The sequence below is a fragment of the Mesorhizobium sp. P160927 genome, assembly GCF_057766385.1.
In genome coordinates, this window is record NZ_JBYMDW010000001.1 from 2098585 (window position 1) to 2156255 (window position 57671).

Annotated in this window: 49 protein-coding genes, 11 pseudogenes and 1 riboswitch (2 of these 61 only partly in view); of the genes and pseudogenes, 20 read left to right on the forward strand and 40 right to left on the reverse strand. The window is 60.0% G+C overall.

Features of this window, described 5'->3' with window-relative positions; genetic code table 11:
• The 3 genes in view from AC3CB8_RS10240 to AC3CB8_RS10250 are tightly spaced (at most 10 nt apart) and all read right to left on the reverse strand, a layout consistent with a single transcriptional unit that may run on beyond the window.
• Nucleotides 1–365: the 5' portion of a tyrosine-type recombinase/integrase gene (locus AC3CB8_RS10240; RefSeq protein WP_435053112.1), read on the reverse strand. It extends 316 nt beyond the left edge of the window; 365 of the gene's 681 nt are visible here — the first part of the coding sequence; its start codon is at nt 363–365; its stop codon lies off the left edge, out of view.
• A gap of 10 nt (nt 366–375) precedes the next feature.
• On the reverse strand, nt 376–609 hold the full coding sequence (locus tag AC3CB8_RS10245; protein WP_435053113.1) for a hypothetical protein: 234 nt from the start codon (nt 607–609) through the stop codon (nt 376–378).
• Nucleotides 606–836 (reverse strand): tyrosine-type recombinase/integrase, encoded by a 231-nt coding sequence (locus AC3CB8_RS10250; RefSeq protein WP_488377298.1) that lies wholly within the window; start codon nt 834–836, stop codon nt 606–608. The genes AC3CB8_RS10245 and AC3CB8_RS10250 overlap by 4 nt, the downstream gene beginning before the upstream one ends.
• Nucleotides 837–1470: 634 nt before the next feature.
• Here AC3CB8_RS10250 and AC3CB8_RS10255 point away from each other — a divergent pair.
• Nucleotides 1471–2352, forward strand: a complete 882-nt coding sequence (locus tag AC3CB8_RS10255; protein ID WP_352727463.1) for a tyrosine-type recombinase/integrase — start codon at nt 1471–1473, stop codon at nt 2350–2352.
• A 10-nt stretch (nt 2353–2362) separates the two neighbouring features.
• Nucleotides 2363–3501, forward strand: a pseudogene (locus AC3CB8_RS10260) (IS91 family transposase).
• Here AC3CB8_RS10260 and AC3CB8_RS10265 read toward each other — a convergent pair.
• Nucleotides 3435–4586 (reverse strand): IS30 family transposase, encoded by a 1152-nt coding sequence (locus tag AC3CB8_RS10265; RefSeq protein ID WP_352727454.1) that lies wholly within the window; start codon nt 4584–4586, stop codon nt 3435–3437. The pseudogene AC3CB8_RS10260 and the gene AC3CB8_RS10265 sit on opposite strands and share 67 nt — an antisense overlap.
• A 31-nt stretch (nt 4587–4617) precedes the next feature.
• Here AC3CB8_RS10265 and AC3CB8_RS10270 point away from each other — a divergent pair.
• From AC3CB8_RS10270 to AC3CB8_RS10285, 4 genes and pseudogenes are all read left to right on the forward strand, one after another.
• Nucleotides 4618–4758 (forward strand): annotated as a pseudogene (locus AC3CB8_RS10270) (IS91 family transposase); the annotation flags it as partial.
• 440 nt (nt 4759–5198) lie between these two features.
• Nucleotides 5199–5471, forward strand: a pseudogene (locus AC3CB8_RS10275) (hypothetical protein); the annotation flags it as partial.
• A 70-nt stretch (nt 5472–5541) separates the two neighbouring features.
• The gene (locus tag AC3CB8_RS10280; RefSeq protein ID WP_352458677.1) at nt 5542–5730 is read left to right on the forward strand and encodes a hypothetical protein; all 189 of its coding nucleotides are present in this window, start codon (nt 5542–5544) and stop codon (nt 5728–5730) included.
• Nucleotides 5717–7723, forward strand: a pseudogene (locus AC3CB8_RS10285) (recombinase family protein). Before AC3CB8_RS10280 ends, AC3CB8_RS10285 begins: the two are co-directional and overlap by 14 nt.
• Before the next feature lie 27 nt (nt 7724–7750).
• On the opposite strand, the pseudogene tnpC reads toward AC3CB8_RS10285, so the two are convergent.
• The 6 genes and pseudogenes from tnpC to AC3CB8_RS10315 form a co-directional block, all read right to left on the reverse strand.
• Nucleotides 7751–9162, reverse strand: a pseudogene (tnpC, locus tag AC3CB8_RS10290) (IS66 family transposase); the annotation flags it as partial.
• A gap of 45 nt (nt 9163–9207) precedes the next feature.
• Nucleotides 9208–9555 (reverse strand): IS66 family insertion sequence element accessory protein TnpB, encoded by a 348-nt coding sequence (gene tnpB / locus AC3CB8_RS10295; RefSeq protein WP_352727376.1) that lies wholly within the window; start codon nt 9553–9555, stop codon nt 9208–9210.
• Nucleotides 9552–9752, reverse strand: a complete 201-nt coding sequence (locus AC3CB8_RS10300) for a hypothetical protein (RefSeq protein WP_488377299.1) — start codon at nt 9750–9752, stop codon at nt 9552–9554. Before AC3CB8_RS10300 ends, tnpB begins: the two co-directional genes overlap by 4 nt.
• Before the next feature lie 34 nt (nt 9753–9786).
• Nucleotides 9787–9897: pseudogene (locus AC3CB8_RS10305) on the reverse strand (transposase); the annotation flags it as partial.
• Nucleotides 9898–10353: 456 nt separating this feature from the next.
• Nucleotides 10354–11049: an OmpW/AlkL family protein gene (locus tag AC3CB8_RS10310; RefSeq protein ID WP_352727380.1), complete on the reverse strand. Its 696-nt coding sequence runs from the start codon at nt 11047–11049 to the stop codon at nt 10354–10356.
• Between the two features lie 239 nt (nt 11050–11288).
• Nucleotides 11289–11888, reverse strand: a pseudogene (locus tag AC3CB8_RS10315) (prolyl oligopeptidase family serine peptidase); the annotation flags it as partial.
• 777 nt (nt 11889–12665) lie between these two features.
• Here AC3CB8_RS10315 and AC3CB8_RS10320 point away from each other — a divergent pair.
• A protein-coding gene (locus AC3CB8_RS10320; RefSeq protein ID WP_488377300.1) for an IS3 family transposase occupies nt 12666–13855 on the forward strand; the annotation gives its coding sequence in 2 pieces (ribosomal slippage) (nt 12666–12918 and nt 12918–13855; 1191 coding nt in all).
• 277 nt (nt 13856–14132) lie between these two features.
• Nucleotides 14133–14489 (forward strand): hypothetical protein, encoded by a 357-nt coding sequence (locus AC3CB8_RS10325; RefSeq protein WP_352727257.1) that lies wholly within the window; start codon nt 14133–14135, stop codon nt 14487–14489.
• A gap of 191 nt (nt 14490–14680) precedes the next feature.
• Here AC3CB8_RS10325 and AC3CB8_RS10330 read toward each other — a convergent pair whose 3' ends face one another.
• Entirely contained in the window at nt 14681–15013 is a 333-nt protein-coding gene (locus AC3CB8_RS10330; protein ID WP_352727255.1) for a hypothetical protein, read from the reverse strand.
• Nucleotides 15014–15664: 651 nt separating this feature from the next.
• On the opposite strand from AC3CB8_RS10330, the gene AC3CB8_RS10335 reads away from it, so the two are divergent.
• From AC3CB8_RS10335 to AC3CB8_RS10345, 3 genes are all read left to right on the forward strand, one after another.
• On the forward strand, nt 15665–16969 hold the full coding sequence (locus tag AC3CB8_RS10335; RefSeq protein WP_488377301.1) for a lysine N(6)-hydroxylase/L-ornithine N(5)-oxygenase family protein: 1305 nt from the start codon (nt 15665–15667) through the stop codon (nt 16967–16969).
• A 505-nt stretch (nt 16970–17474) separates the two neighbouring features.
• Nucleotides 17475–18254, forward strand: a complete 780-nt coding sequence (locus AC3CB8_RS10340) for a phytanoyl-CoA dioxygenase family protein (RefSeq protein ID WP_352727251.1) — start codon at nt 17475–17477, stop codon at nt 18252–18254.
• 339 nt (nt 18255–18593) lie between these two features.
• On the forward strand, nt 18594–20597 hold the full coding sequence (locus AC3CB8_RS10345) for a class I tRNA ligase family protein (RefSeq protein WP_352727248.1): 2004 nt from the start codon (nt 18594–18596) through the stop codon (nt 20595–20597).
• 816 nt (nt 20598–21413) lie between these two features.
• Here the strand turns inward: AC3CB8_RS10345 and AC3CB8_RS10350 are convergent.
• From AC3CB8_RS10350 to AC3CB8_RS10370, 5 genes are all read right to left on the reverse strand, one after another.
• Complete coding sequence (locus AC3CB8_RS10350; protein WP_352727246.1) at nt 21414–22868, reverse strand: NAD-dependent succinate-semialdehyde dehydrogenase; 1455 nt, start codon at nt 22866–22868, stop codon at nt 21414–21416.
• 281 nt (nt 22869–23149) lie between these two features.
• The gene (locus AC3CB8_RS10355) at nt 23150–23317 is read right to left on the reverse strand and encodes a hypothetical protein (protein WP_488377302.1); all 168 of its coding nucleotides are present in this window, start codon (nt 23315–23317) and stop codon (nt 23150–23152) included.
• Between the two features lie 141 nt (nt 23318–23458).
• A complete protein-coding gene (locus tag AC3CB8_RS10360; RefSeq protein WP_435053116.1) occupies nt 23459–23635 on the reverse strand; it encodes an insulinase family protein in 177 nt (58 codons plus the stop codon).
• Between the two features lie 251 nt (nt 23636–23886).
• Nucleotides 23887–24054, reverse strand: a complete 168-nt coding sequence (locus AC3CB8_RS10365; RefSeq protein WP_352698759.1) for a hypothetical protein — start codon at nt 24052–24054, stop codon at nt 23887–23889.
• 650 nt (nt 24055–24704) lie between these two features.
• On the reverse strand, nt 24705–24932 hold the full coding sequence (locus AC3CB8_RS10370; RefSeq protein ID WP_352727245.1) for a hypothetical protein: 228 nt from the start codon (nt 24930–24932) through the stop codon (nt 24705–24707).
• A gap of 371 nt (nt 24933–25303) precedes the next feature.
• Between AC3CB8_RS10370 and AC3CB8_RS10375 the strand changes: the two genes are divergently transcribed.
• A complete protein-coding gene (locus AC3CB8_RS10375; RefSeq protein ID WP_023679670.1) occupies nt 25304–25516 on the forward strand; it encodes a cold-shock protein in 213 nt (70 codons plus the stop codon).
• Nucleotides 25517–25739: 223 nt separating this feature from the next.
• Here AC3CB8_RS10375 and AC3CB8_RS10380 read toward each other — a convergent pair whose 3' ends face one another.
• Nucleotides 25740–26210, reverse strand: a complete 471-nt coding sequence (locus tag AC3CB8_RS10380; protein WP_352727243.1) for a Ros/MucR family transcriptional regulator — start codon at nt 26208–26210, stop codon at nt 25740–25742.
• Nucleotides 26211–26608: 398 nt separating this feature from the next.
• Here AC3CB8_RS10380 and AC3CB8_RS10385 point away from each other — a divergent pair.
• Together AC3CB8_RS10385 and AC3CB8_RS10390 are read left to right on the forward strand one after the other, a co-directional pair.
• Nucleotides 26609–27238 (forward strand): annotated as a pseudogene (locus tag AC3CB8_RS10385) (transposase); the annotation flags it as partial.
• 159 nt (nt 27239–27397) lie between these two features.
• The gene (locus AC3CB8_RS10390; protein WP_084018634.1) at nt 27398–28366 is read left to right on the forward strand and encodes a glycosyltransferase family 10 domain-containing protein; all 969 of its coding nucleotides are present in this window, start codon (nt 27398–27400) and stop codon (nt 28364–28366) included.
• Nucleotides 28367–28502: 136 nt separating this feature from the next.
• On the opposite strand, the gene AC3CB8_RS10395 is transcribed toward AC3CB8_RS10390, so the two are convergent.
• Together AC3CB8_RS10395 and AC3CB8_RS10400 are read right to left on the reverse strand one after the other, a co-directional pair.
• On the reverse strand, nt 28503–28856 hold the full coding sequence (locus AC3CB8_RS10395) for a hypothetical protein (protein ID WP_023783327.1): 354 nt from the start codon (nt 28854–28856) through the stop codon (nt 28503–28505).
• A gap of 208 nt (nt 28857–29064) precedes the next feature.
• Nucleotides 29065–30254, reverse strand: a protein-coding gene (locus tag AC3CB8_RS10400; protein WP_156939434.1) for an IS3 family transposase whose coding sequence is annotated in 2 segments (ribosomal slippage) — nt 29065–30002 and nt 30002–30254 — 1191 coding nt in all. Because the reading frame shifts where the segments join, the coding sequence is not laid out codon by codon here.
• 834 nt (nt 30255–31088) lie between these two features.
• Here AC3CB8_RS10400 and AC3CB8_RS10405 point away from each other — a divergent pair.
• On the forward strand, nt 31089–32144 hold the full coding sequence (locus tag AC3CB8_RS10405) for a cytochrome-c peroxidase (RefSeq protein ID WP_352727308.1): 1056 nt from the start codon (nt 31089–31091) through the stop codon (nt 32142–32144).
• Nucleotides 32145–32587: 443 nt separating this feature from the next.
• Here AC3CB8_RS10405 and metE read toward each other — a convergent pair whose 3' ends face one another.
• The 7 genes and pseudogenes from metE to AC3CB8_RS10440 form a co-directional block, all read right to left on the reverse strand.
• On the reverse strand, nt 32588–34939 hold the full coding sequence (metE, locus tag AC3CB8_RS10410; protein ID WP_352727310.1) for a 5-methyltetrahydropteroyltriglutamate--homocysteine S-methyltransferase: 2352 nt from the start codon (nt 34937–34939) through the stop codon (nt 32588–32590).
• Nucleotides 34940–35033: 94 nt separating this feature from the next.
• A riboswitch (cobalamin riboswitch) is annotated at nt 35034–35235 on the reverse strand.
• Between the two features lie 281 nt (nt 35236–35516).
• Nucleotides 35517–36711: pseudogene (locus AC3CB8_RS10415) on the reverse strand (IS256 family transposase).
• 192 nt (nt 36712–36903) lie between these two features.
• Nucleotides 36904–37101, reverse strand: a complete 198-nt coding sequence (locus AC3CB8_RS10420; RefSeq protein ID WP_352727312.1) for an SLATT domain-containing protein — start codon at nt 37099–37101, stop codon at nt 36904–36906.
• A gap of 25 nt (nt 37102–37126) precedes the next feature.
• Complete coding sequence (locus AC3CB8_RS10425; protein ID WP_352727314.1) at nt 37127–37471, reverse strand: hypothetical protein; 345 nt, start codon at nt 37469–37471, stop codon at nt 37127–37129.
• Complete coding sequence (locus AC3CB8_RS10430; RefSeq protein WP_352727316.1) at nt 37410–37829, reverse strand: DUF4231 domain-containing protein; 420 nt, start codon at nt 37827–37829, stop codon at nt 37410–37412. Before AC3CB8_RS10430 ends, AC3CB8_RS10425 begins: the two co-directional genes overlap by 62 nt.
• 21 nt (nt 37830–37850) lie before the next feature.
• Nucleotides 37851–38186 (reverse strand): TIR domain-containing protein, encoded by a 336-nt coding sequence (locus AC3CB8_RS10435; protein ID WP_352727318.1) that lies wholly within the window; start codon nt 38184–38186, stop codon nt 37851–37853.
• Nucleotides 38187–38635: 449 nt separating this feature from the next.
• A complete protein-coding gene (locus tag AC3CB8_RS10440; protein WP_352727320.1) occupies nt 38636–39487 on the reverse strand; it encodes a pentapeptide repeat-containing protein in 852 nt (283 codons plus the stop codon).
• 764 nt (nt 39488–40251) lie between these two features.
• Between AC3CB8_RS10440 and AC3CB8_RS10445 the strand changes: the two genes are divergently transcribed.
• A complete protein-coding gene (locus AC3CB8_RS10445) occupies nt 40252–40380 on the forward strand; it encodes a hypothetical protein (RefSeq protein WP_352727323.1) in 129 nt (42 codons plus the stop codon).
• Between the two features lie 59 nt (nt 40381–40439).
• Here AC3CB8_RS10445 and AC3CB8_RS10450 read toward each other — a convergent pair whose 3' ends face one another.
• The 5 genes from AC3CB8_RS10450 to AC3CB8_RS10470 form a co-directional block, all read right to left on the reverse strand.
• Nucleotides 40440–41432, reverse strand: a complete 993-nt coding sequence (locus AC3CB8_RS10450) for an adenosine kinase (RefSeq protein WP_023792717.1) — start codon at nt 41430–41432, stop codon at nt 40440–40442.
• Nucleotides 41433–41474: 42 nt separating this feature from the next.
• On the reverse strand, nt 41475–42698 hold the full coding sequence (gene metK, locus AC3CB8_RS10455) for a methionine adenosyltransferase (RefSeq protein WP_352727066.1): 1224 nt from the start codon (nt 42696–42698) through the stop codon (nt 41475–41477).
• Between the two features lie 53 nt (nt 42699–42751).
• On the reverse strand, nt 42752–44089 hold the full coding sequence (locus tag AC3CB8_RS10460; RefSeq protein WP_352727064.1) for a serine hydroxymethyltransferase: 1338 nt from the start codon (nt 44087–44089) through the stop codon (nt 42752–42754).
• A gap of 28 nt (nt 44090–44117) precedes the next feature.
• On the reverse strand, nt 44118–44474 hold the full coding sequence (locus AC3CB8_RS10465; RefSeq protein ID WP_488377303.1) for an ArsR/SmtB family transcription factor: 357 nt from the start codon (nt 44472–44474) through the stop codon (nt 44118–44120).
• 345 nt (nt 44475–44819) lie between these two features.
• Nucleotides 44820–45056, reverse strand: coding sequence for a recombinase family protein (locus AC3CB8_RS10470; protein WP_023774919.1), 237 nt, complete (start codon nt 45054–45056; stop codon nt 44820–44822).
• Nucleotides 45057–45454: 398 nt separating this feature from the next.
• Here AC3CB8_RS10470 and AC3CB8_RS10475 point away from each other — a divergent pair, with 398 nt between their 5' ends.
• Both AC3CB8_RS10475 and AC3CB8_RS10480 read left to right on the forward strand, forming a co-directional pair.
• On the forward strand, nt 45455–45757 hold the full coding sequence (locus tag AC3CB8_RS10475; protein ID WP_023774921.1) for a hypothetical protein: 303 nt from the start codon (nt 45455–45457) through the stop codon (nt 45755–45757).
• Entirely contained in the window at nt 45754–46230 is a 477-nt protein-coding gene (locus AC3CB8_RS10480; RefSeq protein ID WP_352727062.1) for a type II toxin-antitoxin system VapC family toxin, read from the forward strand. The genes AC3CB8_RS10475 and AC3CB8_RS10480 overlap by 4 nt, the downstream gene beginning before the upstream one ends.
• 794 nt (nt 46231–47024) lie before the next feature.
• On the opposite strand, the gene AC3CB8_RS10485 is transcribed toward AC3CB8_RS10480, so the two are convergent.
• The 5 genes and pseudogenes from AC3CB8_RS10485 to AC3CB8_RS10505 form a co-directional block, all read right to left on the reverse strand.
• The gene (locus AC3CB8_RS10485; protein ID WP_031194149.1) at nt 47025–47519 is read right to left on the reverse strand and encodes a MaoC family dehydratase; all 495 of its coding nucleotides are present in this window, start codon (nt 47517–47519) and stop codon (nt 47025–47027) included.
• 410 nt (nt 47520–47929) lie between these two features.
• The gene (locus AC3CB8_RS10490; protein ID WP_352727060.1) at nt 47930–48259 is read right to left on the reverse strand and encodes a bifunctional hydroxymethylpyrimidine kinase/phosphomethylpyrimidine kinase; all 330 of its coding nucleotides are present in this window, start codon (nt 48257–48259) and stop codon (nt 47930–47932) included.
• A gap of 128 nt (nt 48260–48387) precedes the next feature.
• Nucleotides 48388–48986, reverse strand: a pseudogene (locus AC3CB8_RS10495) (thiamine phosphate synthase); the annotation flags it as partial.
• Nucleotides 48983–49229: pseudogene (locus AC3CB8_RS10500) on the reverse strand (thiazole synthase); the annotation flags it as partial. The pseudogenes AC3CB8_RS10495 and AC3CB8_RS10500, both read right to left, overlap by 4 nt.
• Nucleotides 49230–49262: 33 nt before the next feature.
• A complete protein-coding gene (locus AC3CB8_RS10505; RefSeq protein ID WP_352727058.1) occupies nt 49263–50420 on the reverse strand; it encodes a porin in 1158 nt (385 codons plus the stop codon).
• A 1001-nt stretch (nt 50421–51421) separates the two neighbouring features.
• Here AC3CB8_RS10505 and hemN point away from each other — a divergent pair.
• Entirely contained in the window at nt 51422–52783 is a 1362-nt protein-coding gene (gene hemN / locus AC3CB8_RS10510) for an oxygen-independent coproporphyrinogen III oxidase (RefSeq protein ID WP_352727056.1), read from the forward strand.
• 176 nt (nt 52784–52959) lie between these two features.
• Here the strand turns inward: hemN and AC3CB8_RS10515 are convergent, their stop codons facing one another.
• The 3 genes from AC3CB8_RS10515 to AC3CB8_RS10525 form a co-directional block, all read right to left on the reverse strand.
• Nucleotides 52960–53151, reverse strand: a complete 192-nt coding sequence (locus AC3CB8_RS10515) for a hypothetical protein (protein WP_023727257.1) — start codon at nt 53149–53151, stop codon at nt 52960–52962.
• Between the two features lies 1 nt (nt 53152).
• Nucleotides 53153–54157, reverse strand: a complete 1005-nt coding sequence (locus AC3CB8_RS10520) for an NAD(P)/FAD-dependent oxidoreductase (RefSeq protein WP_352727054.1) — start codon at nt 54155–54157, stop codon at nt 53153–53155.
• A gap of 519 nt (nt 54158–54676) precedes the next feature.
• A complete protein-coding gene (locus tag AC3CB8_RS10525; RefSeq protein WP_352727052.1) occupies nt 54677–56332 on the reverse strand; it encodes an MFS transporter in 1656 nt (551 codons plus the stop codon).
• Between the two features lie 334 nt (nt 56333–56666).
• Here AC3CB8_RS10525 and AC3CB8_RS10530 point away from each other — a divergent pair, with 334 nt between their 5' ends.
• A complete protein-coding gene (locus AC3CB8_RS10530; RefSeq protein ID WP_352727050.1) occupies nt 56667–56939 on the forward strand; it encodes a hypothetical protein in 273 nt (90 codons plus the stop codon).
• Between the two features lie 216 nt (nt 56940–57155).
• Here the strand turns inward: AC3CB8_RS10530 and AC3CB8_RS10535 are convergent, their stop codons facing one another.
• Nucleotides 57156–57671 carry the 3' end of an NAD-dependent succinate-semialdehyde dehydrogenase gene (locus AC3CB8_RS10535; RefSeq protein WP_435053109.1) on the reverse strand. Its footprint extends 942 nt past the window's final position, so only the last 516 of its 1458 coding nucleotides appear in the window; its start codon lies beyond the right edge, outside the window — the gene reads right to left on this strand; the stop codon is at nt 57156–57158.

A 57671-nucleotide genomic window follows, 5' to 3' on the forward strand; every position in this document is an offset into this window, starting at 1 on the left:
AAGAAATAGGGGCTACGAGGCGCGACGAGATGCGCGTCGCGTCGCGCGGCATAGTCCGACAGCACGGCGACCGTCGTGGCATGGAGCGGGACCAGCCGCGACTTGCCGAACTTCGTCTCCCGAATGGTGAGGATACCTTGGTCGAGATCGACGTCGTCTCGGCGCAGGTCGAGCGCTTCGGAATGGCGTAGCCCGGCGACCGCTATCAGTCCGAACAGACAATGATATGTCCAGCGACGCAGGGCGTTGGCCGGCGGCAGCGACAGTGCCGCCGCCAGAAGCGCCGTGATCTCAGCATCGTTATAGATGTAGGGCTTTGCACGCCGCGCCGGCGACACACCGTCTTGAGGTGGCACTTCCGTCATGGGGTCGAAATCAGCGAGGGTGCTGAGCGAAGCAGCGCAGATCGGTTAGGCGGATGGACCAACTCGGTTGTCGGCCGATCAACGTCACCCACTTCATTGCCAGCGCCGTGGTGACGGTCTCTGCGCCGCGAGCCTCCATGAAGGTGACGAAATCCGACAACCGTCGAGCGGGGCCATGATACTTGTATCCCAATCCCTGGCGCATGCTCACATAGCGCTCGAGCGCTGTTCGAAGACGGCTCATTGGACACCTCCCGGCCAGGGCAGGCTCAGTTCGCGCAGCTTCTCGATCTCGAGCTTGGCATAGATCCTTGTGCTGTCGATGCTCCGGTGACGAAGCAACGGGCCGATCTCGGCAAAGCTGGCCCCCGACCGCAGCAGGTCGGTCGCAAGGCTGTGGCGGAAGAGGTGCGCGCCGTGGTGCGCATAGCCGTGAATACCCGCCCGCTCGAGGGCCTCCTTCGCGATCATCGTGATGGCGCAGCCTGAGGCAAAGCCGACGTGCGGAGCAAGCATTCGCAGAAATAACCGGCGACACGGTGAAGCCGGTCGCCCATGCCGGATGTAGGCGACGACAGCCTGCTCAAGAAACCGCTCAACATGAACTTCGCTTAAATCCTGGAGATCGTGCCCGTTGCCGAGATGCCAGTGTCTCAGCTCACGAAATAGGCTTAGCGATCGCTATGTGCATTGCCGACCGAAGCCTTCGTCCGACAATCTGCCCGCATAAACGCGTGCAAACTCGCCATATGGCCCGTGGATCAGCTTCCGATACATGTGCTGCGTTGCAGATAGTCACGTGCGTTCATGTGTCCTCTCCTTCGCGTGAATTGCGACGGAGAGAGCCTAAGCTATGCCGATCCAGCTCCCGCTACGTTGAGGAAAGTGTTGGTAAAAACTTGCTCACTCGGCATAGTTCGGCGGTCGGCATAAACCGCATTGGACTAACCCGCTCCGCGAATGCGGAGCGGCAAGGAGGGTGAGTGCCGACAGCGTGATCTGATCGCGTCGTCTGTCGCGCTGGTCATGTGTCCACAACAAGCTCCGACTACGTCAGCATGGAGTGGCTGCTTGCAGCCTATTCCATCGGACAAAGGAGCTTGTCATGACCCAACTTCGCCAGCGCATGAGCGAGGACATGGAGGTGCGCAACCTCGCGCTCAACACCCAACTCTCCTATCTTCAGCAGGTGTCGCTGTTTGCGCGTCACTTCGGCAAGTCGCCGGACTTGCTCGGGCGCGAGGATATTCGGACCTATCAGGTCTATCTGACCAACGAGAAGAAGCTGTCGCCCGGCTCAATCCACATCGCCATTGCGGCGCTGCGCTTTCTCTACAGTGTGACGCTCGAAAGGGATTGGGCGCCTGAAGAGGTCCTGCCGCTTCCCAAGAAGCCGCAGAAGCTGCCGATCATCCTCAGTGCCGAGGAAGTTCAGCGGTTCCTCGGCTGCGTCCTCGACGTCAAACACCACGCCATCCTGACCACTTGCTATGCCGCCGGCTTGCGCATCTCGGAAGCGGTGCAGCTGAAGCCCACGGGCATCGACAGCCAGAGAATGGTCATCCGCGTGGAGCAGGGCAAAGGCCAGAAGGACCGCTATGTGATGCTGTCGCCCAAGCTCTTGGAGATCCTGCGCAGCTACTGGAAGGTGCGGCGGCCAAAGGAGTGGCTCTCCCCCGGCGATCGTGCCGGCCAGCCGATCACCAGGGATGCGGTGGGACACGCCTGCGCGAAAGCGCGCGACCGCTCCGGATTGTCCAAGCCGGTCACGCCCCATTCGCTTCGCCACGCCTTCGCCGTCCATCTGCTGGAGGCCGGCGCCGACGTGCGCACCATTCAACTGCTGCTCGGTCACCGCAGCCTCGCGACCACCGCCCATTACCTGCGGATCGCCACCAACAAGGTCTGCGCCACGTCGAGCCCCTTCGAGCTCTTGCCGAGGCCGGCGCCCACCCCGCCGCCGCCCGCCAAGCCGCAGTACTTCTGAGCTCGCGCCGATGGCCCGCTCGGGGCCGGGAGTGGCGGACATCTTCCGCCGCTACGGCGAAGCCTATCGTGCGCAGCATGACGCGCAGCTGTCGATCGCCCAGCGCCGCGTCATGACCGCGATCGAACTGTGCCGGACCGCCGCGCTCGGCGGGCATGTCGAGCAGTGCGATCACTGCGGCCACCGGCGCATCGCCTTCAACAGCTGCCGCGACAGGCATTGCCCCCGCTGCCAATCGCTGGCCCGTGCGCAATGGCTGGAGGATCGTCGCGCCGAGCTCCTCGACACGCAATACTTTCACGTCGTCTTCACGCTGCCCGGCGACATTGCCGTCATCGCTTATCAGAACAAGGCGCTCGTCTACGGCCTGCTCTTCCGCGCCGCCGCCGAGACCCTGCGCACCATCGCCGCCGATCCCAAGCACCTGGGCGCCGAGATCGGCTTCTTCGCCGTGCTGCACAGCTGGGGCCAGAACCTGCTTCATCATCCGCATCTGCACTGCGTCGTTGCCGGCGGCGGCCTGTCTGCCGACGGTCGTCGGTGGATCGCCTGCAAGCCCGGCTTCTTCTTGCCGGTCCGGGTGCTCTCACGCCTGTTGCCTTCGACGCCGGCCAGTTGAAGTTCTTCTCTGGCCTGCAGCACCTGAGCGAGCGCGACGCCTTCCGGCGCTATTTGGCGCCGCTACGAAAGGCTGAGTGGGTCGTCTTTGCCAAACCGCCCTTCGCCGGACCTGCCCAGGTGCTCGACTATGTCGGGCGCTATACGCACCGCGTCGCCATCTCCAACAACCGCCTCATCGACATCGAGGACAACGCCGTTCGTTTCCGCTGGAAGGACTACCGGCACGGCAATCGGCAGAAGGTCATGACCGTCGCGTCCGACGAGTTCATTCGCCGCTTCTTGTTGCACGTCCTGCCCGAGGGCTTCCATCGCAGCCGCTACTACGGCTTTCTCGGCAATCGCTACCGCGCGCAAAAGCTCGCCCACTGCCGCGACCTGCTCGGCATGCCGGTTCCCGAGCCGTCGCATGGCTCATCCGAAAGGGATTACCGCGACCGCTATGAGGCGGTGGGTTCAACCGGTCACTGCAACACCTTGTGTAGCCTATCGGCGGGTGTTTCGAAGTCCAGGGTTTTTCGGGGGCGCTGATTGAGCCGCAGGGCGACGCTGTCGAGTTGGGCCTGCGGGACCTGCGAGAAGTTGGTTGTTCTGGGGAAGTACTGCCTGAGCAGGCCGTTGGTATTTTCGTTGCTGCCGCGTTGCCAGGGACTGCGCGGGTCGCAGAAGTAGACCTGGAGATCGGTTGCGACGGTGGAGCTCTTATGACGAGCCATCTCCTTGCCTTGGTCCCATGTCAACGAGCGCCGCAGCTCTTGGGGCAATGTGCCGATTTTCTCGGCGAGGGCCGCCACGACAGTCGCTGAGTCCCTTCTGGCCAACTTCACAAGCATCGTGAAGCGGCTGTGTCGCTCGACCAGGGTGACGATGTTCGTGTCGTTTGCTCCGGTGAGCAGATCACCCTCCCAATGACCTGGGATGGCACGATCTTCTGCCTCGGCGGGACGCTCGCGGATGGAGACCATATCGAGGATTTGACCTTGCCCCGTTCGGTTGCTCTGTGCACCTTTGCCGAGGCGCATCTGTCGTTTGGTGCGCAGATGGGCTGTCAGCTCCTTCTTGAGCACCCCTCGCGACTGGATGAACAGGCTGCGATAGATCGCTTCATGAGATATCCGCATGCTTGGATCGCCTGGGTACGCTCGCTTCAGCCAACCCGCAATCTGCTCCGGCGACCATTGCAGTGCCAGCTTTTGCGCCACCCGCCACCTTAGCCGTCCAGAGCATGCCAGGCGACATTGCTTCGGGCGAAGCGCGCGCTGCCAAGCCTGCTTGTCGGCTCGGGTTGCTCGATACGCTTGGGCACCGCCATTGCGCGAGATCTCGCGACTGATCGTTGATGGGGATCGCCCCAGCCTTCGTGCAATAGCGCGGATGGCAAGACCTGCCGCAATCCCGCGAGAGATCTCTTCGCGCTCCCCCAGCTCGAGCGCCGAGGCCGCTCTACGCCTTGCTGACGGAGCAATGCCGCCGTGTAAGGATACGATCCGCTGAACGCCGCCCTTGGTCCGGCGGTCTAGTGCCCGCGAGATCGATGAAATGCTCTGACCCTGCTTCCACCCCTCCCAAAGCTCGGCCTTCTGCTCCGGGGTAAACCAGATCCGTGACGTCACCATGCGACACCTCCCAATCCTCTCAGATTAAAGGTGTTGCGGCGACCGGTTGAACCCACCGGATCTCACCGGTCATTCCCTCAGGCAATGCCCCGCCTGTCGTCAAGGCCAGATGATCATCGTCGAAATCTTCGACGGCGCGACTGGACCCCCGCCATACTGGGATACGTCATGAAAGAACCGCTCCGCTTTCGCCGTCACCGCATCGCACGACCCGTTCGGCCGGAAAACCGAGTCGGTCCCGCGAAGCTGCGCGCCGTCACCCCCGGCTGCCTTTGCCGGGCAAGGCCGACGCCGGTCCTCACTTTGCCGAACCTATATCCGTGCCGCTTTCGGCGCACGCGACCCCTGCAATCGCTGCGTCCACGACCGCATCCGCGCCCACGCCATGCCTGTTCATGGCACGGCGTTGAACGCCCATAGCGGCCACCCGTGCCGGCGGCTTAGTCCAACACGTTTTTAGCTCACCGTCGCGATCCACCTCAGCGCGCTCTCGCCACCCGCCTTTCTCCGCGACGCCAAGCTAAAAACGCTCTGCATTATGCCGCGCGCGGCATAAGCAGGTGGTGATCAGGGTTGCCATGAAGGCGGCCCGATCAGCGCCGCGATCGGAGCCTGCAAACAACCAAGCTTTCCTGCCGAGAGCCATCTCGGGGTCATTCTGCCCATGTTGGGCAGGAGGTCGAGGTCCATTACCGTTGGCACCCGTATTTCGGACGTCGGCTTCGCTGCGAGAACAGCGAAGAGCGCGCCAACGGCCGGATCATTCATCTCGTCGACGCGCCCGGGCATGTCATTACCGCTCCGGCCTGGATGATCGATCCCGTGGCTTGCGCGGCGATGGACCTAGGCCCCCCGCGCGTATCGCTTGCCGCGCTGCTTGAGCTACACAAGCTCTTGATCGAATGCCGTTTCCGGCGAGGCTCTCCGGATGGTTTCACCATCGCGGAGGCGCAACATGAGAACCCTGCCACCCCCGACACGATCTCTCGTGGTCGTTCGCCAACTCAGCTTGCCGCTCGACTCGGAGAAGCTGAACGGGCTGAGTTCAGCGCAACGGACCATAGTGATCGCCCGGCTCGCCAACGTACTGATGGCCGCCGCCGGCGTGGCAACGGAGGAGGAGAGCTGCGATGACGAGCGGTAATCTGATTCCGACTGCCGTCCTCAAGCGCAAGGCCGTCGTCTATGTGCGTCAGTCCACTCAAGTGCAGGTCCAGCTCAACCTTGAGAGCCAGCGTCGGCAATATGAGCTTGTCGACGTCGCGCGGCGCTGGGGATTCCGCAAAGTAGAGGTGATCGACGAGGATCTGGGACGAACCGCAAGCGGGGCTGTGGAGCGTCCCGGTTTCGAGCGCCTGGTCGACGATCTGTGCACCGGCCATGTGGGCGCCGTGCTTTGCCTGGAGGCGTCCCGCCTGTCGCGCAACGGGCCGGACTGGCATCGGCTGCTCGAGTTGTGCGGCGAAGTCGATGCACGCGTGATCGATTTGGACGGAGTCTACGATCCGGGATTGCCGAACGACCGCCTGCTGCTCGGTATGAAGGGCAGCATCAGCGAGTTCGAGCTCGGCGTGCTGCGTGCCCGCATGTACGAGGCCGCCCGCGCCAAGGCACAGCGCGGAGAACTGCGCATCTCCGTGCCCTTCGGCTATGTCTGGCACCGCGATTACGGTCTCGGGTTCGATCCCGACATGCGCCTGCAGGAGACCATTCGCCTGATATTCGCGCGCTTCCGCGAACTCGGCAGTGCGCGTCAGGTCCTGATCTCGATGATCGACGATGGCGTGCATTTCCCCAGACCCTCCGACGGCAAGAAGATGGTGTCCTTCGACTGGGTTCCGATCCGCTACCGCAACGTGATCTCGATCCTGAAGAACCCATTCTACGCCGGCGCCTATGTCTATGGTAAGAGCGAGAAGCGCACTGAGATCGTCGATGGCCGCGTTCGCAAGAGCCATGGCCATTATAAGCCGGCCAGCGGGTGGGCGGTGGTGCTCAAGGACCATCACGAAGGCTACATCGGATGGAGCGAGTACGAACGGAACCAGGAACTGCTCGCGGCAAACGCTTATGGCAAGCCGGCGGCGTCAAGTCGGGCCGCGGCGGTCGCGCGCTGCTCCCGGGTCTCATCTCCTGTGGTCGATGCGGGCGAAGACTGGTTGTCATGTATGCCGGACGCGGCCAAGGTTATCCGGTATATCGCTGCGAGCGCGGCAACCTCATGATGGCCCAGGCGCGATGCATGTCGTTCAACGGCTTTCGCACCGACGCGGCGGTGACCCGCGAAGCGCTGGAGGCGGTTGCGCCGATGGCGATCGAAGCGGCGTTGGAGGCTGAACCCATGCAGCTGGAGAGCGAAGCCAAGCGGCGGCAGATGATCGAGATGGACCTGCAGCAGGCGCGCTATGAGGCATCGCTCGCCGAGCGAAGCCACGCTCAGGCGCGTGGAGACCTCCGAGGCCCGGCTGAGCGAAGTCCAGCGTGTGGAGCCTGTCGACGCGGTTCCGGACTTCACGGGCCTCGCCCAGAATCTCGAGGCCACCTGGAACGCGCCAAGTGTCGACATGCGCTGTCGTCAGCAACTGCTGCGCGCGCTCATCAAGGACATCGTGGCGGATGTCGATGACGATGCGCGCGACGTGATCTTGACCATCCACTGGCACGGAGGCCAGCACTCGCAAGTACGGGTTCGCAAGCCCAAATCCGGAGAGCATGGCCAGCGTACGCCTGAGGAGGCTCTGGCGATCATGCGATCCATGGCAACCCGGTGGTCGGATGCCGAAATCGCTGCCACACTCAACCGCATGGGCATGCAGACCGGTCAGGGAAAGACCTGGACCGCGCGTCGCGTCCAATCGCTGCGCACGGTGCACAAGATCAGCGGCTATCGCTCTTCCGACAAGAATGGCGAGTGGCTCACCATGTCGGACGCGGCCGCCCGGCTTGGAGTCTCGCACGTTAAAATCCGCCGGTTCATCAGGGATGGCCTCTTGCTGGCCGAGCAGGTCATGCGCGGCGCGCCCTACCAGATCCGCGCCAGCGACCTCGAAGACGAACGGATCAAGACCGATTTGGCGCGCAATACTCCGCGTCGCATCCACGACGACAACCAAGAATCGCTGTTTTCCGCCATTTGAAAAGGAGGTGCATAATGAATCGGTCTTCGCAAAACCACGCAACGCCCGTTCGGCGGCGTTGTTGGTGAGACAAATCCGGCCGTCGCCGAGGAAGGACGTGAAGCCATCCCAGCGCTTCAGTATGTAGTCGATAGGCTCGGCAACCGGAGAAATGCGCGACAGTTTGGCCCTCTTGGTTCGCAGGCAGGCCTCAAGTTCGGTGGCGAGAAGACGGCTTTCCTGCCGGCGTCGTTGCAGCCGTTCGTGGGCGGCAAGCCCGTTGATCCCGCGCTCGATGTCAAACAGCGCGTCGATGCGCTTGACGGCCTCGAGCGCGATCGGTGAGATCGGGGCGGCGTTCTTGCCGCGTTTGGCATTGGCGGCGATGTCGGCAAGCACGAAGAATTTGCGGCGCGCATGCGCCCAACACAGCGCCTGGGTCAGCGGACCGGGGTCACGGTCTGCCTTGAACAGCGGGTTGTAGCCGCCATAGGCGTCGGCCTGCAGAATGCCGCTGAAGCTCTTCAGATGACGCTCGGGATGTTCCTGCCGCCGATCGCGCGAGGCATAATAGAGCGCCGCCGGCGGCGACTGCCCACCGAAGGGCCGATCATCCTGACGTAAGTCCAAATGCGCCCCGTATTCTTGCCGCGTGCCAGGATCGGCACGGTGGTGTCGTCACCATGCAGACGTTCGGCGGCAAGCACATGCGTTTCGATCAGCGCATGCACCGGCTTCAGTGCCGCGGCACAAGCTCCGACCTGGTCGGCCAGTGTCGAGAGGCTGAGGTCGATGCCCTCGCGGGCATAGCGCTCACTTTGCCGGTTCAGCGGTTGATGCTGACCGAACTTCTCGAACAGGATCATGGAGAGGAGATTTGGCCCGGCGAAGCCGCGCGGCGTCACATGGAAGGGCGCCGGCGGCTGCGCGATCTTCTCGCATTCACGGCAAGAGAACTTCTCGCGCACGGTCTGGATCACCTTCCATTGGCGCGGGATCACCTCCAGCGTCTCGGTGATATTCTCGCCAAGCTTTGCCAGCTTGGCCGAACCACAGCACGGGCAGTTTGACGGTGCGGCGATGACCACGCGCTCACGCGGCAGATGGTCGGGAAAGGGCTTGCGCGACGGGCGCTTGCGCTCGAAGGCCCTGACCGTCGATGACCGTGCCGCCAGTTCCGCCGCCAGCTCGTCTTCGCCGGCGTCGGCTTCCAGTTCCTCGAGCTGCAGCTCCATCTGTTCGAGAAGCCGGGCTTTCCGCTCCGAGCGACTGCCATGGATCTCGCGCTTCAGCTTCTCGATCTCCAGCCTGAGCCGCGCGATCAGCGCATCCGAGTGCGAGTTCATGGCCTGCGCGCGAGCGGCGAGTGCTTGTGCCTCCCGGCGGGCCGCACGCTCGGCCAGGATCATAACGTGCGCGCTGACAAGATCGTCAGGAAGCTGATCGGCCGCATCGGTCATACCGCGATGGAATCATATTCGCTCCCGCCACGCCAGCGGTTTTGCTCATCCCGCCGAGCTTGGACGCCAGGTTTTTTGCGGCATCCGCCAGTCGATGCCTTCGAGCAAATAGCCGAGCTGTGCAGGCGTGATCACCACCGTGCCGTCGGCCGCCGATGGCCAGATGAAGCGGCCGCGCTCAAGCTTCTTCGTGAACAGGCAAGCACCCTGGCCGTCGTGCCAGATCACCTTGATCAGGCCACCCTGCCGCCCGCGGAAACAGAACAGATGACCGCTGTGCGGATCGCGCTTCAAGGTCTCCTGCATCATCAGCGAAAGACCCGGAAAACCTTTCCGCATATCCGTATAGCCAGTGGCGAGCCACACCTTCACACCGCGCGGAACCGAGATCATCGCCGCTCCAGAACATCGAGGATCCGGCCGAGCGCCTCGCTGTCGATATCACTCTCGACCCGCAGGCGGCGGGCGCCGCCAAGCTCGATCGTCACCATGCTGCTCTTCTTGCGCGGCCGGGAGATCGGCGATGGCGTCGCCGGCGGTTGTGGCGCCGACAGCGCCTCGACGACTTCCACGGGAACGAGCTGCGGCACGGACGGCGCGGAGATCTGGCAGAGTTCCTTGCCACCGGAAAAGCTGGCTCACATGGATGCCGGCCGACCGTGCAATCTCCGAAACACTGACTCCAGGCTCAAACGTCGCCGCGACCAGCCGCTCCTTCTCCTCGCGAGACCAGCGCCGACGCCGCTCGACCTATGTGATCACCTCGATCTGATGCTTCGTCATAGGGCTACTCCTAGTGCTTGCACTAGGACTTTCAGCCTTCAGCCTACCTCAGCAAGGCGGCCGTCACCGTGGGGATACGACGCACCCGACTTCCAAGTAATTGCTACGGCCCCGCGCGCCTGACGGCGCGCGGGGATGTTGGTCAACCGCGTCCCACCTTCTTCGAGAGGCTTAAGTGATGTCACCCCGCTCGGCATCGCGCCCCTGGCGATCGGCTGCTATGCGTTGGATGGCCATTGCATAAAGTTCATCAGAACGTTCCTCCGATTCGGACACGTCCCCCAAGTTACAAGGCCCACCCCCCAATGATCCGGTCAACTGGCCCCGTGCAGCGCCGGCGTGGAAAAGGGCGCCCGAGGCGCCCTTCATTTTAGATAGGCTGTCAGCAGCCCGCCTTCGCGTTGCGCATCAGAAGCGGTAGGTGACACCTGCGCCTATCAACCAGGGATCGAGCTCCGCCTTTCCAGTCAGCTTCGCGCCGTCGACCGTTACGTCGAAGTCTGGCTTGAGGAACAGCTTCTTCACGTCGAAGTTAACACCCCAGTGCTGATCCACCATGTAGTCGAATCCGACCTGCAGCGCCGTGCCAAACGTATTCTTAACCTTGAGAGCATCGGCGCTGCCGGCACCCTGGTTATAGAAGATCGTGTAGTTCACGCCGACGCCTACATAGGGCTTGAACGCGTCGAAATCGGTAAAATGATACTGCAATGTAAGCGTGGGCGGCAGCAGCCAAAGCTTGCCAATATTGCCCAGCGCGCCGATCGCTCCTTGGCCCTCGATGTTGGCGTAGGTGGTGCCGAGGATAAGCTCGGCGGCGATGTTGCCCGTGAAGAAATAGGAGATATCGAGTTCCGGCGTCACAGTGTCCGAATAGGAAAGACCGGAGCCGGGCGCTGCATTGACGTAGCCCGAATCCTCAGTGACGACCCCCAACGCACGCAGGCGGATCTGCCAAGGGCTTGGCCGTTCCGTGACCGAGGCTCCTGCCTGCGGGACGCTCGGGGCTTGCACAAGGTCGGCCGCAACGGCTTGCTGTCCCACCACCATGAGGACGACGGCCGCTGTTGCTCCCCGCGCCACGCCCGTTTGCTTTCTCGCCATAATATCTCTCCTTGCTCTTCAGAAATGATCGATTGCACTGTGAAAAACCCTTCGGCCCGCTCCTGTCGCCGATATGACCTATCATTTCGAAGAAGGCCGGCGTCTCGATGAACCAAAGGCGCTCGCTCCCGGCAGTACGGTCCAAAATGACCAGATACGCCGAGGGATTCGGAACCGGCCTCGAAGATTACCGCTGAGGTGAGCGGATCCGCGCCACGCTTCCACAGCCGCACGGTGCGCGCGTAGCCGGAGCGGGTGGCCATGCCATCACCAAACGCACTAGAAAGCAGAAGCGTGTCAGGGTCGAGCCAATTAACCCCGCCCTTGGCATCCGCGAGGTTGAAACCATCGGCGACGAAGCTAAGAAACTTCAGATCGAATTCGCGATGCACGACCGCATCGCTTCCGCCGCGCGACAGGCGCAGAACGGCTCTTTCCCGTCTCTCCGGCTCGATCGACGCGCCGCCCAAGATCCAGTCCTCTCCGTCGCTCACGGCGACGGCGTCCGGATCGAGCGGTGCCTCCCATTGGGGATCCGCCTTCATGTAGACGGCAAGGGTGCTCCGGCGCCACAGTCCGCGCCGGTTGCGGGCATCTTGCCAGAAATTGTAGAGGTAATGACCGTGGCGCTTGATCTGGAGAGTTTTGTCCGGGCGATCGAAAATCGCTGTGAGGGCCGCGCGGTCGCGCTCGAATTGCGTTCCACCGAAGTGCCCCAGTGTCCTGGCCGACTGGCTGGCGGTCCAGTCAAGTGCCCGTTCGCCTTCTATATCTTCAAACCAAAGATAGGGATCATCGTCGGGAGCATTCAGAGTTGGACGGAAATCGAACGCGGTCATGTCCGTACAACCTGAAGAATGACAGCGCAAAGGCTTCCTTCCGCTCGGGAAAGCTCAGTGTTTGCGGCGGCGACCGCATGCTCGGCGAGCGTGATCATGGGATGAGGTCTTCTCAGTTGGTGCGGCGCGGCAGTGCGTTTGCGCATAGGACTTGCATGTGTCGTGCCAACCAGGAAAATCTTTTCAGAACAATACGATCACTTTGAATAGCGCTGTGTCTTATGTCCGACATCGTCGTAGTTCCGACAATGACTGCGACGGTAGGCGCGTGATCGATCTAGTGTATTGTCTTCGCACTTATGCGGGACGCAACACACTATGCCGCCACACCGGCGTACCAACAGCATCGGCAAAGGCCGCGAACCGGACGTGATGGGAACAGACGAGGACAGATCCTGAAAGCCTGCAGCATAGTCGGAGCTTCGAGCTCGCTCTCTTGATCAGGCCAAAGGATCAGCGGATACCATCAGGGCCAGCAGTCACAAGACCGCAGCAACAGGCCGGAGAACATGACCGCACCCGCGACCATCCCATCGCTGAAAGCAAACCCTTGATCAGCGGGCGCCGTCAGACATGACTATTTTGTATTGCTCGACGGACTGCCTCTGTCGTCGTGGCGCTGCCGTGTAGAACCTGGCCCATAGTGCCTCCTTCCATTCGGAAGAAAATAATGCACCATCAAAGCTCGGGACCAAACACCTAGAGTGCCATTCAGCTTTTTTATTTCATTTGACCTGCCCCTAAGAATTTCCTCCATCTGAGATTAGAGTCCGGCCCTTGATCGAAGGACGGACTGATGAAGAGCAGATCATTGCGGTTCTGCGCGAGCATGAGGCGGGTGTAAAGGCGGGCGATCTGGCCCGCAAGCACGGGGTCTCGGAGGCGACGCTGTATAATTGGAAGGCGAAGTATGGCGGGATGGACGTGTCCGACGCCAAGCGGCTGAAGGCGCTGGAAGACGAGAACGCCAAGCTGAAGAAGCTGCTCGCCGATCAGATGCTGGAAGCCTCGGCGCTGCGTGAGCTTCTGTCAAAAAAATGGTAGGGCCCGCCGCCAAGCGCGAAGCCGTCGCGCATCTGCAGGCCGTCATGGGTCTGTCGGAGCGTCGGGCCTGTTCCTTTGTGGGCGCCGATCGCAAGATGATCCGCTACCGGTCAAGGCGTCCGCCCGAGACGGAGCTGCGTGGCAGGTTGCGCGACCTCGCCAATGAGCGCCGACGCTTTGGCTACAGGCGGCTGTTCATCCTGCTCAGGCGCGAGGGCGAGGCATCTGGGGTCAACCGCATCTATCGTCTGTACCGCGAGGAGGGCCTGACGGTGCGCAAGCGCCGGGCAAGGCGGCGAGCGGTCGGCACGCGGGCGCCGATCCTGGTCGAGGCAAAGCCGAACGCGCGCTGGTCGCTGGATTTCGTGCATGACCAGTTCGCCTGCGGCCGCAGGTTTCGCGTGCTCAACGTCGTCGACGACGTGACGCGCGAATGCCTGGCGGCGATCCCGGACACCTCGATCTCCGGCCGTCGGGTTGCCCGTGAACTGACGGAACTGATCACCCAGCGCGGCAAGCCACGCATGATCGTCTCCGATCACGGCACCGAGTTCACCTCGAACGCCATCCTCGCCTGGTCGAAGGATTACAGGATCGAATGGCACTACATCGCGCCGGGCAAGCCGATGCAGAACGGCTATGTCGAGAGTTTCAACGGCCGGATGCGCGATGAGCTGTTGAACGAGAGCCTGTTCTTCGGTCTCGACCACGCCCGAAGCGCCATCGCCGAATGGAGGGAGGACTTCAACACCGCGAGGCCACATTCCTCGCTCGGCTACCAGACCCCGGCAGCCTATGCCCAGGTCATCACCGCAACCGGCTCCGACGCTGTGCTGATGGAAGGCTCCGCGCCTCCGCCGGTTGCTCAACCCGCGCCACAAGGCGTAACAAAAACGGTCGAGGCTCTAATCGCAGCTGGATGACAGTTCAGTAGCAGGTCACATTGTAGACACTAGCTGAAATGACGCCCTTGACCCTGCCGCTCTGAGCGCAGCACCCGTGGCAGGCGGCGCTTCCATCGTTCACTTCGCGGCAAAGGCCGATGGCGCCCCAGGAAGTGATGAGGGCAGCGCAACCAAAAACGTTTGCCTCGCGGCTTCGGTCCTGCCCTTGACTAGTTGGCGGCGATGTACAGGGATTTCCCGAGAGCCTACGTCGACCGTGCAAAGGCCTGCAACTGCTGAGTGAGAGGAGGGACGCTTGGACGAACACGATCCGAAGGAAGAGCTGATCGAGACGATTTTTCGCAACGGCACAATCACCGTCGTCGGCATTCTGCTTGCCTTTTCGCTCGGCTTCGTCACGCATTGGGCAGCGAACCCCATGCCATGGCGGCTCTACGACCTGTTCGCCGTTGTGCCGATCCTGGTCGGCATCACGTTGCAGTTGCGGGCGCTGTCCCTGCTACTTGACATGAGTTCGTTGCGCCGACCCATCTACGAACGCGCCAACCGCATCTTCATGGCCGGCCTTATCCTGACCGCGTGCGGCGTCGGGCTGGCCATCCTGCTCGATGTCTTCGCAATGTCGATCAAGGGCACGCTGCCCGGCGCTTGACGGCCTGTCCCTGCGCTTTGGAGCTGCCGCAATCGGCCGGCGCGACGCGTCAGATCCGAGGGTTCCTAGTGCTTTCCCCCAAGCAGCGTCAGCCTTCTTCCCGAAGAACGCTTTCTCTAGATTGCATTAGCGGATGTTTAGAGCGTGGGCTTGCCGGAAATTACGTCTCGGTGGCATAACCCGCATAGCTTTTAGGGTGTTGCCAGGAAGACCGATTCGCGGGCGTGGATGGAGAAATGCACTGCGTCAGGAAGAGGATCGGCAGGTTGCGTGCGCGCATTGCAGAACTGGAGCGCGATCAGGTGGCGATTACACCTCAGGGGCGCCATCGGCGTTTCGAAGCCGGACATGAACTTCGCAATGCGAAGTGCCGCTTGCAGCGTCTCGAGGAATGCATCGCTGAAATACCGGAGAAATGTGGCCGTTAGCGCAAGCTTCGCCGCTCTCAATCTTTGCCACGCGGTCGGCTGGTCGGCGGGGAACAGTTGCCGATCGTGCGGGTACTCTGTCCGGCAGAGACGCAAGGTTCTGCACGTCCGTTCATGAAGACTTCGTGCTGGTCTCCACAAGAGAAGTATTCTGGTGCAGAAGGTGCCCGATTAGCTATCGGAAAAAAGGGGACATCGACGTGCAAATCGGGCGCCGCAGTGAGGCGTACCCCCCCCAATGTCGGATTTCCGACAGGATCGTAAATCCGCCAACCCATTGTTTAATAAAATTTCCTTCTCTGGCACGGCCCATGCATGGGACTCTGCCAACGCATCAGCGAGACGTCGTCCATGATCATGCGCACCGAAAATGCCGTCGCCGCAGTGAAAACCGCGCTCTCGCCTGCCATCAAGCCGCCGAAAGGCCGGCGCGTCATGGTCGAGGCAGGCGATTGCGCCGGCTTCAAACACCTTAGTGGGCCTGGAAAGCTCCTCGCGTGACGGCGAGGGGGGCATCCAGACGGGCGGAAAGGACAAACGTCGTTGCCCCACGTCGCCGGCATGACCCGTCGATTGTCACCGCGCTGGAATGCGCGGGTCTACATGCGAAGACCCGAACGCGCAGGACAAATTCTCGCAAGCCCGGTCGGGACTGGGGCTCGAAGTCCGTGAGCGGAGGCTAATGGCTATGGCCGATATTCGCCGCGAACAATCGGCCTAGTGGGAAGACGCTATAGGAGGAAGCAGGTGGAGTTATGTTGCGTTGGGATCGGTGCTGGCCCGTCCAATTTGAGCCTTGCGTGTCAGATACACGAGCAAGTTGGGAAAGGGGCAGTGTTCCTGGATCGGCAGGTCGACTTCCGCTGGCATCCAGGCATCGCATTCGATTCCTCGGAGCTCCAGGTCAGCCACTTCAAGGACCTGGTCACTCTAGTGAATCCGCGATCAGCCTACACTTTCGTAAACTTCCTGCACGAGAACGGGCGTCTGTATCACTTCCTGAACGCACAGTTCGAAGCCGTGCTCAGAGTGGAGTTCGAACAATACCTGAACTGGGTCTTCCACAGGAACCCACTTGTGCGTGGCGGCGAGACAGTGCGCGAAATCCGCTTTGACGGCGAGTTTCAGGTGCGGACGGATAAGGCGGTTCTCGGCGCCAGAAACGTTGTGGTCGGCATTGGCAAGCAGGCGCAAATTCCGCCTCAATTTCAGGGCTGGATTGGACGCAACCTGTTCCACTCATCGGTTTTACTGCACATCCACCCTGAGGTGCGGAGAAAGCATGTCTGCGTGGTCGGCGGAGGCCAGTCGGGAGCCGAGGTGATGTTGCACCTTGTCGGCCTGCCGAACGAACGGCGGCCTGCCTCGATCACTTGGGTCTCGCAGCGCGAAAACTATCTGCCTCTGGACAACAGCCCGTTCACAAACGAGTTGTTCATGCCCTGCTTTTCGGATCGCTTCGCGGCGATGAGCGAGTCGCAGCGTAAGCTGCTCCTGCGGCGTTTCGTGCTTGCTTCGGACGGCATTTCGGAAAGCACGTTGCGCGCGACCTATCAGGCGCTGTACCGCCATGCATTTTTCGAGCCAAACCGATGCGACATCACACTGCGGCCGGGCTGCACCGTCTCGCACTGCATCAACGCCGGACCGGGTCACAGGCTGACCCTGCAGCATAGCATGGACGAGCTCGAAGAAGTCACGGCTGACATCGTCATCCTGGCCACCGGTTACGAGAACGCGGTCCCAAGCTTGTTGGAACCGATCATGGGCCGCTTGGAGCAGATCGACAATGAATTAGCTATTCGCGAGGATTTTTCGGTGAGCTGGGACGGACCGTGTGACAGACGCATCTTCGTACAAAATGCGAGCCTCGGGCAGCGCGGCATGGCCGATCCGAACCTAAGCTTGCTGGCCTGGCGCGCGCGCCGCATCCTCGATAGCCTACTTGGGCGCGCGCCATGCGCGAGCCCCGAGCATCCTGGCTTCATCACCCATACCTCGATCGAGAGCTGGCCCGACCACGCAGCCGAAGAAATGGGCAGTGGAATATGACTCGTATGCTTTTGATCATCGGCGGTGGCATCCTAGGAATGATGTCCGCCTGCGCTGCGGTGAACCCCGGAGGCTTCTCCGATATCATCGTGATCGACCAAGCCCTTGGACCAAGCGGCGCACCGCATCACTCTGGAGGCGTGCATTTCCCCTACGGTTGCCAAGGCCGTACCAAGTCGCTCACTCTGAAGACCGCCGTGGTCTTGGCGGCCATGGCTGGGTCGGCAGGTAGCGGATGGTGCCGGCCTTTGGCGATGCGTGTCGTGGTTGAACCGGGTGAAGCGATTGATCCGGCCCAGTTTGCGGAACCCCTGGACCCGGCTGAGCCTGACCTAGGCAGTCTCGCGCCGAGCTTCTGCGGACATACCCGCCGGAGCGGAACGCACTTAGCATCGCCTCCCTCACCACGTGAGTCCGTCTCCGTGGACCCGCAACTTGATCAGCGCCCGACCGCCCTAATTGGTATGTCCAACCAAACCAGTCTTTCTAAGAGGAGGCTTTTCGCATGTTGACTGATGCACAAAGAGAAAAGTGGCAGAAGGACGGATACGTCAGGCTCGAAAGGTTCTTCGCTCCAGCGGCTCAGGAAGATATCTCTACCTTTGTCGAAGATATGTCACGCTGGGATGTCAGCGACGACAAATGGCTCATGTGGTTCGAGAAGACGACGGACAATCGAAAGATCACCTCCAAGATGGAGAATTTTCTCGACTTCCATGATCCATTGCGTCGTTTGCTCTTAGAAGATCAGCGCATAAAGTCAGCGGTCGAGGAGTTGCTTGGCGAAGCTTCGCGCAGGCTCAAGGAGCTGCTGATTTTCCACTACCCCGACAGCGGCGGCTATCTCCCGCATCAGGACATTTATCACATTCCACACAAACTCCCGGATCGGATGGTCCATGCGGTGGTTGCCATAGGCATCGACGACTCCGACGAGGAAAACGGCGGGCTTTTCTTCAGCCCCGGCAACCACAAGAAGGGGGTGTTTCCCATGGATGCCGGTGGGGTGATCGACCCTCAAGTTGCCGAAAAGCTCTCATGGGAACCCGTAGTATGGAAGTCTGGCGACATCTTCATCTTCGACGATTACGCACCGCACTACTCAAGACCGAACAAAAGCAATCGTTCTCGGCGGACACCCTATTTGGTGTTCCAGCGTGCTTCAACCGGCGGGCCGACCCGCGCTGAATATAACGTGCTTAAGCGCGCCCTTAACCCGCCCGAGGGCAAAGTGGCCGATCTCGACAATCTCAAGCCCCCAAATGGCATCTTCTATCGCGATTGAGCTCACGCAGCCAGGCGGGGGCATGCACACGAAACTGATCGACCGCTCAAAAATGCGCGGACGGTATGGACGTCTGATTTGCTGGCTCGCGGAGCATCGACCGCAGCCCGTTACGACGCTTTGGCATGTGGATTGCGTGAGGTGGTCGCAGGCGGTCTTCTGTGCGCCTACAGCCCGACTAGTGCCCCCCTTGCTTGCCCGCTTCCCGGCCCAGAGCTGCACTATCCTGGCCGGGCCGCCAACGGGTCGGGCTGCCGTTTCTTTCCAGCACGAATTGCACGGGAGGCTGTTGCGTTGGCAGCCGAAATCCCACTGCTTCAACAGGTTAGGTTCGTTGTCATGCGCAAGTACAAGTTTTCTCGAACGGAGCTGTCGCGGGCGTTCGGTATCGACATGGCCACGCTTGGAACGGGAAGCGCTCGCAGGGGGTTTTCATTCGGTAAGGTTGGACCCGGCGTCACATCCGAGCCCCATCGGCACGACGAAATCGAGGCCTTCGTGGTCCTGTCTGGTGTGGGCAAGGTCACCACCGACCGGGGGGAAATCTCGGTCGAGGCGGGCGATGTCGTTCTGTTTCACCCTTTTGAAGCGCATGTGCTGCGCAATGATGGAAACAAAGACATAGATTTCGTCGCTGTCTACTGGCGAGACGGCGAGGCCGCCCTTGATGCCGCTGCAAAGACCACGACCCCACGCGGCCCAATCTTCGTCTTCTCCACGCCGCCAACGCCAAATGGCGATCTGCATCTGGGGCATCTTTCTGGCCCCTATTTCGGCGCTGACGTCTATACTCGTTTCCTGCGCATGAAAGGAGTCGAGGCCTATCACCTGACCGGAAGCGACGATTACCAGAGCTACGTCGCGACACGCGCCGATGCCGATCAATCGACTCCTGCAAACGTGGCGCGCTACTACGCCGACGAGATTCGCGCCACGCTTGCACTTCTCGATTGTGAGGTCCACAGCTTCCAAGCCACAATGGGCGATGACGGTTACGGCGAGTTTCAAGCCGCCTGTTTCCGCAGTCTTCTGAGCAGCACGGCGATAGATCTACGCCAGAGCCCTGCGCTTTTCGATGCCGTGACAGGCCGTTATCTTTACGAACCGGATGTTAGCGGCCTCTGCCCCGATTGCGGCGGATCCGCGGGTGGCAACATCTGCGAGGAATGCGGCGCCCCAAACCTTTGCCACGACCTGCGTGCAGCCCAATCACGGCAGTCTGCCGAGGCGCCGGTGGTCGGCTCCCTCCGCCGTCCGGAACTTGCCATGGACCAATGCTACGACAATATCGACCGGCATCTAAGGGCGTCGGGCGTCCCGCTACGGATCTTGGATCTCTTCGCGCGCCTTCGCCAACGCGGCGACTTTTCAGTGCCCATTACCCACCCCTCGGACTGGGGCCTGCCGGCCGAGGGGTTCCCGGGGCAAGTGATCTGGGTGTGGCCGGAGATGGCATTCGGTTTTCTGTACAACATCCAGGCGCTCGGCCGCTCGATGGGTCGCGACTGGAAGGCGGAGATGCCCGGCAACGACTGGCAGATTGTCCATTTCTTCGGCTTCGACAATTCGTTCTACCACGCCCTACTCTACCCCGCTCTTTACGCCGAGGTCTTCTCCCACTGGACGCCACGCATCCGCTATCACGTCAACGAGTTCTACCTGCTCAACGGCAAGAAGTTCTCAACCAGCTGCCGCCATGCGGTCTGGGGCAAGGAGGTTCTGAGCCCAAAGACAGTCGACGTCGTGCGCCTTCATTTGGGCCTGACACGCCCGGAAGGTGAGCGGACGGATTTCACGCTGGACGCGCTGCGCCGCACCGAGAAAGAGGTGTTCCAAAGCATCTGGCTGAACTGGCTTGAGGCGTTGAACCAGGAAATCAAGCACGATTTTGCCGGCCGTGTACCCGATGCAGGCGACTGGAGCCCGGTTGACCGCGCCTTCTTTGCTCGCATAGAGATCTATCGTGCTGCGATGGAGCGCGCCTATTCGGACGAAGGCTTCTCGGTTCGGCGCGCGGCCACTCAGGTCTGCGAATTCGTGCGCGATTGCGTGATCTACCGCGGGGCGCGAGACTTTGCGGCGGCGCGACGTTTCTATCCCGCCCGCAATCGGACTTCGCTAGCCCTTCAGACGACGGCCGCTGCGATCCTGGCACCGACACTCGCTCCGCTGATGCCCCGCTTCGCCAGAACGCTGGCGCGAGGCATCGATGGCGCCTCAACCGAAACATGGCCCCGGTCCGTCCATCGCCTTGCCCCCGGGACGCGCTTTGACCTCGGACCCGTGTTGGTGTTCTACGCCAAATCCGGTAATCCTCATCTCGATGACGAGGAAACACTATGAGCCGAAAGGTGCACCAGTGAGCTGTCCCCATCTCGACCAGATCTGCGCGGCAATCAAAGCCGACGACGCCAAAAATCTTGACTCGCTGTCACTGGCGAGGGAAGCCGCTCTGAAACGGTAGAGACTAGATTAGCGGACCTGAACCAACGCGTCGTCAAACAACCCTGGCCCGCGCCTTCGAGGACCGCTCGGCCGATCGCTTCCCGCCCTTGCTGTTCGTGCCGAAAATGCCGTGTGGGCTCGACTGGGCTGACCAACCTCTTCGGCATCGGGATTTCCGTCCTCCAGCCGGTCAAGGCTGTAATGCGGTTCGAGCCGCTTGGTTAAGCTGGCGCGCCCTGGACCGTGCGCCGATCACCAATGTGGATGCGAACGCGGCGTGATGGTCCTTCGATTCTGTCCGAGCGTGTACCGGCGCGGCAGTCAGCCGAAGAACAGCTGAGCTACTGATATCGGAATGTAGCAGGTCCAAATTCTGCCCCTGAAGCCGGATATTGCTCAATCAGCGTTGACGATGGCTTGGTGCACAAGCTTCCAACTAGACCCGCGCAACGACAGCCCGTCGCCTGAGGGTAGTCGGCGAGGGCCGCCAAATCGCAAGCGTATCCTCCGTCGCATGCGCACCGTCTTCGCCGAAAATGCAGACGCTTGTCTCGTCGAGAGATACATCCAGCTATTTTAGGGGGCTCCTCAGGATTGCGTGTTTGCTCGGGTGCGGACCGCCCCCCAGTTCCCAATCGAGGAGCAATTCTACAATCCACATGTTTGGAGATCGCTCGTTAGGTAACCAGTCTGTGAACCCTGCAAGCCGATGCTTCAGATGCCGCCCATGCAGAGGTATTTCATTTCGAGGTAGTCCTCGAGGCCATGGCGGGATCCCTCCCGCCCGATGCCGGACTGTTTTATCCCACCGAACGGCGCCGCTTCCGAAGACATCCGGCCGGTATTTACCCCGACCATTCCATATTCCAAGGCCTCGGCGACACGCCAGACACGCTTCAGGTTAGAGGCATAAAAATACGCCGCGAGGCCGTAGATCGTTTCATTGGCATCGCGCACGACCTGATCCGCATCGTTGAAGCGAATAATCGGTGCGAGCGGCCCGAATGTCTCCTCTTGCGCCACGGTCATCTCGCTGGTGACACCGGTCAGGACCGTTGGTTGGAAAAACGTGCCATTCGTGCCGACGCGTTTGCCCCCGGATCGAATTGCGCCGCCTTTAGCTACGGCATCGGCAATATGGGATTCAATCTTGGCCAAAGCCTGCTTGTCGATGAGAGGCCCGATGTCCACTCCGGGAGCGAAACCGTCACCAACTTGAAGTTGGCGAGCCCGTTCCACGAATTTCTCGACGAACTCGTCGTGAACGCGCGACTGGACGTAAAGGCGGTTCGCTGAAACGCAGGTCTGGCCGGCATTGCGGTACTTCGCCTGGATCGCACCGTCAACCGCGGCATCGATATCGGCATCATCGAAGACGATGAAGGGTGCATTGCCGCCGAGCTCTAGGCTGACTTTTTTGATCTGGTCCGAGCACTGGCGCATGAGTAGGCGCCCGATCCCAGTAGACCCGGTGAAGCTGATCTTGCGGACCTTGGGATTTGTGCAAAGTTCGCGGCCGACCGCGTCACCTTCGGACGCATAGATCAGGTTGACGACGCCTTCGGGGAAGCCTGCCTGATGGGCGAGGGCGAACATTGCTCCAGCCACGAGCGGCGTCTGTTCAGGCTTGAGGACAATCGTGCATCCCGCCGCCAAGGCTGGCGAGATTTTGCGCGCCACCATCGAGGCCGGGAAATTCCATGGGGTTATCGTGCCGACCACCCCGATGGGCTGCTTGATCACCAGCATTCGGCGGTCCGTCGATGGTGCGGAGATCGTCTCGCCATAGACGCGATTTGCCTCCTCGGCGTACCACTGCAGATACGCCGCAGCATGCGATCTCTCCGATTTGGCCTCGGCAAGCGGCTTGCCCATCTCCGCGGTGAGAATTGCAGCGAGATCGTCGGTGTGGTCGATGATCAACTCATGCCATCGCCATAGAACATCGCTGCGCTCACGTGCGGTAAACCCTGCCCATCCAGGCTGCGCGACATAGGCCTTCTCGATTCCAGCGCATGTCTCTTCGACTCCCATGTCAGGTAGTTCTGCCAGCACTTCGCCGGTCGACGGGTTGAGGACCTCGAATGTCCGCTCTCTAATCCGCGTGCCAAGTGCCGGCAGGCGATCGATGGGTCGAAACAGGTCAGGGGATCTCAGGTGACGGATCATCGGCGGGCACAGGGGCAATCGGTTTCCTCCTCAACGCCAGGCGTATATAGCAGGTTCGGGGTGTAGTCCGGACGTCCAAGCTCCTCATAGGACCTCGGCCAGACAGCTAGCAGACCACGTTTCCCAACTGGAAAGGGAGAATACCTGAATTCGCTAGAAGATGAGTCGCGGTTCCACTAGCCGGGCTCGACCGGCGGTTGCGCGCGGGCAGGTCCGGCCCGCGCACAACCCTGCCAAAGGTCTTCGCGGCCGGCGCCTGGTTCTACGTGCCGGCTACCGTGTCATTCGGTCGGCAATATTTGTTGTAGATCGTGAATGTTTCGGTGCCGTTCAGCTTTTCCATCTCCTGCATCCAGCCGTTTGACCGGAATGCGGTAGGGCTGATTCGGCCGCAATGTCGTGTTGACCTCCTCGTCCAGCAGACCTGCGGGTTCGTCTCTCTGCGCCAACGGCGCTCCTCCAGGATCACATTTCGCTCGGTCTTTATATCATCCTCGTTGAGGATGAGGTTGAACATGCGATCGGCCTCGAAGCCCATCATCTCGCCCGAAATGGGTCATAGGCGGTGAGGGCGTTATTGTAGCCGCCGCTCACTTAGACGGCTCGGTGAACTTGCTGTCGGCGCGGTTGGTGGTCGCTTTGAAGATCAGACGCTCGAGGAAATGGGCAAGTCCGGATTTGCCGGGTGCTTCGGCGCTGCCGACCTTGTACCAGACCATATGAGTGACGATTGGCGCGCGGTGATCGGGGATGTCGACCCATGCCATTGCCGAGCAGGAAATCCGCGATCTTGCCGCCGTCGGTGGCGGCCAGAGCCGGAGCGGTCGTCACCAGGGCCAGGGCGGTGGCAGTGAACGCCTTGCGCAGCTAGGGGGGCGATCGATGGCTCCGTTTGGCAAGGCAAAGGGTTCGAGGCAAAAGTGATTTGTTCCTCATTTTGATGAACGCGCTGCGTCTTCGCCTCCCCGTGGGAGGATCGGCGGGCAGCGCCGAGCCCGATAAATCATGGGCCCAGGGCTCACTCGAGCCTCACCTTCGGATGGACCAGGAGACCTGCGGCGGTGTTCTTGGGGAGGTGGCCATTGGAGGGATTTTCCTTGGTCCGCGACGTCTTGCGGACGATCAGGCATGCACCGTGCCAGATCAGAAAACCATTGGAGGCTGTTGACAAATCGGGCTCTGCCATGTTGCGCATCCGACATTGTGGGCGATTGAACAGGGCTGAAGGCGACGCGAGCACGGCTGAGAATATCTTCTTCCTTCGGAAGACGATTAGGCGCGCTGCCGGGGAGGAGTACAGGATGCGCTTTGAAGGCCGCTGCACCGACGGTCAGAATTGAAATGTTGTCGCTCCAGCGGACCGATGTCCTCGACAGTCAGACCGGGCGGTGCTGAAGGGTAGAGGCGTGAGCAGCGTAGCTAAGTGGGCGCGGAGCCAGCTCGCGCGCGAAGACGGACCTGAAAAAAACGGCGGGTGGCGACATTCGCGAGGCGCTGGAAAACGAGGTCGTAGGACTGGGCGGGAAAAACGATGCCGTTGCTCTCTTCTGGCGTGATGGCCTGCCGCGAGGCCGTTGAACGTGATGAGTTGCTGCGGGAAGGGGAGTGTTTTCGCGGGACCTTGGTCAACGTAAGAAACAAACGTCGAGCTCGCCTTGGATGGGGGCATGCAGCACATTTGCCGCTGCAGGACAGCAGCACGGAAGCTGTCCGCGCTTGCCGTCGTCCCTGGGCACCAAACAGCAGAATTTAGCGGTCGCGATTGATTTCATGTGCGTAAAATCCCGCCTGGTGCGCTCGGCTGCAAATGCATGCCTGGCGGAGTGGTCGCTTAGGTCAAGAGCATCGCGTGAGTAACAGCCTGATCTTGCTCAATCTGATGCGCGCTAACCGCCTCGCCGGATTGTGGAACTGCTCGCGGGTGGCTTCTACCACAAACAGCAAGGTCATGAAATCAAGCAGGAAGTCGTCAATCGCTTGGCCGATTGTTTCTGACTTGCCCTTGAACTGGTCCAGCAAAACGCGCGCGCTACCGATCGCTTCCACGCTGGTGGCATCGATCAACCCCTCGACCCTCTTGAAACAATCCAACTCGAAACTCCTTAAGGCGCTCCCAAGGTGTTATGCACGAAGGCAGCTCCGTGAACTACCCGGCCTTTGACCTGGCGGCACGAGCAGCGGTCGGCCTTACGTCCCGCGCCTCCAAACACGAGCCATCGACGTGGCGCTGAGGAGCGTTGGAAGAAATCGGGCGCTTCCGGCCGTGCTCGAGCGGTAGTGTAGGACAGTGCTTGCTGGCGGCTACGCCACAATGGAGTGCGCCAGCTGATCGGGGATTAACAATTTTTCGCTTTTTGCTGCGCACAACTCTCGGCTATGACTCGGACAGGCCTAATGGCCTGCCCACGTTGCATTGTAAAAGAAGGAACAAGTATATGCCGACTGGAACGGTAAAGTGGTTCAACAGCACCAAAGGGTTTGGATTTATCCAGCCCGACAATGGCGGTCCGGATGTTTTCGTCCACATTTCCGCTGTCGAACGCGCGGGCCTCTCGACCCTCGCTGACGGCCAGAAGATCAACTATGAGATCGAGCAGGATCGCCGCACTGGCAAGTCCTCCGCTGGCAGCCTGAGCAAAGCTGGTTGAAATTTTCTCCTGCCCGGCAAGAGTAGGCACGTAGGTCCGGAGGTCCTCACGACCGCTCGATGGGAGCGAGCAAAAACTGAGGGCAGCAGATTGCTGCAGGCGTCGCGAATTCCTCATGAACAAAGTTGTTTGAAAGGAAGGCGGGGTTGGGCCCGCCTTCTTATATGACGCGCAGATTAAGCCGATGGCTGCAACGCGCCAGAACGAATCTCGATTGCCGAAATCAAGCCGCGACCTTCTTGCGGGTTCGCTTCGTCGGCGCAGGCTCCGGCGCTTCCGGCGCCTTCGGTTTGCGGCCGAGCCCCATCGTCTTGGCCAATGACGAGCGCGCCGCGGCGTAGTTCGGCGCGACCATGGGATAATTCGCCGGCAGGCCCCATTTGGCCCGATATCCATCCGGCGTCAGCCCATAGTGGGTCGACAGATGGCGCTTTAGCGATTTGAATTTCTTCCCGTCCTCAAGGGAGATGATGTAGTCCGGTGTCACCGATTTCCTGATCGGGACTGCAGGCGTAAGGGCAACCGGCTCTTGCGCAGAGACACCTCCGGCCGTCGCTCTCAGAGCCGCATGCACTTGGCCGATGAGGGCAGGGAGATCCCCCACCGGGATCGGATTGTTGGAGACATAGGCCGACACGACATCGGCGGCAAGCTCAATGAGGGTGTCGACGTTTTTTCCGGCTTCTTCTGTCATGAAACTCTCCAGGCGGTGAAACATAGTCAGCGAAGCGTCGCTTCATAGGGCCGGTTGCCGCTGAAAGCAACAATGTCTCGACAGCGTTATTGCCAATGCTCGTCCAGAAGCGACATCGATGCGCCATATTTCCCGTCATGACCGCTGAGCCACTCGTTGTTGGCGACCCTGCCGTGGTGCGTGGCGCGTCCCGGCTGTAACTTTGCGCCGAAGTTGCTAGTAGTCGAGGCTAAGCGCGCTATTTGTGTCCCGCTTTACTTCTTTGGACTGTGAAATCGAGGGATCGTGATCGCTTGCTGGCGGGCGTCAGGACGATGGACGTTCATTGGCAATGGCCAAATGTAAGTTCATCGCCCGGTGAGCCGCTCTTCCAAGGGGCTGGGAACCGCCGCTGGGAACCAAGGACATCAATGTATTTCGAGGCGTTTCTTTGCCGGTCCTCGAGAGACGGCAATCGCTGCGGACGACACCTGTTCCACGATTAACAGCGCGGCGACACGGGCAGCTTCTCGAATCTGGAGCGGCTTCTCGCAAGCTGGCGCCGTGCCGAGAGGCCGGGCAAGGACAGTGCGTCGCCTGCTTAAATCGTACGCGTCAACCTGCCAGCGACGCTGTCCCATGCGGAATCCCGCGACCGGCCGTGTGATCTCGCCGGTAGTCGCCCCGGCCCTCTGCACGAAGCCTCGGGATGCGCTGACGATCAACCAGGCCACAAAGGTCGACGTCCTGAAGCAGGGGTCACATGAGTTTGCCACTATGCGCAGGCTTGCCATGCGCTTCCGCGGCATTTTGCGGGGCCTGTGAATTGGGCAAGCTCGACACTTCGATCGACGTGGCGTCAACTCCGGGTTCGTCGCCATCCCGCGTTTCGGTCGGGTCCTACGCCGTGACGTTGACGCCGTTCGCGATGCCATTGAACTACCGCTGAGCAACGGCCAGGCGAAAGGGCTGATCAACCGCCTGAAGACGATTAAACGTACGATGTAGGCAGAGCGGGCTGCGAACTCCTTAGGGCACGCATGCTGCCACTCAGCCGGCCTGATCACCGCACAAAGCGAGGAAGAACCTGGTCAAGTGCAAAGCGACAATTGCCTCGACAGCGGGTCCCGGAAGGTTTATGCTGCCCAGTGTTACCGCAATCCGGAATGGCCATTGAGTACCTTCACGAGTGAGGGAGTGGAACTGCTTTGTCGGCCAAATTGTTGACGGAACGCCCGGCGCCCATTGTTGCTACATGTCTAGATTCTTGGGGCGTTTTGGATGATGCAATCCACCATCTCACTCCAAAGGGGAGTGGAATCTGGAACAATGTCGCTTTTGTTCGCACGACATCCTTCGTGCCCGATTGGCATATCGTCTTTAACTCTGCTTCTCTTTTTGGGCTCCCTGTTGATATCGAGGCGAGCCCAAACAGGACAATTTTTGCAATCGGCGAACCGCCGACGAAAGCTCATCGCGCGTTTCATGAAGGGCAGGGGAAAAATACTATCGTCCTGACGTGTGACGCAGAGCTGGCTGCTCGGCAGAATGCAGCGCGCCGATTCGTTTTGTCTCCACCTATCACTCGGTCTTGGTCTGTAAACAAGACATATGACCAACTTCTGGTCAGCGAAGTCGTGGATAAGCCGCTTCGGCTCTCATGGATTACCAGTGACATCGCCCTGCTTAAAGGACATCGATATCGGCTGGCGTTTCTGGAACGGCTGAGAAAGGAGCTCGATTTTGACCTGTTCGGCCGAGGTTTTCGGCTGATTGGAGATAAATGGAACGCACTCGCACCTTACCGTTACAGTATAGCGTTCGAGAATACTCGTGCTGATTACTATTTTACAGAGAAGCTTATGGACTGCTTCGTTGCTGAAACAATGCCGATCTATTACGGCAGCCCGGCAATCACGAGGTTCTTCCCTTCGGACTCTATGGTTCTGATTGACCCAGAGGACAAGAACGTAATCCCAAAAATTCAAGAAATCATCGACTCGGACCTCTGGAAGGAACGTCGCGGCGCAATAAGAGAGGCGAAGCGGTTGGTCCTCGAGAAATACAATACGTTTGCTTATCTCGCGGGCTTCATCGAAAGCGTTCAGGATAAACCCTTACCGCCGGAAATTATACACATCGATTCGCCTGAAGTCGATTTTGCAATGGACGAATGAAGTACTCCAACGCTCGCTTCGCGTGCCCGGCGGTCGGTGGTCTGGCGAGATCGGTACGGAACGCTCGGCGGAGAATGCCTGCTGCGCAGACGGCCGGCACGGGCGCACGAGGTCATGCGCCCCCGGCTGCCGCTGATCAGACGAACTGGGGAAGGCCAGGAACGGAATTGAGGACCTCGTCCACGAGTTCGTCGCCGGCATGTTCCTTGGCGCAGGCGATCGTCTCGTTGGCGAGGCCGGCGATCTTTGCCATGCTGAGACCCTCACTCATCAATTGCTGGCCGAGCCCCATAAGGCCGCCACCCTCTGGGTCGTCGCCATGATACTTCGCGACTAATTCTGAAGCTCCCGGAATGGCCTCGATCATGCGCGCAACGGGACCGTCGGCCGCGTGGCTTTGCAGGAAACCCAGCATTAACCCAACGGCCTTCTCTGCGACAGCCGGGCCGATGCCCGCACCAGTGGCGATGCGCGGTAAGAATTCTTCCATGCAGGGTCTCTCTCTCTTTAATGAGGTTTACACGGGGCCCGTCCGGCGCCCAGCGCCCTTGGCCGAACCACAATTGAACTCCACAAAAATAGGCCGGCGGAAGTGCTATTGCGCGTAAAACCGCCTCTGTCAACGCAAGCTGCGTCGGACGTGCGTGTTTCGCAAACCGGAGATTCATTCCAATTCACTTTGACCTGCTACTGAACTGTCATCCAGCTGCGATTAGAGCCTCGACCGTTTTTGTTACGCCTTGTGGCGCGGGTTGAGCAACCGGCGGAGGCGCGGAGCCTTCCATCAGCACAGCGTCGGAGCCGGTTGCGGTGATGACCTGGGCATAGGCTGCCGGGGTCTGGTAGCCGAGCGAGGAATGTGGCCTCGCGGTGTTGAAGTCCTCCCTCCATTCGGCGATGGCGCTTCGGGCGTGGTCGAGACCGAAGAACAGGCTCTCGTTCAACAGCTCATCGCGCATCCGGCCGTTGAAACTCTCGACATAGCCGTTCTGCATCGGCTTGCCCGGCGCGATGTAGTGCCATTCGATCCTGTAATCCTTCGACCAGGCGAGGATGGCGTTCGAGGTGAACTCGGTGCCGTGATCGGAGACGATCATGCGTGGCTTGCCGCGCTGGGTGATCAGTTCCGTCAGTTCACGGGCAACCCGACGGCCGGAGATCGAGGTGTCCGGGATCGCCGCCAGGCATTCGCGCGTCACGTCGTCGACGACGTTGAGCACGCGAAACCTGCGGCCGCAGGCGAACTGGTCATGCACGAAATCCAGCGACCAGCGCGCGTTCGGCTTTGCCTCGACCAGGATCGGCGCCCGCGTGCCGACCGCTCGCCGCCTTGCCCGGCGCTTGCGCACCGTCAGGCCCTCCTCGCGGTACAGACGATAGATGCGGTTGACCCCAGATGCCTCGCCCTCGCGCCTGAGCAGGATGAACAGCCGCCTGTAGCCAAAGCGTCGGCGCTCATTGGCGAGGTCGCGCAACCTGCCACGCAGCTCCGTCTCGGGCGGACGCCTTGACCGGTAGCGGATCATCTTGCGATCGGCGCCCACAAAGGAACAGGCCCGACGCTCCGACAGACCCATGACGGCCTGCAGATGCGCGACGGCTTCGCGCTTGGCGGCGGGCCCTACCATTTTTTTGACAGAAGCTCACGCAGCGCCGAGGCTTCCAGCATCTGATCGGCGAGCAGCTTCTTCAGCTTGGCGTTCTCGTCTTCCAGCGCCTTCAGCCGCTTGGCGTCGGACACGTCCATCCCGCCATACTTCGCCTTCCAATTATACAGCGTCGCCTCCGAGACCCCGTGCTTGCGGGCCAGATCGCCCGCCTTTACACCCGCCTCATGCTCGCGCAGAACCGCAATGATCTGCTCTTCTGTGAACCGCTTTCTCTTCATCAGTCCGTCCTTCGATCAAGGGCCGGACTCTAATCTCAGATGGAGGAAATTCTTAGGGGCAGGTCAACTTCATTACGTATTGGCAACCGCACAGATTGCGGTGGCTCGCTATGGGCCAATGCCCCGCGCCCGTCAAATTATGACGACAACGTGGTCATCGCCTAGGATCTGTGGATCAAGGTGTGAGGCACTTACAGCCGGTGGACCTGCTCAAGCGCCGCGCCGACACAAGGGCTAGATTGGCGATACTGCGCGTGTTGGCCATGTCTTTCCTCGCGTGATGGGATGTTCGTAGAAGCGGAGCTATATGCCGGTGTGACGTCGATAAGGCGACCGGCTATTCCGACAGGACATCCATACTGTCGCATAGACCGTCGCTGCTTAGGTATTGAGACCGCCATGGCTGGTGACATCACAATGTGCAGTCCGCGGGTGTCGATAAGGCCGATTCACGCAATCAGCAGGTCAGGAGGAACGAATGAACCCCGAGGTTTCAGAAGCTCACTTTTCGCAAGGCGTGCAGCGCACATGGTGCAAGAGATTGCCAAGTCTTCCAGATGCTATCGACTTTCTCAACGATGGCTGGAAGATCGCAGTGACCGAATCTTCGAAGCGCACTCAGTGCGTGCTTTGCTACATCCAACCGGTTGCCGAGCAGGGATACTCCTCCTCCCTGAAGTCCAATCGAGAACAGCGATCACTTCCAAGAGGGTCCCAGCTCAGCCGCGAAAACAGGTGTCAGACCCCGACCCTCTCCCTCAGCTGATCTAGCTCAGGGCGTTCATGATCTGCAGATCGCATAATGGCTGCGTGCACGACGCAGGAAGACCATTTATGAAAATCCTATTCAGAACGATGGCTGTCACCTTGCTGGCACCCACCGCCTTTGCTGCGGATTCGATCCCCACCGACCTCAGAGATACGGCATTGGCCACCTTCAGGGCTTTGCCATCCACCACGCCGACAGTCGCCAACAACCCGATCACCCCGGAAAAGATCGCTCTCGGCAAGGCACTGTTCTTCGATCCACGCGTCTCGGCGTCAGGCGTCTTGTCGTGCAACTCGTGCCACAACCTGGCCACCGGCGGCGACGACAATCACGAAACCTCGATCGGCCACGGTTGGCAGAAGGGACAGCGCAACGCGCCGACTGTACTGAACGCTGTCTTCAACATCGCCCAGTTCTGGGATGGTCGTGCCGAAGACCTGAAGGCTCAGGCGAAGGGACCGGTCCAAGCCGGGATCGAAATGGCCAATACACCGGGCCAAGTCATCGCCACGCTCAAGTCTATGCCGCAATATGTCGAGTGGTTCGATGCAGCTTTTCCGGCTGAAGCCGATCGGGTCACCTTCGACAACTTCGCCAAGGCGATCGAAGCCTTCGAGGCGACACTGGTCACACCGGCCCCGTTCGACAGCTTCCTGAATGGTGATGAGCTTGCTATGACTCCCGAACAGAAACAGGGCCTGGCGCTTTTCATGGACAAAGGCTGCTCGTCCTGCCATGCCGGCATCAACGTTGGTGGGGAAGCCTATTACCCATTCGGCCTCGTGGAACAGCCCAGCGCCGAGATCCTGCCGGACAAAGACAAGGGACGATTTGCGGTCACCAACACAGCCGATGACTACTATGTTTTCCGCGTGGCGCCGCTGCGCAACGTTGCACTCACCGCGCCATACTTTCATTCGGGCAAGGTTTGGGATCTGAAACAGGCCGTCGCCATCATGGGGACCACCCAGCTTGGCGTAGTATTGGCGGACGAAGAAGTTGATCTGCTTGTTGCCTTTCTCAACTCGCTGACCGGAGAGGCACCCGAGGTCGCCTATCCCATTTTACCCTCCGAAACGGCGACAACGCCCCGGCCCGTAACGCAGATCTCAGGAAAATAAAGGGCCAACTGGCTGCGGACGTCGCAATCGAAAATGATTGCGGCTTTTACTTGGGCCACACGAATTGCCACGTCCATCTCCGAATTGGCGGGAGGCTAGCAATACCCGAAACCTGCCACTTCGCCCGTCGTCTGCGCGAATCAACTGGGGAAGCGGACAGACGCGCAGCATCATGTATTGTCGCCGCCTGAGCGAACGCGCCAAGCAGTCTACTTTGAGAAACGACGTGTGTACGATTTGTTCGACGCGCGGGGCCGGTATGTTCCCAAGCACCAATACTATAGCGTAGTATCACATTTGTATTTCTGCGGATGAGGACACGTGCCGCAGGAAAATTGCACATTTTCGCCGTGTGGCTTATTTCCAAGAGTGTGATCGGTTTGGCACATTCCCGGCCGACATCCGCCAGCCGGCAACTCCCCACACCGTGAGGAAGAGAAGCCTCACGCCTGCACTTTCTGCCGGAGCGCGCGTGCTGCAGCGACCATGTTAATGAGGGCAGGGCGGACCTCCTCCCATTGCCGTGTTTTGAGGCCACAGTCCGGGTTTATCCACAGTTGGCCGTCGGACAGTCGCTCGCGGGCAAGCATGACTAAGTCCCGAATCTCGCCGACTTCCGGGACGCGTGGTGAGTGAATATCATAGACGCCGGGACCGATTTCGTTCGGATATTTGGAGCTCGTGAAGGCGTCCAACAGTTCCATCTTCGAGCGCGACGTCTCAATCGAAATGACATCCGCATCCATTCCAGCGATCGCGTGAATGATCTCGTTGAACTCCGAATAGCACATGTGGGTATGAATTTGAGTCGCGTCCTTTACACCCGTTGAAGCGATCCGGAAACATTCGACAGCCCAGTCGAGATAGACTTTCCAGTCAGATTGGCGCAGTGGCAATCCTTCGCGAAACGCGGCCTCATCGATCTGGACCATCCTTGCGCCGGATCTTTCGAGATCCGTCACCTCGTCGCGGATGGCGAGCGCGATCTGGCGGCAGGCTTCGGAGCGGGGTACGTCGTCGCGAACAAAAGACCAGTTGAGAATGGTGACTGGGCCTGTGAGCATTCCCTTCACGGGCTTTTCCGTAAGCGACTGGGCGAATTGCCACCAGCGCACTGTCATCGGATTGCGCCTCGATACGTCGCCGAAAATGATGGGGGGACGCACGTAGCGCGACCCATAGCTTTGTACCCAGGCATGCTGGGTGAGCGCGAAGCCGGACAACTGCTCGCCGAAATGCTGTACCATGTCGTTTCGCTCGAACTCACCGTGCACCAGCACGTCCAGCCCGATCTCTTCCTGCCACCGAATTGCAGCCTTGATCTCCTTCTTCAGGAACGTCTCATAGTCGACATAGCTCAGCTGGCCTTTCGCATGAGCGGCCCGCGCCTTGCGTACCTGCGACGTCTGCGGGAAGGACCCGATGGTCGTCGTCGGGAACGGCGGCAGCCCGAGTGAGCCGGCTTGGACTCTGGAGCGCTCGGCAAAAGCGCTCTCCCGTCGCTTCGCGCTGTCGTCAATGCTAACGATCCGCCCCTCAACAAGCGGGTCATGGATCCTCGTGGATGTCACGCGCGTGGCGGCAGCCTCGGCAGACGCTTTCAACGCGCCAGCCACCGCATCTCTGCCTTGGGACAGGGCCCGGGCCAGCAACACCAATTCGTCGGTCTTCTGGGCCGCGAAGGCGAGCCACGACCTGATGTCCGCCTCGAGTTCCGTCTCCATGCGCAGGTCGATCGGCACATGCAGCATCGAGCAAGAAGGCGCGATCTCGACGCGGTCCAAGGGCCAGCCGGCGACGATCGGTTTGATGCGGTCGAGAATGGCGGGCAGGTTCGCACGCCAGACGTTGCGGCCATCGATCAAGCCAAGCGAGAGCACCAGATCCTTCGGAGCGAGCCGACCCACCGTTTCCAGCTGCTCGGGAGCGCGCACGAGGTCAATATGCAGCCCGGCCAGGGGCAGAGAAACCGCGGTTTCGAGATTGTCTCCCAGCGACCCGAAATACGTAGCCAGCATGATCTTCAGCTCGGGCGCGGCTTTCGACAGCTGGCCATAGGCGAACTCGAACGCAGCTCGTTCGTTGGAGTTCAGATCGAGGACAAGCGCTGGCTCATCGATCTGCACCCAGTCGGCTCCCGACAGCTTCAGCCTCTGCAGGAGTTGCTCGTAAACGGGCAGCAGCCGCGGTAGGAGCGCGATAGGATCAAACCCTTCGGCAGGCGATTTCGCCAGCTTGAGGAAGGTGATGGGTCCAAGGATGACTGGGCGTGTGTGAATGCCGAGAGCTTTGGCCTCGAGGAAGTAATCGACGGGTCTCGTCGACGAGAGGGCGAACGTCTGATCATCATCCAGTTCCGGCACAATGTAGTGGTAGTTCGTGTCAAACCACTTGGTCATTTCCATCGCGGTTACACCGGGCCCATGCGCCGCCTCCTGGTGACCAGCGTGTGCACAATCCTCCGTCTGACCCTGGTTGCCGCGCCCCATTGCGAAGTAGATGTCAAGTGGGACCTCGCCGCTATTCCAGCCGTAACGGGAGGGAATGGCGCCGACCATGGCTGCGGTGTCAAGCACATGGTCGTAAAGCGAGAAGTCGTTTGACGGGATTTTCGACACGCCGCGATCGCGCTGCTCTTCCCAGCTAGCGGCACGGAGCGCCTTCGACGTCGCAAGAAGGTCGCCAGCGGACGATGTTCCGGACCAGTAGCTTTCAAGCGCGAATTTCAGTTCTCGCCGACGACCGAAGCGCGGCACGCCGAGCGTTGCTACAGGAATTTGCTGAGAGACAGTCATGTCATACCCCGATGGTTGGGGGCGTCGGTGACAAGGAAGGCGCTAGCAGGCCCGGCACGCCCGGGTTGCAGCGGCCACCGAGACACCCCGCCCGTGGACGTAATTCGTCGTGGCAGGTCTCCTGGCTCGCGGGGTCATAGCCTCTACCCGTCTTCCCGAGGGTATTCGCCTCAGTGACATGAGTGGGGTTGGCTCGCCGCTAACAGTTGCGGGGGCAGCGCCGGCATCGCACCGGCTTCCCTCTTAGCTCCGCTGCGGCAGCGCCGCACGCGAGAACCACGACACGCCAGACAATCACAGCAATCCCTTCTCTTGTCAATGGCGCATAACGAAATGTTTATGTGGTTATGTCATGGCGCTTTTACGCTTATCTAACATTGTGAAACATGGAGTCGTCCATTTGCCGGCGCTGCACCGCTGCCCCATTGTCCAACTAATGGAGGCCGTGCGGAGCCACAACAAGACTTTAACCTCAACCTGAAAAGCGCTACCGCTCAAAGGACGCTGGTGATCCGCGAGCGCCGAGCCAAGGGTTGTGTGCGTCAAGTTCTGCAAAATGGGGCGGCCATGATGCTGGTCATGCGGCTTGGCGCAGAGCGAGCTTCTTGTGCTCGCGCAGGTCGTCCATGTTGATGTATCGGTTGGCCTCCATCCAGTTTTCATTGGTCTCGACGGCCAAAGCCCTGACCAGGCGCAGGCAGCTTTCGGTATTGGGGAAGATGCGCACGACATAGGTGCGCCGGCGGATTTCCTCGTTGAGCCGCTCCAGCATGTTGGTGGATTTGAGATGCTTGTGGTGCTGTCTCGGCAGCCTGAAGAAGGTCAGGGTTTGTTCGATGGCATCCTCGGCCCAGCCTGTCAGGCGCGGATAGCGTGCCGACCATTTGGCAAGCCATGCGGCAAGATCAGCCCTGGCCTCTGCGAGATCGCGCCGGTCGTAGAGCCAGCGCAATTCCTGCAGGCAGTCGTCGCCGTGCTTCCTCGGCAGATGATCGAGCGCGTTCCTGAGGAAGTGCACGTAGCAGCGTTGCCAGGCGGCTTCGGGGATCACCTCGCCGATCGCTGCCACCAGGCCGGCGTGATCGTCGGACACGACCAACTCGACGCCCTTGAGGCCGCGCGCCTTGAGGCCGACGAGGAAGTCCCTCCAGGCCGAGCGGCTTTCGCGATTGGCCATCTCCACGGCCAGGATCTGACGCCGGCCGTCCCAGTCGATGCCGACCGCGATCAGCACTGCCTGGCTCATGACGATGCCGGCTTCGCGCACCTTCTCGTAGCGAGCGTCGAGGATGAGGTAGGCAAAGGGCTCCTGAAGCGGTCGTTCGGCAAACGCCTTCAGGCTCTCGTCCAGCCGTTTGTTGATGGCCGAGATCGACGAGGCCGAGAAGGCATGGCCGCACAGTTCTTCCGTGATCGCCTTGACCTTGCGGGTCAACACGCCCTGCACATACATCTCCGCCAGCGTCGCACCAAGGCCCGCTCGGAACGCTGGTAGCGCTCGAACAGCTCGGTGGAGAAGCGCCCGGCACGGTCCTGCGGAACCCGCAGCTCGAGCTTGCCGACGCGCGTCACAAGGTGCGGCCGTAATAGCCCGAGCGATAGCCAAGCCGTTCGGGTGTGCGCTCGCCTTTCGAAGCACCCAGCGCCTCGTCCATCTCGGCCTCAAGCACCTCCTGCATCACCGCACGGAGCACTTCGTGAAGGCCGTCCGGGTTCGAAAGCAAGATGTCTTTGACGGCAGCGCTGGCGGTCTTAACTTCAGTCTTGGTCATGGTGGCGTTCCTTCGCGGGAATCAGGTGACGTGAACAATCACCAGCCTGCCATGACCGCCCCCCTCTCAGCGAATTTGCAGAACTCTCAGCACACTACCGAGCCAACACCTGCGGAAGGTGTGCGGGATGAGCCCCAACCGATTTCGCGGTGCGGTAGGCGTCACGAGTCATTTAAGGCAGCAGGCAAGGAATCACTGTGTCTGTTGACGGGCTACCCAATGCGTATGTTCTCTCGAAAAGGCTTGTTCGGCTTCGTTCACAAAGTCCGAGAAAGCAGCCTCTGAGGCGACTTCCATAACGCGTCCCTGTATGATCCCAATCTCGTGGGCCGTTAAAGTGTATGAAGACGAAAGCTCGTTGAATTTTTTCACTTGGGTCCAACCCACCATTACTCGAAGCGAAGACGATTAACGGCTATATAGGCCAAATCGCCAGGACAGGGTTGGCTATCCGTAGCAAAATAAGTCCGATGGCAATGACGTATGCAGTTATACCAGCGAACATCCAAGCTCGACTCGCTTTTTTGTTTTTGCTCGCCTTAACTGCATACCAAGAGCGTTGCTCACGAATCCGATGGGTATCGTAGAACGATTTTCGTTCATCCAGCGACAGAGCACGCGTCGCCTCCATCGAGACCGTAATCTGGTCGTTGGCGGCTTCATCTGGCGGGATTCGACTTCCAATATGGTGGTTGGCATCAAGGATCGCGAGCAAATAATTTCGGAAACTCCGCCCTTCGAACCGCAACTTTGTCGGCATCGCCGAACGGTTCCGCCCGCATGCAGTAGCGCCAGCATGAGGTCTTAATGGACTCTGCAAGTGCTCGGCCTTTGTACCAGTCTTGCTCAGGCTTCTTTAAACTGCGAGTGATTAAAACTCCCAGCGAAATCAAGAAAACGAAGGCGTATCCAGCAAAGTAAAGGGGCGTTTGACTCAAGTCGAGAGAAAGGATTGCCGCGACCAGGAGCAACATGTACTCAGCTCGAATGAGCCATAGGAACTCACTTTGCGAGCCAGCGGAGAGCTGGCTCGCAGCACGATATAGCGCAGGGTAATCGAACTTTATTGTCAAGGTACAAGACGACGAATTGCTGCGACAATGGAGGCCGAATTCCAAGCGACCATCTCATCAGCATAGTCAATTACGGACTGCGGCGTTCTCTGCTCCCCCCACCGTTTGATTCCTAAAATCGGCTTGCCGAGGGACCTTGCAAACTCCATCTCGAACTGAATCCCTGTGGTTAACATACATCCCGGAGACAATCACCACGCACTGCACGGGTCGGATTTGGCGCCTCATCGCTTCGGCGAGTTCGGCTTTGCTCATACGTGGGAACGCGTCGTCCACGGGGACGGAGTAATTTGTCCACTCGAAGTTCGACGCATCGTTCAAAAACCTTACCGCACGTTCGTACCGCTCACTGTAGCTCCACGCGTGGCTGATAAAGAGCCGATGGTTGTGTAGATATGGCACGACAGCATCCTTTGAAAAGCGCAAGAAATATTAGGTATCGGTCAAATAGCCGCATAAGTCCCGTTTAGCACGTGCCGCGCAGCGGTCAATGCTCGCGGCCTTTTCTTGCCCCTGAAGTATCTTTTGCGGTGGAAATCGATCCCTAGCAGCCGCACCTGACGCCGAGGCGGTTTTGAAAATGGTTCGAGCGCTCCTAAAGACGTGCTACGAAAAAACCGGAACCATGAAGGACGTGGTCAACACTGGGGACTTTTTGTTGACAGCCTACAGTGCCGCATCTCTGTTATTACGGCGCGGGAATTGCCGGGCTGTTGACGCATGCCGGAATCACTCGATAGCGATCGGGGGTATCATTGCGCGTGCGGAGTGACGGTGTCGCCCTTAACTGCGGTTTACGAAATCAACTTAGTTCCCGCCACTCGACCGTCTGCAGCGACTTGAAGAACGGGTTAGCCCTTGGATTCTTTCGGGACGGCCGTAACAACCGGCGGGGTACTATCAACCACGACATGCACTAGCGTGTTTAGTCTCTCACGCACACCTTCATCGAAAAAACAGGTCTCAAGCCCTTTGGTCCCGCTAAAATTCACAAATTCGAGACCCTTGGCATATCTGAAATCGGCATTTAGTAAATTGGCGTTGCGGAAGCTTGCACCTGCTAGCTCGGCATCTTCGAATGGCGGAGCGTACACCTGGGCCCGGTTCTGCGGATCGTCATCTATCACCTCAAACCAATCATCCTCATTCGGCTTGAAGTCCGTCCATTCAAGCGTAGCGCCGTCGAAAGTCGCGTTAACGAGATTTGTTTGAAGAAATCGCAAGTTGGTACCCTTTATGCCGAATAAGGTGCCACCCAGCATGCCTTTTGAGAAAACCACTCCAACGCAATCAGTTGCAGAGAAGTCTACATTGTCGAGTACGGTTCCGAAGTTTGCTAGTCCGCTGATCGAATTCGTATTGAACACCGTGCCGCGCAACTTCGTGATTCTGTTCTGGAAAAACGAGAAGTCACGAAGGGTTATCCCGCGCAGATCAAAGGCGGTCACTCCCAGCTTGGAGAGCCGCCGCAGATTTCCAGCAATTCGCACACGTGCCTCTTCAGTGTCCCAGCGTTTGTAGTCGTCTATCTCCTCGCTGTAGCGCTCTATGTGCTGCTTTCGTTCGCGCCGAAGCTCAAACCAGCCGATCAGCAGGACGACAAAGATGATGTCGAATAGCGTTCCCCAAGCTTCGACGTAGACCCCTTGTTCGATGTCACCGACGGAGCCCCCGATAGGACGCAGGTACAGAAGCAGTGCCACCCATGCGACCGCGATACCGATAGGAGGCGCATATGGCCCAATTGCATTTCGGAACGAAATCCATCTGCGCCTCCACTTGTTGCGGCGCAGTCGCCAACGGAACTTCTGTCGGTCCCACCAACTCACAGCTTAACCCCGTCGTCGTGCCCCAGACACCATATCGATCAACAATACGCCAGGATAGTCACAGGGTCGGTATCTTGGCACCCATATAATCGGGGGACACTAAAAGGAACCTTGACGGGCCGCACTCCACCGGGTCTCCGCCATCGGCGACAACCATCTGGTCGAGTTATAATCCGCAGATGATGCCGTTGCTTCATTTCGTACCTTTTGGTACCTTCGACAACAAGACCGGCGCAATAACATCAATAGCTTAGAACACGGCGGTGCGTTTCCGAGAGGGCGGGGCAGTCCCTTTCCGCCCGTCAGGTATCGTTTTTGTCGCAATCCCTTCCTCGTTGCCCTCGACGATCCCAAAATCGTGGAAGCCAGACCGCGATGCGGATGTGTGAAATACCAGCTAGGCGAGCACTTCCTAATATCCGCGAATGCCGGGTTTCACATCCGGCGCCTCGTCGAGATTGACGAAGATGAAGCCCTGCTGCCAATTCCGCTGGTCCAGACCAATGGCGAACCAGTCTGCCCGCATTCGGCATCGTGGGACGTGATCGCAAGTCAAGTGCTCCGACGGACGCTGCGAGTTCTCCGTTACCTCAGGAAGGTTACTGGCCTTCCCCAAGCTGAGCTTCTGGAAAATGCCGGTGGCGATCTCGATGACGGTGAAATGCCGTCAAGGCAAGCCCGCCTTGCACCGCTCTTCCAGCGAGCTTCATGGCAGCAGCATCGGTCAGTTCTCCGATGCGAATGGCTGTCGCTATGGCGAGCTTTGATACTGTTCCGCCACTGCGATGATCGCGTCAGTAGGGCGGCTGGTTAGTTGCCCGCGCATCTACAACAACCCCGCCCACTCGGCCTCTTTGCGCAGATTCTGCCGTGGCCTAGGGCCTATTTGTTGGATTACCAATCCGGCCGCCAGTGAGCCAAGATCGCCGCAGGTCTGGAGGTCGCGCCCCTGTGTGTAGCCATGCAGGAAGCCGGCGGCGTAGAGATCGCCGGCGCCCGTCGTGTCGACCAGTTCCTTGATGGCGGTCGCCTGGATGACCACTGTCTCGTCGCCACGCACGATAACCGAGCCCTTTTCGGAGCGGGTAACCGCCGCGATCCTGCAATCCTTGCGTATCTGCGCCAGCGCTTCCTCGAACGATGGCGTCTGGTAAAGCGACTTGATCTCGTGGCTGTTGGCAAAAACGATATCGACCGTGCCCGAACGCATCAGGTCGAGGAACTCGTCGCGGTAACGGTCGACGCAGAACGAATCCGACAAGGTCATCGATACTTCGCGACCGGCCGCGTGCGCCAGTTTCGCCGTCTGCCGGATGGCTTCCTTGGCGCGGGGCGGGTCCCACAGATAACCCTCGAAATAGGTCACCTTGGCGCCGGACGCCTTGTCGGCTTCGACATCTTCCGGCCCGAGTTCGACGCAGGCGCCGAGATAGGTGTTCATCGAGCGCTCGCCATCGGGGGTGACGAAGATCATCGAGCGCGCCGTCGGTGGCTCGCCCTGGAGCGGCCTGGTGTCGAAGGCGACACCCTGCGCGTGGATGTCGTGCGCGTAGATTTCGCCCAGCGCATCGTTGGAGACCTTGCCGAAGAAGGCGGCGCGTCCGCCGAAGGAGGCAACACCTGCCGCCGTGTTGCCGGCGCTGCCGCCGGAGGCCTCGATCGCCGGGCCCATGCGGCTGTAGAGCAATTCGGCGCGCTGCGTGTCGATGAGATTCATCGCACCCTTGATGATGCCGTTGGTCTCGAGGAATTCCTCCTCGCACTGGGCGATGATGTCGACAATCGCATTGCCGATGCAAAGCACGTCATAATCCGGCATCAATGTCTCCGCCTGGAACCTGCCGGCTTTCTGCCACGCCTGCTAGGCGCGGGTCCGCCCGGTTTCCGCTTGCCAATCTGTTCGCCCGTCCCACGGGGCGGCGAGTCCTGCCTCGCGACGCAATTCGTCTGCCCTGTCTGTCTTCTCCCAGGTGAAATCAGGCTCTTCACGGCCGAAATGGCCATAGGTCGCTGTATTGCGGTATATAGGGCGTAAGAGATCAAGCATCTTGATAATGCCTTTCGGTCTGAGATCGAACAACTCAAGAATGAGGCGCTCGATCCTGCTTTCCTCAACCCTGGCTGTCCCGAACGTGTTGACCATGACGGAAACCGGACTGGCCACGCCGATTGCGTAAGCAAGCTGCACCTCGCACACGTCCGCAAGTCCGCTAGCGACGATGTTCTTTGCGACATAGCGGGCCGCATAGGCAGCTGAGCGGTCAACCTTGGACGGGTCCTTGCCCGAGAAGGCGCCGCCGCCATGACGACCCATCCCGCCATAGGAATCGACGATGATCTTGCGTCCAGTGAGACCGCAGTCGCCGCGCGGCCCGCCGACTACGAACCGCCCCGTCGGGTTGACCAGAATTCTGATGCCTTCCGTCTCCAGGTGGGTCGGCAGGACAGGCTTTATGATTTCCTCAATGACGCCCTCGCGGACAGTCTCTTGCGAGACCTGCTCGTCATGTTGCGTCGACACGACGATGGTATCCAGGGCGACCGGGCGCAACCCCTCATACCGCACTGAGACTTGGGATTTCATGTCAGGACGCAACCAGCCAAGCTGTTGTGCCTTCCGGACATACGCCTGCCGTTTCGTCAAGCGATGAGCGAGCTGGATGGGCAAAGGCATCAGGGTATCGGTTTCGCGGCATGCGTAGCCGAACATGAGGCCCTGATCTCCCGCTCCCTGCTGGAGGTCTTGCCCTCTTCCCTCGTCAACGCCTTGGCTGATGTCGGGCGACTGCTCGGTGAGGGCATGAACGACGGAGCAACGCCGGCCGTCAAAGCCGACGGCCTCGTCGTCGTACCCGATGTCGAGAATCGTATCGCGCGCAATTTGGCTATAATCCACCTGCGCATCGCTGGTAATCTCGCCAGCCAGAACGACTATCCCTGACTTTACCAACGCTTCACAGGCGACGCGCGCCTTGGGATCTGTGCGGAGGATGGCATCGAGGATGGCATCCGAGATGTTGTCGGCCAACTTATCCGGGTGCCCCGCGCCAACCGATTCGGAAGAGAACACGAACTGCCTAGCCATGAATACCTCGCTTCGGGTGTTGGATGTGGTATGGGCATTTTGCTTGGCCCACCTTACTTGTCGCAGATGCCCGGGACCTCGAACGCAGCGCACAAGTCGGCAACGTCTCTTCGCACGCAGGCATGGAGATCTTCGTCGTCTGGCCGCTGGAGGACGGAGTCAATGAAGCCAGCAATTTGCACCATTTCCACATCGCGCATGCCCATTGACGTCACTGCTGGCGCCCCCAGGCGAATTCCGCTTGTGACCGCCGGATGCCGCGGGTCGCCAGGCACCATATTAAAGTTTGTGATGATTCCTGCCTTTGCTAGTCGCTCGGCATAGGCCTTGCCCGATAGTGGCCGATCGCGAAGATCAAGGATCAGCATGTGATTGTCCGTCCCCCCGGTCACCAGGTCATAACCTCGCTCAAGCAGTGCATGTGCCAGAGCCTTGGCGTTCTTGACCGTCTGTCGGCCGTAGCTTCGGAAGGACGGGTTCGCGGCTTCGTGCAAGGCAACCGCTAGCGCAGCGATGGCATTCATGTGGGGCCCGCCTTGCAGGTGAGGGAAGACCGCCCGGTCTATTCGTCTGGCGAGATTGTATTTGCTCTTTGTATGATACAGCGCCTGATAGCGATCTTCGTTCCTTGACAAAATGAAGCCACCGCGGGGACCGCGGATCGACTTGTGGGACGTGCTGCTGACCACGTCGCAATGGCCCACGGGATTCGGGTGCGCTCCCGCGGCAATCAGGCCGCTGATGTGCGCAATGTCGGCTACGAGATAGGAGTTCGCTTCCAGAGCGATTTCTGCCATTGCCGCGTAGTCAAAGGCACGCGGGTAAGCAGTTCCGCCGACCCAAATGAGCCGCGGCCGTTCCCGCTTGGCTGTCTCGCGCAAGCGGTCATAGTCAATCTGCTGTGTCTTTTCATCTAGACCATAGGGCACGCGTTGATAGTCAGTTCCGGAAAAGTTGATGGCCCAACCATGAGTCAGATGGCCCCCTTCCGGAAGGGGCAAGCCCATGACTTTGTCACCGGGGCTCAAAAGCGCACGATAGACAGCCTGGTTGGCCGGCGAGCCGGAATAAGGCTGGACGTTGGCATGCTCGCTGCCAAACAGTGTTTTCAGGCGCTCAATGGCTAGATTCTCAAGCTCATCAACGATCTCGTTTCCAGCGTAGTAGCGCGCACCGGGGTACCCCTCGGCGTACTTGTTCGTGAAAATCGAGCCGTTCGCTTCCAGCACGGCCGAGGACGCAAAGTTCTCCGAGGCGATGAGCTTGAGGGTCGTCCGCTCCTGCCGCTCCTGTCTCAGAAGCAGCTCGTGAACGCGGCAATCAACCGCGGCCAAGGAAGACCGCCCGTGGGTGTCGGGCTGTGCGATCGCGCCGTCGGCGGAGTTGTCCATGGTAGCTTCGCGCTCCAATTGAATTGACCTATTTCACGATCAAGCACGCGGTCCCCTTCGGCCGCGTGTCTCGTACCGCTTCGAGCCGCTGCAGGTCCTGTTTATGATAGCCGTCGCGATGGGGCAGGAGATCGACCAATAATTGTACCAGCCCGCCGTCGCTGGATCCTGCTTTGAGATGGTACGTGCGCCACGGAGGCTGTTCGTTGCAGCAAACAAAGTCGGCTCTGGCGAGCAGCCGGACGTGTCGCGCAACCCGCTCTCGACACACGCCCAGAATCTCCGCTAGCTCGCAGACAGTTAGGTCCGCATGCGCACAAAGGCCCAGGATTCGGAGGCGGTCAGGATGCGCTGCCATGCGTAGGCGACTAACCAGTGTCATCATGGCTCAGGGCCAAGTCCTGCCGAATTTCTCATTTCGCGTTCTCCACAGAAGTTGCAGATTTCGAAGGGTGTCCAACGACCGGACAAATCTCGGTGGCCGTGACGACCGGCGATATCCTGTGTCGAACAAACAAATGGGCGCTCTTCTTGGGCCTTTAGCCGAAATTGCAAGCAGTTCGGCGAATCGAAGATAAGCGGGGCCACGGTTTGGAACCACTGACCTCAGACGTTGCAAAAGCCTACCATTCACAGCGAGCCGGAGTTGCTAAGAGTCTATGAATTTCCTTGAAGGATCTGTTGCAACGTTTGCCCAGCCTGGCCTGCTCCCGGTTTGCAGCGGTCATGGTCAGCGATCCATCGCCTCTGCGAGCACGATCAGGAATTTGCCCTGCATCGCATCGCTGATCAGCTCCTGAAGGCCGGGACGCAACAGCGACGCGCCGCAGATCGCGCGGTGGGTATTGCTGTCGACGACTGTCCAGCCTTGCTTTTCAGCACGCAAGCAGCAGAGCTGCAACTGATCCTCGATCGAGGCGTCTCGGTGATTGTCAGTTGAGTAGCGAGCGCCAAGCGCGACCTTCATGAGGCGGCCCCTTACTCCGGGACGCGGTCTCGCGTTTGGCTATCCGTTTCGGCTTGAACGAAATCCCGTGGGGCCTGTCGCGCCAGCAAATGGACCAGATTGACGAAGCGTCGATCGGGCTTCGGCGACGCAGGCACAGCCGATTCGCGGGCGGCGCCGGCGACCACACGAAGCATTTCGGCTGTTGCAGTTTCGGTCGCGCTATGATCGCGTTCCTGTCCTGACGCGAAATACTCCGTTTCGCGACAATGATGCCGAGTCACAGTGCTTCGACAAGATGGAAATTCTTTGTGATCAATAACGCGCGTCGCGCAGGAGCCAGTGCTGGCCGATGACGGGGCACCTTGTGCTCCGAAAAAGCCATGGCTATATATCCGGATAGAGAACGGAGGCACGCGATGGGCAACACTGCACAGAAGAGAGCCATCGAGAATTATCGCTCTCGCCTGGCTGAGCGCGGCATCGCGCGGTTCGAGATCCAGGCGTTCGACGCAGACCGCGATCTACTGCGAACTCTTGCCCGAAAACTAACGGAGAGCGGGCCGGATGCCCGACAGCTTCGTCGGACCATACAGCAAGCCGTGGCGGGTGAGCCACCGAAAGCGGGCAGCATTCTCGCCGCATTGCGTCGCTCGCCTCTGGTTGGCTCCAACCTCGACCTCAGCCGGCCGCGCGAAGAGGGGCGCGAGATCGACCTGTGACGCGCTACCTTCTTGATACCAATATCATCAGCAACGTCATAAAGCCGGAGCCTTCGGGCTCGTTGCTGGCCTGGATGGGCGCGCAGAAGGACGAAGACCTCTTCATTGCTTCGCTTACTGTCGCCGAAATCCGCCGAGGCATCCTAGAGAAGCCGAAGGGGAAGAAGCGCAGCAGCCTTGAAACTTGGTTCGAGGGCTCCGAAGGCCCGCAAGCGCTGTTCGCTGGCCGCGTGCTATCGTTCGACGAGAAAGCCGGCCTCGTGTGGGCGCGGCTGATGGCCAACGGCAAAGCCAGAGGCCGTTCGCGGAGCGCCCTAGACACAATCATTGCCGCTATAGCTGAAGCCTACGAGTGTGTCGTAGTGACCGACGATGAAAAGGACTTCGAGGACGTTCAGATGATTAACCCGCTCCGTAGCTCTGCAAGCCAAGCGGGTGATGATAGCTCCAATGGTCCGGCCGATTCAATTTGAGGATTTCAGCGGCACGGAGTCCGAACGTCTCGTGTTCGCCTACCTTTAGCGATGGCTGGATTGATCTTGCTTAGTTGGGCCAGGGACGTCTCTTCCAGTTCCGCTTTAATGCCATCCCGGTTCATCTAGTCAGCTCGATCTACCAGCAGTTCGCACGCACGGCGCCGCGGACAAGGCGCGATCGCAGGGACTGCGCGATAGCGCGTCGAGCTCGTCCATCTTACACTCGATCTCGTCTTCGAAGGCCTCTCGCCAAACGCCACTGTAGTCGATCCCGCGTGCGGCTCGGGGGCCTTCTCATCGAGGCTTTCTCGCGACTGGTCTGGCGCGCTACCAATGGCAAGTTCGCCCGCCGGGAACTCGTCGGTCTGTACTCTCTGGGCGTCCACATCAACTGCGGAGCTCTTGGCATCGCCGTGTTCTGCCTTTAGCTGGCAGCTCTCGAGCTCGACGAGCAGCCGATCAGCGACACCCGCGACCTCAAGTTCGACCCGGTTAACTCGATAACACCCTATTGGCAGATTCAGTCGGGGAGGATCTGCCCACTCCGATCACAAGCCGATCTTTCGACCCCGTGGTCGGGAATTCTCCATGGACTTCGTGAAGAAGGAATGCAGCGCCGAAAGCCGAAGCGCTTCCGATACATCGACGCCCCTTCCGAGACGGAGCCCCGATTAGGCATTCCTGCCACTCTATCTAGCCGACCCCCGTGGCCGCGTTGCCGATCGGTGCGCACTGGTCGCCTACATCGCCCCGGCACGTGAAGATCGTCTCTGCTGACGCTCGTTGACAATTCAGGCCGCCTCCGGCTGGCGTTTGATCAGCGTCAGCGTCAACCAGCGCGCGGTCAGCGCCGGCTTTTTCGAGCCCTCGATCTCAATCGTCACGCCCAGCGCCGTCTGCACCCAGCCCGACGGCCTGACCTTGACGTCGGCCAGTACGAAACGGGTCCGGATGCGCGATCCGGTTTTCACCGGCGCCAGGAAGCGCAGCGATTCGAAACCATAGTTGACACCCATCTTGCAGTTTTCGAGCGGCCGCATGGTCTCGAAAGTCATCGCCGACAAAAGCGAAAGCGACAGGAAGCCATGTGCGATGGTGCCGCCGAACGGCGTCTCGCGCTTGGCGCGCTCCGGATCGCAGTGGATGAACTGGTGGTCATCGGTGGACTCGGCGAACTGGTCGATCATCCGCTGCGAGACCACCCGCCACGGCGACACGCCGACTTCCTTGCCGACGCTGGCCAGAAGCTCGTCGAGACTGATCGGTTCCAAGCTAATGTCCTCCATTTCAACCGTCCGAAGCGCGAGCGGCTTCATTCCGTGAACAGTGTCAGCCGATGCTGCACCGACTGCCGGCCATCCGTCGGCAGGCTGGCCCCGGTGAGATGACTGCCGTCACAGCTGCACGAATAGAGCGTTCCGCCGGCAATCTCATTCGGCGCACCGATGCGGCCGATCCGAACATGGTTGCAGACGAGCCGGCTTGTACTCGGTCGCAGTGCGCGTCCTGCAGGCCGCCGAAAGCAGCTCGTCTTGCTACGGATGATCATTCCGCCGGCGCCGCTATGCGGTATTGTCGCAGATTGATAAAATCAATTGTCTGGATAGGAACCATCCGTGTCTCGAATGGTGGAGGAGTAGTCCAGCAGACGGGGTGGCTTGTGGTCCTTTTTGACGCTCGCCGACCTCATTGGCCGCTAGCTCTGAGCCGGCAAGAAGCGCCAGTTCAATGACATTGGGTGTCGACACGGCAAAGCGGCATCAGATGCTACTTCATGATCCGGGATGGCGCTTGCTTCAAGAAGCGCTCGGCCTGACGTGGAAGTCAGCACCGGATCTGGACTGTCGATATGCGCCCGATATTCGCGCAGCACAGCGGCAACCGCAGCGACGATGATCTCAGCCGTTGCGAGCATGCCAACCTTGGTGCCGGCCACTCTGTTAGCCTGAAGCGCAGCGCGCATCTGATCCGTCACCAGACCGGGTTGCGTAACTTGGATTTCCAAGGCGTCTTCCTGGATTTGCACCGTCAGCGCGCTCCAGCAAGGCAGGTGCGCACGTCAAGGCAAGCGATCGTCTCGATCTCGCGGGCAATTCCAGCCCCACCGCGGGAATCTGACCCGACAATAACGAGCAGATGCGGTTCTCGCCCCCAGCGCCATTGTTCTGTCTTTCGATCCATTCTCGCGTGCGCGCTTCTGGGGCGTCGTTCAGCGCAAGGTCGGTGACCACGGCTGCGCTTTCCGCGCCAGCCTCGAAAAACGCCTTCGAGCCGGTCAGGTTGAGGCCGCCGATGGAGACCAATGGGATCGGCGCGACCTAGTGCTTCCACTCGCTGATCCGCTCGACCCCTTGCGACGCCCATTCATCTTCTTGAGGCTAGTTGGATAGACTGGGCCGAGCGCCACATACTCCGGCTCGGCCACTGGCGCCGTTTCCAGTTCGGTGTGATCGTGGATCGAAAGGCCGAGCTTCAATCCGGCGTATTTAATCGTCTGCATCGGCGGCAGCCAAATCCTTTTGACCAAGATGGGCGAAGTCGCAGCCTTCCTCGATTGCCGTGCGCCAATTGTCGTTGACGCTCACTTGGCAACCATGGACCGCGCAGGCGTCGTTCGCGCGGCGGATTTCCGTCTGCAGTCCTTTCTCGTCCATATCCTTTATCCGGAGCTGCAGCAGACTCACGCCGAGCGGCGCCAGCCGGTCAACCCAGCCGGCACGTCGAAATTCAGATAAGAAGGGATCGAGCTTCATGAGAAGACAGCCCTGCCGACCTTCGGTGAGTAGCGCGGTTCGAGCATTCCAGTGCTAGCTTCACGAATGGCATCGACCGCCCTTGCCGAACGCACGCGCCATGCCGACCGGATCGGCCGCCCTCGGGACCGCCGTGTTCAGGAGCACGGCGTCAAACCCGAGCTCCATGACGTCGCCGCGTACGACGGCCGTCCGAGCCACGCATCCACAATCAAACGGAATGTAGCGGAAATGTCCGCGCATCAACTGGACCTCAGAGCTCAACGCTTCATCGCATTAGAATGAGCGTTCGAAACGCAGGATACCGCCGACACTGCTCTTCTTGTTGGCATTGGCCCAGTTCACTTCGGAAGCTTTCACCTTTCCGACGGCGGAGCCTCCGTAGCGGTCGTAGTCGAGTTCAGCCGTAACTGTGAAATCTGGAAGAAGCGCATAGGCGACGTTCGCAGCGACACCATAGTTCTTGAGCTGATCACCCGAGAGCTGAAGGTTGAACGAAGTTGTCTCGTTGACGTCGTAAGCGGCGCCAGCCCAGAAAGCCCAGTTCCCGCCCCAAATCTTATAGAAGCCGCGACCATGAGCGTCGATCGCGTTCATGGAGTCGTCGTTGAGCTTGCCATTGGAACCGTAGCCGAACATTCCGAACAGCAACAGTTCGTTGGTGACATTGATGTCGACACGGACCTTGGCGGCTACCGATTCGTAGTTGCTATCATAACCAGCAACGCCGGTGATCGCTCCCCAGCCATGTGTGTATTTCAAGCCGCCGACTATGTGCGGAGCGTAGTTGTCGATTGTGCCGACCACGCCTGAGCCTTCTTCGAGCGAAACCACGGCGGAAAAGCCGTTCGCGGCGTCGAAGTAGTACTGGACCACATTGGTATCCAAAGCGCCGTACGGAACCGGCGTCTGGTTGAGTACGTCACCCGCGCCGCCAATAAACATGTCGAAGGCCGACCAGTCCTTACCAACTCGCAGGCCACCAAGCTGAATCCAGGCGAAAGTCAAGATGCTGTCTCCGTTGAAGGCATAGGACCGAGAACTGTCCGAAACCGAAGTGTGGCGGTTACCGAAATTCACGCGGGTTTCGGTGTAGGTCTTCAACGTGCCGAGTTCGGTCTCCTGGCCGGTCCAAGCTTTCAGTGTGAAGCGCGTGTTGTTTTGCCATGTACCCTGATCCTCACCAGTCCTCACATCTGAGGTTCTTGCGTGGTAAAACAATCCGACATCGCCCAAGCCCACGTAGTAGCTAAGATAGCCGCCGATGCGCAGGCAGGTCTCGGTGCCTGAAATATAGACGTAGCTGGAGCCGTAGACGTCGCAGATCTTGAGGTACTCAGTGGGATCAGGCTCGGGGACGATGATCACGGCGCGAGCGTCCGAAGCGGCGATCAGTGCCGCAGTTGAGCCGAGGAGGAGGCTCCCAATGGTCATTGTTGATCTCCGTCTAAATGGTAAAAGGAATCGAGACCGATAAATGATTTTTGCTAAGCAAACGATTGATAGCGAATTAAGATTAATTCTAGGAGTGTTGCTGCAACTGCCGTGCTAATGCTTAGGAGAATTCAGAATGTGGTTGAGACTTGCTGTCACATTTAAGCATTTATCACTCCAGACGATCATACAACATTTTTGTACAATTACCCTTTTCACCTCCGCGGCGGGCCTCACAAAGGGTGCTACTGCAAATGACGTGCCACCCTGACGACCCAGCTGCGGCTGAAGCTCAAATTTGCGGGCGGACCTTGGTTCGCGCTTCCGTTCTTTTTGCCTTGCGGATCCACCCAAGCACGAACGGCAAACGTTTCGGCTACGGTTCGTCTGTTCGCTTCGCGACAGTTTGGCTTAATGGCGACGGCATTGTTTGCTGTGAGCCCCGCCGTTGAGGCATCATGCGGCGGCCACCGCTCGGTACGACGCCGTCACTTTGGCGAGCTGATGGTCGATAACCACGCGCCGCAGCCTTGCACCACTGAGTCGGTAGGCGCCAGCCTTGGCATTGCGGCGGACCTGACGGTCGCGTCGAGCAGGTTTTCGTGCTGAAGCGGCGCGCCACAGCTAATGCTTCTTGCCAGCAATTCACACAACGAGCTCATCGAGACGGCAGAGATCATTATGGGCGGCGCTAGCTGGCGTGCAAAGTCTGGACCCAACACCGTATTGTCTCATCGGATGCGGCATCTGCGCTCAGAAGAGTCTCCCACGCGCAGATGAAGGGAAGGGACGTCGAACAAAACGGTGCGCGTGAGGGTTTCGGCGGGAACACCATCGTCAGTCGCTGACCGGGTGCGCTCAGACCATCGCTGTCCAGCCAAGACTGAACGGCGCCCATTGCTAAAAAATTTCGAGCCCAAAGCGGAACGGACTGACATAGCGCAAAGACGCAGGCGAGCGCAGCGGTAAGGTTGGATGTTATCAGCATGGGACGGTGACCGTTGCAGACCACGAAATTTCGAGAGGCCCGGCTGCCCTGGTACACTATCTATCCGGCTGTGTCGGAGTTCTCTGGGGCGGTCGGCGCCGAGGCTTATGAGGAATGGCTCAGGAACCTGCCGGCTGATGATCCGGTGTCACTCTATCTGCACGTTCCGTTCTGCCGATCAGCCTGCTGGTATTGCGGCTTCCCAACCACCATCACCCGCCGTGATGCGCCCATCCTCAACTATCTGGCGGCGCTGCGTGACGAGATCCGTCTGGTTTCGGAGCGAGTGCCGAAGACGTTGCCCGTGAGCGACATACATTTCGGCGGCGGAACGCCGTCTCTCATCGGACCAGCCGAGTTCCTCGCTCTGATGGAGTTCCTGCGATGCTGCTTCGCCATCTCGAAAACAGCTACGGTCGCCATCGAGATCGATCCACGAACACTCACGCCCGAGATGGCGGAAGGCTTGGGAGCGGCCGGCGTGAACCGCGCGAGCCTGGGCGTACAGAGCTTCGATCCCGTTGTTCAAAAAGCGATCAACCGAATCCAGAGCGAGGCCCAGACGTCGGCTGCCGTGGAAGTGCTGCGTCGGCATGGAGTAAGCCGCATCAACTTCGACCTCATCTACGGCCTGCCGCGTCAAACGGTGGAGTCGTGCGTCGAAACAGTGAGGGCGGCGGTCGCCATGCGCCCCGACCGGCTTGCCTTGTTCGGCTACTCGCACATCCCATCCCAAGTAAAGAATCAGCGCCTCATCGAGGCGGAATTTCTTCCCGACAGCGCTGCCCGCGCTGAACAGTATGCGGCTGTCGCCGTGACGCTGATTGCCGCCGGCTACCGACAGATCGGGCTCGACCATTTCGCCTTGCCGGACGACGAGCTCGCGCTGGCACAGGAAACAGGTCGCCTGCGACGTAACTCGTTGGGCTACTCGGCCGATACCTGCAGAACCCTGATCGGTTTCGGCGCGTCGGCTATCGGCCGCATCGGCCAGGGATACGTTCAAAACGAAGTTACACGGGATTCCTACATCCAGCGCATCGCAGCTGGCCGACTGGCTACATCGAAGGGCCATCGCCTCACAGACGACGACCGCGTGCGAGCCGCAATTATCGAGCGATTAATGTGCGATTTCGAGGCTGACGTGCCGGCAATCTGTGTCGCCCACGGATCTGATCCGATCCGTCTTCGCGATTCGGCTGAGCGCTTGGCCATGCTGGCCAAGGACGGGATAGTGGACTTCGAAAACGGCTTTGTCCGCGTACGGCGGGAGCATCGCTTTGGGATTCGCGCTGTCGCTGCCGCATTCGATGTGTTTAGGGATGGCGTTACGTATATCCCGCAGCAGCTTAATGCGATGCAAAGCACGACATAGTCCGGCATCAATGTCTCCGCTTGGAACCGCCGGCCTACTTGCCAGGCCGGCCGGGCGCTGGTCTGGCAAGTGGGCTTTCCGTTTGCCAATGCGTTCGTTCCCGGCCCTCACGGGGCGGCGAGTCCCTGCCGTGAGCGCCTCACCCGCGAGGCTACATGGCGGCCATGGAGATTACCTCAGCAGCGGCGCCCGATCGGAAACCTTAGCACCTCAGCGCTTTGGCGTGGCTGCTTGAACTCTTCGACGGCAACCGCCTCAATTAGCAGGTCCAAGGCTTCGCGGCCCCTTTGACTCATCGGATCATCCCCACAAAGGTAGTCATACGCTCGATCTAAATGCACTCGGGCGGCGGAAAAATCGCTTGTCATATCATAGAACCCTCTCTACCCGCCCGCATTGCCGTCTACGAGGTGAAGGTAGTGCAATCGTCAATATATACAGACAAATTTGAATTAAATCGGAGATGATCATGGAGGCCGAGTTCCCTGACCTGATGCCGCCATCGAGCCCGCCGACGGGGCGCTCGGTCGCTTCATAAATGCCGAGCACCCCGTCCCGAGACCACCTCTGACCTCCCTCCTTCGATGCTAGACGCGTGGAAGACATGGCTGCGCCGCCGCTGCGAGAAAGGCGTGTCCCGTCGCGCGGCGGCTGCATAGTGGGCAGCCAGCGCCGGGAGCTAATCGGCAAAGCCGCGTGTGGCGATTTTGCATAGCGCGCAGGCGAATCGCCACGCCCGTCCAGCATGTCCGATGCCGCGTAGGCCGCCAGGATCCCTGAGCGGAGTGCATGCACGATCCCGCGTGATGACAGTGGATCGGCACAGAACAGGCAGTCGCCCGCCGCGACGCAGCGGTCACCGGCGGCGGGATCGATCGTTGCGGTTCCCGCCGCCTTGATCATGCTGGCGGTCTCGATTGCGTTGGGCGGCACGAGCGGCGCGACGGACTGCGTTGCGGCTAAAGCGCGGTACCAATGTCCGGCTTTGCGCAGTTCGCTGCCCAGATCCGGATCGGTGAGGCACGCGCAAGTCGGCGCTGTACCACCAGCCTTCGGGACGCGCCTCGACGACCATGCTGCAATCGCCCGGTGCGCGGTCGAAAAAGCGTGTGTAGGCGGCAAGATGTCCGTGCATGGTGAGCTTGGCGCCGAAACATCGGGCCAGCCTCCAACTGGACCGGTCGCCCAAACCACGGCGCGGGCAACGATAGCTTCATCGGCCAGCTTGAGCAGCCAGCCTTGATCGTCGCGCACTGCCGAACCCACGGCCGAGCCAAACCGCGTGTCCACACCTGCCGCCTTGGCCGCCTGCACCATCAGCCGGTCGAATCGCGTCCGGTCGAGCTGCCAGCCGGCACCGTAAGCGGAAAACATGCCGTGCCGCTCGCTGGGAACTTCATTGGCCCACACCGAAACAAGCGCACGATTTTCAACGAAGCCGGCCTCGGCGAACGCGTCCAGACACCAAGCTGACGCAGCAGCCCATTCGCTACTGCCGGCAGCACCTCTCCCGGCTTTGGCCGATCATGCCTTCCTGCTTCCAGCAACAGCACGCTCCGCGCGGGTGCATCGTTGCCAACGCCAGTCCGGATGTGGTCGCCGCCAAACGTGATCGTCTCAGCGAGCTGGCGGGACAAAATGCCAACCTCAAGATAGCGTTGGCCCGGATCAGCGAGGCGGACTGAGGAAGACTTTAGATTCAAAAGGTGACACGCGGCAATAGTCGCGTGCCGCTGTAGCCCCAGGCTCCGCTTCACAGTGGGGACCGATCGGTCGCACTCTCAGCCTGGGGTTCTTCTCTGCCACCCATCATCGAATTTTGGTGGATTGTCCGTCTCCCGCACCGGTTTGAGCGCGATAGACAAGAATCGCGTTTTCTGTGCCGGCCGGGCTTCAATGACGGAGATGGCGAAAAGCTGAGTGCTCGGGCTTGCGGGCCGAGCTTGTCGGCCGCTCGATGGAAAGTGTCATTTGAGGTGGGGTCTCGGCCGCGTGCAGCTGAAAGACACGCTCGTCCAGTTCCTTGTCCACTTCCGTCAGACGATGATTGAGGCGAAGGTAGTCCGTCCAGGTCGGCGTGCGAAACGTTTCTGTCCAATGCATAGGCTTCTGCAGGTTCCGCTGGAGCGTCCAGTTCCGAGCACCGACGCGGCTGTGAACATGGCGCCGCTGCCGCATGAGGTCGAGGAAGGCCTCGAGATTTCTCTCGGCTATCAGATATTCGACCTTGACCACGATCGGGCCGCTTCTCGGCTTCAGATTGAGAGCGACAGCTGGGGCATCGAATTCCTCCAGAGGATCGGGCTCGGAGTCGCGGCGCTCTCGAAGCGGAAAGAGAACGCCGGCTGTAGCGACGAGCAGCAGGGCTCCAGCGGAGCCCTCCAGCGCCCAGGTCAATGAATGGTTTTCGGCCACCGTGCCCCACACCCAGCTGCCGAGCGCGATGCCGCCGTCTATCAAAGCATAGTAGATCGAGATGGTGCGCCCCACGACCCAGCGCGGGCTCGCCAGCTGCACGCTCACACCAACCCCGGACCAGGCGGTGACCCAGCCGGCGCCGCCCAAGGCGAGTGCAATCGCCGCCACCGCAATCGAAGATGTCAGTGCCAGGGAGAGAGAACACGCCGCACAGGCCACGCATGAAAGCCTCATCAGCCTTTCTTGCGACAAGCTCCGTCTGAACAGGCTGTTGGAGAGGCCGGCGAAGACGGCCCCGGTCCCGAAGCCGGCCATGAGCGCGCCATAGGCAAGCGGGCCCCCTCCCAGCTGGTCGCGGACAACCACCGGCAGCAGCGCGAGTATGGCGATGCTCGCCAAGCCAAAGAGGGTTCCGCGCGCGATCGCTGCCTTGATCTCCGATGACATCGCCGTGAAGCGCAGCCCGTCATAAATTGCCGTCCTCATCGACTCGCGGGGAAGAGGGGAAGAACGAACCTTCCACTTGCAGCGCCAAATAGTGGCCAAGGGTACGAAATAGGTGAGCGTGGTTACGGCGAATGCCGCCATAAGGCCAAATGAGGCAACCACAATGCCGCCGAGCGCCGGACCCACAGTCCGGACGGTGTTGAAGCCAACAGAAAGCAGGGTGACGGCAGCGGGAACATCGCGTCGATCCACGATATCGCCAACCGACGCTTGCCAGGCCGGATCATTGAGAGCACCGCCGCTTGCGATCAAGAAGCTGAAGCCGAGGATCATCCACGGACTGACAAAGCCCAGCGCCACGGACGCGGTCAGCATCGCGGACGCAATCACCATAAGGCACCGACCGGCGAACATGACCCGGCGCCGGCTGAAATTGTCGGCGAGAGCTCCGGCGAAAACGGACAAGACGAAAGCGGGCAGGTTCGATGAAGCCTGCACCAGCGCAACCATCAGATCGGAAGTCGAGATCGTTGCCATCAGCCAGCTGATGGCGACAGTCTGCATCAACCAGCCGAGGCTCGAAACCTGGGTGGCGAGCCAGATCGAACGAAAGGTGGGCTGCAGAAGTGGCCCAAAGGTCGTTGGTGCAGCCAAATCTTCGTTTGATCCAGCCACCCTACTCATTTTGCGAACCTTTGCTTTCCGTTATTGTCGCTTCCCATGTAATCTAGGCTGAACCGTGGCGGCTGGAAGAATAGATGGAACCCATTTGCCCGACAAATGTGGCCACAGTTCCTCCTGACCAGTGGTTAGGCGGCCGAGACGCAGAAATGGGCCGGCTCACTCGCCTTCGACCACATCTTGGTGAGCCGGGATTCACATGTCATTTGAGGCACCATGCTTGATCGACGCGCTGCCGAGCGATGCCTTTTCGCGAAAGGCGACCCTTTTCTTTTGTTGAAAACTCACTCATCAGCGGCGTTCGATGCTGAGTGTGGCTTTCGAAAAGTGAGGACGCTTGCAGATCTTTGACAGGATCGATTCCCTGATAGACGCAGACGATTGCCGGGCCGCGATCGAAGAGGCGCGCGCCTTGCTATTTCGATTCCAACAAAGGTCGGATGCGCTCACGCATGCGATCGACGACTTTCTGCTCGACCTGATAACGCTGGCTTTCATTGTTGAATGTTACGGACGCGGCTTTGAACTTTTGGCGCGAACGCTGGCCCGTAGAAGACTGGCAAAGGTCAGGCATTTGTCGGAACAGGTCTATTCCGCCAGAGAGAAATGACGCCCAAAGCTTGTTGCTAACCGGCTATCGCGTCGCGTTCCGCCACAGTGACGAAGGCAATTGACCACGTTCGACCACCAAAAAATAGGCGGAAAACCGGGGCCCTTTATGAGGCAGACTCGGTGTGGATTGTTCCGCGAATCTGAAAACTGCGGGTCCATTTCGTGGCGTCCCGCCGTCCGCTGGCCTTCATCGCGGCAATCGCCGCCCGCCGCCTCAGATGCCGCCCATGCAGAGGTACTTCATTTCAAGATAGTCTTGGAGGCCGTGGCGGGAACCTTCCCGCCCGATGCCGGACTGTTTTATCCCACCAAAAGGCGCGGCTTCTGAGGACATGCGTCCTGTGTTGATCCCCACCATGCCATATTCCAGCGCCTCGGCCACACGCCAGACACGCTTCAGGTTTGAAGCATAGAAGTAGGCGGCGAGGCCGTATATCGTATCGTTGGCCTCACGCACGGCCTGATCAGCATCCTCGAAGCGGATAATCGGCGCCAAGGGTCCAAAGGTCTCTTCTTGCGCCACGATCATTTCCCTTGCGACGTTGCTGAGGATCGTCGGCTGGAAAAAGTTGCCATCGCTGCCGATCCGGCCGCCGCCACATCGGATCGCGCCACCTTTGGCCAAGGCATCGGCAATGTGAAGTTCGATCTTGGCCAGTGCATGCCCGTCGATCAGCGGACCGATGGCGGCACCTGGATCGAAGCCGTCGCCGACCTGAAGCTCACGGAC

Excerpts from the sequence above, each read along its gene's own strand:
- AC3CB8_RS10245 (WP_435053113.1), bottom strand. The coding sequence starts at position 609 with ATGAGCCGTCTTCGAACAGCGCTCGAGCGCTATGTGAGCATGCGCCAG.
- AC3CB8_RS10250 (WP_488377298.1), bottom strand. The coding sequence starts at position 836 with ATGATCGCGAAGGAGGCCCTCGAGCGGGCGGGTATTCACGGCTATGCG.
- AC3CB8_RS10255 (WP_352727463.1), top strand. The coding sequence starts at position 1,471 with ATGACCCAACTTCGCCAGCGCATGAGCGAGGACATGGAGGTGCGCAAC.
- AC3CB8_RS10265 (WP_352727454.1), bottom strand. The coding sequence starts at position 4,586 with ATGGTGACGTCACGGATCTGGTTTACCCCGGAGCAGAAGGCCGAGCTT.
- AC3CB8_RS10280 (WP_352458677.1), top strand. The coding sequence starts at position 5,542 with ATGAGAACCCTGCCACCCCCGACACGATCTCTCGTGGTCGTTCGCCAA.
- tnpB (WP_352727376.1), bottom strand. The coding sequence starts at position 9,555 with ATGATCTCGGTTCCGCGCGGTGTGAAGGTGTGGCTCGCCACTGGCTAT.
- AC3CB8_RS10310 (WP_352727380.1), bottom strand. The coding sequence starts at position 11,049 with ATGGCGAGAAAGCAAACGGGCGTGGCGCGGGGAGCAACAGCGGCCGTC.
- AC3CB8_RS10340 (WP_352727251.1), top strand. The coding sequence starts at position 17,475 with ATGTTGACTGATGCACAAAGAGAAAAGTGGCAGAAGGACGGATACGTC.
- AC3CB8_RS10345 (WP_352727248.1), top strand. The coding sequence starts at position 18,594 with ATGCGCAAGTACAAGTTTTCTCGAACGGAGCTGTCGCGGGCGTTCGGT.
- AC3CB8_RS10350 (WP_352727246.1), bottom strand. The coding sequence starts at position 22,868 with ATGATCCGTCACCTGAGATCCCCTGACCTGTTTCGACCCATCGATCGC.
- AC3CB8_RS10360 (WP_435053116.1), bottom strand. The coding sequence starts at position 23,635 with ATGGCATGGGTCGACATCCCCGATCACCGCGCGCCAATCGTCACTCAT.
- AC3CB8_RS10365 (WP_352698759.1), bottom strand. The coding sequence starts at position 24,054 with ATGGCAGAGCCCGATTTGTCAACAGCCTCCAATGGTTTTCTGATCTGG.
- AC3CB8_RS10375 (WP_023679670.1), top strand. The coding sequence starts at position 25,304 with ATGCCGACTGGAACGGTAAAGTGGTTCAACAGCACCAAAGGGTTTGGA.
- AC3CB8_RS10380 (WP_352727243.1), bottom strand. The coding sequence starts at position 26,210 with ATGACAGAAGAAGCCGGAAAAAACGTCGACACCCTCATTGAGCTTGCC.
- AC3CB8_RS10395 (WP_023783327.1), bottom strand. The coding sequence starts at position 28,856 with ATGGAAGAATTCTTACCGCGCATCGCCACTGGTGCGGGCATCGGCCCG.
- AC3CB8_RS10405 (WP_352727308.1), top strand. The coding sequence starts at position 31,089 with ATGAAAATCCTATTCAGAACGATGGCTGTCACCTTGCTGGCACCCACC.
- metE (WP_352727310.1), bottom strand. The coding sequence starts at position 34,939 with ATGACTGTCTCTCAGCAAATTCCTGTAGCAACGCTCGGCGTGCCGCGC.
- AC3CB8_RS10420 (WP_352727312.1), bottom strand. The coding sequence starts at position 37,101 with ATGGTGGGTTGGACCCAAGTGAAAAAATTCAACGAGCTTTCGTCTTCA.
- AC3CB8_RS10425 (WP_352727314.1), bottom strand. The coding sequence starts at position 37,471 with ATGCCGACAAAGTTGCGGTTCGAAGGGCGGAGTTTCCGAAATTATTTG.
- AC3CB8_RS10450 (WP_023792717.1), bottom strand. The coding sequence starts at position 41,432 with ATGCCGGATTATGACGTGCTTTGCATCGGCAATGCGATTGTCGACATC.
- metK (WP_352727066.1), bottom strand. The coding sequence starts at position 42,698 with ATGGCTAGGCAGTTCGTGTTCTCTTCCGAATCGGTTGGCGCGGGGCAC.
- AC3CB8_RS10460 (WP_352727064.1), bottom strand. The coding sequence starts at position 44,089 with ATGGACAACTCCGCCGACGGCGCGATCGCACAGCCCGACACCCACGGG.
- AC3CB8_RS10465 (WP_488377303.1), bottom strand. The coding sequence starts at position 44,474 with ATGATGACACTGGTTAGTCGCCTACGCATGGCAGCGCATCCTGACCGC.
- AC3CB8_RS10470 (WP_023774919.1), bottom strand. The coding sequence starts at position 45,056 with ATGAAGGTCGCGCTTGGCGCTCGCTACTCAACTGACAATCACCGAGAC.
- AC3CB8_RS10475 (WP_023774921.1), top strand. The coding sequence starts at position 45,455 with ATGGGCAACACTGCACAGAAGAGAGCCATCGAGAATTATCGCTCTCGC.
- AC3CB8_RS10485 (WP_031194149.1), bottom strand. The coding sequence starts at position 47,519 with ATGGAGGACATTAGCTTGGAACCGATCAGTCTCGACGAGCTTCTGGCC.
- AC3CB8_RS10505 (WP_352727058.1), bottom strand. The coding sequence starts at position 50,420 with ATGACCATTGGGAGCCTCCTCCTCGGCTCAACTGCGGCACTGATCGCC.
- AC3CB8_RS10515 (WP_023727257.1), bottom strand. The coding sequence starts at position 53,151 with ATGACAAGCGATTTTTCCGCCGCCCGAGTGCATTTAGATCGAGCGTAT.
- AC3CB8_RS10520 (WP_352727054.1), bottom strand. The coding sequence starts at position 54,157 with ATGTTTTCCGCTTACGGTGCCGGCTGGCAGCTCGACCGGACGCGATTC.
- AC3CB8_RS10525 (WP_352727052.1), bottom strand. The coding sequence starts at position 56,332 with ATGAGTAGGGTGGCTGGATCAAACGAAGATTTGGCTGCACCAACGACC.